This is a genomic window from Methanolobus vulcani (assembly GCF_006546655.1).
Lineage (GTDB): Archaea > Halobacteriota > Methanosarcinia > Methanosarcinales > Methanosarcinaceae > Methanolobus > Methanolobus vulcani_A.
This window is the reverse complement of sequence record NZ_VIAQ01000013.1, coordinates 1-57,671: the sequence shown is the minus strand read 5'-3', so window position 1 is coordinate 57,671 and position 57,671 is coordinate 1. Positions and strand designations below refer to the sequence as shown.

Below are 57,671 nucleotides of genomic sequence, written 5' to 3'. Positions count from 1 at the left end.
AAATGAAAAGAATAGCAGGAATCTTTATTACATTATTTGTAATGTCTTTGTTTGTTTTGCCTGTAGATGCTTCAGATGTAACATACAAGATAAGAAGCACAGTTTATGATAATACAGACCCATCATTAGATGCTGGTGATTTCTACTGGGATGCCAGTTCGTTCTCTGGATTCTGGTATATGATTAAACCGGGTTTTTCAAGTGAATTGCTTTATTTAGAGAACAATATAAATTCTTCATCAACTTTCCAGCTTGGTGATACAATTGAGGAAGGTCATCTCTATTATGTGAGCAAGCCCCAGATGAAGAAAAGCAAGATTGGCGGTTTTGATGATGGTAACACATTCATCGTGGACGACGTTGACCTGAAAATGTACTATGCTTTGGGATTTTTTGGTGTTGGATATATTGCCATGCCTGAAGATACCTCCGATCTTTCAGCAGGATGCAAGCCGGATAAGATTGCAAAGATACTTTTGGAACAGGGAAGTGATGATAAGAAACAAATGTTCTCAGGTGAAGAATGGGAACTAGCAGATGGATGGTCTCTTCAGGTACAGCAAATTGATGTAGATGGGGAAAAGGTCTGGATTCAGTTGAAGCATGACGGTGAGGAGATTGATTCCGGTGTGGTTTCAGGTAATATGGACCTGACAAAACCTGAGAGAACATATCTTTACAAAGATGGTGACGATAATCCAGTATTCTATTGCTATGTTGATTCTATTTTCCGCGGAAAAGATACGGATTTTGTTGTCTTCAAATACACCTGTCTTCTAAGTGATATCACTACGATTGAAGCCGGAAGTACCTATGGTGTCTTTGATGTTGAAGTGTTTGAAATTCCTGCTCTGATGAATAATACAAATTATGCAGGAAGCAGTACCGGAACTATCCTGTATACTGGTGATGATGCTATTGTTATGTCAAGTAATAAGGATGTCACTCTCGATCCAAACAAGATGATCGATCTTTACAGTGGTATGTATATCAGAACTGAGGATACGAGTGGAACCTGTCTGAAAATGTCATTGTGGAAAACATGCACAATTACTGTTCCTGATACGGTTACCGATGAGAATGAAATCTCAGAGGATGAAGAAATGGTAGTTGTGGACCTTGCCGAAGAAGATAATGACGACAAAGGAACCGTTGAGAATCCCTCAATAATTGATGATAAGGACGCCACTTCCGATTCTGCAGAAGAAACAGTAGTTGAAAGTTCTGTGAACCTGTCTGGTTTTGAACTGGTATTTGGCTCTCTCGGATTGCTGTGTACAGCTCTTGTAAGGAGGAATTGAACCGGAGCTGCGTTTAAAACTAACGGGATATTTTCAGATATCCTGTTTTTTGATTATCTGACTAATAAAAAATCTTTGACATTAATTAAAATGTAATAGGAGTAGATTATGGAAGGAAATATAGTTAACTGGAATGATGTATGGAAAAACCAGATGATGCAAAATGTAGGCTCTAATCCTGCAAATGATTATGCTTCTCTATGGAAAGATCGGTTGAATGCAAAGGTATTCTGGGAGATAACCATGCAAAATGACATGTGCAGAATTGAAAGGACACTCGATAGTTTACCACTTAAAGCAAATTCAAAGGTACTCGATATTGGTTGCGGTCCCGGATCACTTTCTCTTCTGATCTCTGGAAAAGTTTCTCATGTTACTGCTGTAGAACCCTCAAAGGAAATGATGGGTATATTGCAAGAAAACATCAAGAAAAATGAAATTGATAATATCGATTGTGTCAATAAACGGTGGGAAGACATAGATGTTCAAACGGATCTCCAAGGTCCTTATGATGTAGTCTTTGCTTCATATTCTTTAGGAATGATGGACATGAAAGATGCTATCCGGAAAATGATGTCCTGCAGCTCAGATTATGTTTATCTGTTCTGGATTGCAGGACCAAATCTCTGGGATATTTATTGCCCTAATATATGGTCCTCCCTGCATCATAAGGAATATCATCCCATGCCTAAATTTAATGTTCTATACAATATACTCTATCAAATGGGAATATACCCAAATGTGAGTGTCTCAAAATTAAATTATGTGAACCGTTTCTCATCTTTTGATGAAGCAGTCAATTATTGCATGCCTATATACAGAATATCGAATTCAGAACAGGAAGAGCAACTTCGAGATTATCTGCAAAAGGTTCTAAAGAAGGATGATAAATCTTTTTTCCTTGAAGCTAAGACGAATCATGTGGAAGTATGGTGGCAAAATAACGCTCTTTGAAGTTATTTAAGCAAATATTCTATAAACATTCTATTAACCATCATCCGAAAAATTAACAATTTAAAATTAAGGGGCAATTATGATGAAAGTAAGATTTGAAAGGATATTATTCTGCTTATTGATACTTACAGTTTGTTTAATTTCACCTGCATTTGCAGTAGAAACAAATGTGGTACGAGATATCTCGACACCAGAATCGAGCTCAGATTCTGAATTTACTGTAACACTCAAAATATCAGGTACAGATGTAGTCGGAATTGTTGAATCCATTCCAGAAGGATTCTCTTATGTTGGAAGTAAACACCCGGAAGATCAAGTAAGTCAGTCCGGGCAAAATCTAATTTTTTCAGTTATAGGAGAAACTGAGATCAATTATCAAGTTAAGGCTTCTTCTACTGGAGAAGGTTCATTCACCGGGGTTTGGTATAATCCGATAAGTGAAACTGAGGGGACGATTTTAGATACGGATGTCTCTGTCAATTCTAATATTCAAGCTACACAAAGTTCTGTAAATATTTTATCTTCGGAAGAAGGAAGTCAGGATGCAGAAACAAAGACCACACCTTTTGTGGGCTTGGCTATGTCGGTGGCAATAATTGCTGTAACCGGATGCTATGTGAGGAGACATTAGAGGGAATATTATAGTTTAATTAAAGGTGTCAGATATGAACGTAACTATAATGAGAACTTTATGCATACTGCTTCTATCATGTCAATTGATATTGTTAGGTATCTCAGGAGCAAGTGCTGCAATTCCAGGGGATTTGAACAAAGATTATGAGATATCAAGAGCAGAACTATCGGATGCAATTATTTCATACATGGAAACTAATTATGCCGGAGAAAATACTAATTCTCTTGAAAAGGAAGCTTTGCGGGAAACTGCAAGAAAGCATTTTACAATAACCGTTACTGATCTTGCCGGAAGGGAAGTTACCGTTCCTACCAGGGTTGAACGGGTTGTTCTGGGTCACTCTCTTTATATACAGGAGTTTGCAGCAGTAGAGGGTGAAGATTTTACTGAAAAAATCGTTGGCTGGGGTTCAGAACTTGAAACAAAAGACTTCGATACTTATAGTCAATATTTAGAGTTCTATCCTGAAATAGCAGACATCCCGATAATCGGGTCTATGAGCAGAAATACCTTTGATACGGAAAGTGTTGTTTCCCTTAATCCAGATGTTATAATTATGCCGTTAATGCGTTATGAAGCATCAAAAGAGACCATACAAACACTTGAAAGTGTAGGAATTCCGGTTCTTATAGTTGATTTCTGGAAATCACCTTTAGAGAACACACAGGAAAGTACACTGTTATTGGGAAAGGTTATGGGAAAAGAGGAAAGAGCTCAAAATATCTCTGAGTTCTATGGTGAACAAATGGATCTGGTCTATTCGACCCTGAATTCTATTGATCCTGAATCTTCTACATCACAGAAGGTCTATGTTGAGTATGGTTCACGTGGACCGTCACAATATGGAATAACATTTTCTGATTCTAATTGGGGGCCTATGATCACTAAACTGGGAGCTACAAATGTTGCTGAAGATGTTGCAAGCATGTCGGCAATTGATCCTGAATATCTTTTGTCTCAAAATCCTGATATTATAATAATAGCTGGTCAGTACTGGCCTGAAAATCCGGATTCAATGGGGCTTGGTTATTCAACAAGTGTAGAGGATTCCAGGGAAGATTTACAGGGATTTTGTACTCGTTCCGGATGGGATGAGCTTACTGCTGTGAAAAATAATAATGTATATAGTATACATCATGGCATCAGTTATCACATATACAATTTCGTGGGCATGCAGGCACTTGCAAAATGGATCTATCCTGAAGAGTTTGCTGATATGGATCCTGATGAGAACTTGAGAGAATTCCATGAACGATATCTGCCTGTGAACTATACTGGAACCTGGATTGTTGGTATTGAAGAGGTATGAAGATGGAACTTCCGAATAAAGAGGCATATGAGTCTTTAATAAGACGAAAAATCCTCTTTTTTATTCTTTTTATCAGCGCTGCTTTTCTTGCTTTCCTGCTGGACATTGCTGTGGGTTCCTCAGGACTCTCTCTATATGAAGTGTTTTCAACGATAGTTTTCCCCGCATCAAGTGATCCTACTTCATCTGTTATTGTATGGAATTTCAGGCTACCTAAAGCTTTAATGGCTGTGTTTATCGGGGCATCACTTGCAATAGCTGGTGCAGAGGTTCAGACAATTCTTGATAATCCTCTTGCAAGTCCTTATACTCTTGGAATATCTGCTGCAGCAGGATTTGGTGCAGCTGCTACTATGGTTTTAGGACTAACTTTAACTTCTTTTGCAGGCAACGTTCTTGTTTCTATTAATGCATTTATTTTTTCATTTGTTTGTTTTTTTGTAATTTATTTTATCGCTAAAGTAAAATCTGCAAGTAAAGAGCTCATTATATTGACCGGAGTTGCTTTACTTTTCTTATTTCAGGCTTTGGTTTCCTTATTGCAGTACATAGCAACGGATGATCAATTACAGAATATCGTATTCTGGCTTTTTGGAAGCCTTGAGAATTCTTCATGGAGCACAGTAACGATATGCTTACTAATTCTGCTTATTTTTATTCCATTACTTGCGATTGACTTCTGGAAGCTTACAGCACTCAGACTTGGTGATGAAAAAGCAAAAAGTCTGGGGATAGATGTTGAAAAATTAAGATTGAAAGTTCTTATTTGTGTATCGGTTCTTACAGCATCTGCTGTTTGTTTTGCAGGTACTATCGGTTTTGTAGGTCTTGTGCCTCCTCATATAGCACGTATGCTTGTAGGCGAGGATCAAAGATACTTTGTACCTTTGTCTGCACTTTTAGGATCGCTATTCCTTTCTCTGGCTTCGATAGGTGGCAAGATATGCTGTCATAAAGGCGTATTTCCAATAGGTATCGCTACATCTTTAATCGGTGTTCCTTTCTTTTTGTCTCTTATTATTATGAAAAGGAGTGGATCTTTTTGAAGCTAGAGGCTAATGATCTTTCTTTCAGTTATAATTCTCATCCTGTTTTAAATGATATCAATTTTAAGATTGAATCCAGAATTACAGCATTGATCGGACCAAACGCAGCAGGCAAATCCACTCTTTTAAAGTGTATGGCTGGAGTACTGGAGCCGGACGGCAGCCTGATCATAAATGAAAAGGATGTGAAGGATTTAAAAAAGGAGGAGTTGATAAGGTCACGAAGTTATCTTCCTCAGGATTCAAAAACAAATGCCTGTCTTTCTGTATTTGAAACCCTTCTTCTGGGGATGGTACATTCATTATCCTGGAAGGTTGGTGAGGAAGAGATTGAAGCAGTTTCAAATGTGCTGGAATATATGGGTATTGAAGATCTGGCTATGAAAAACATAAATGAGCTTAGTGGAGGTCAAAAACAGATGGTTTTTATTGCCCAGTCTTTGATCCGAAATCCACAACTTCTATTGATGGATGAACCGACAAATGGTCTGGATCTTCAACATCAGTTAGAACTATTTGAATTTATACAGAAGATCACAAAGGAAAAGGGTATGACAACAATAATTGCCTTGCACGATCTAAATCTTGCAGCCCGATATGCAGATAATATAGTGGTTATGAGCAAAGGAATGATCCATTCTTCTGGTTCTCCGTCTTCGGTTCTGACACAAAAGACAATTCAGTCTGTATATGGCATCAATGCCGATATTAGTGTTGATACAGATGGTATTTTATGGATAAAACCTCTTAATTCCGTAAGGAAAGTTTTTAGGAGCTGATCAATCCTATTTTTTAGGTGTTTTATTGTTCTGAATTTCCTTTGCTTCCGAAGCTATTAGTTTTTTGAGACCGTTCATCATACATTTATCATTTTGCCGGTCTATTTCTTTTATTACTCCAAACAGGTCCAGTGCAGAATAGATGTTATTTTCATTTATGTTTAAAACATGCGTATTACCATAGATGTTGCGCGTGACCAGATCCGCATCTTCTAAGATCTTAACGTTCTTCGCTACAAAAGGGGCCGAAACATCAAGCAAACGAGCTAGTTCCTGAATGTATTTCTCACCATCTAATAACAGCCTGAGAATCTCTAGTCGTGTCTCGCTCTCAAGAGCTTTGAATAATTTCTGCCTATTTTCGCCTTCTAGTGGGCTGAATACGTTTGGATCTGATTCATCCATGAACTCTCTTTTGAAGGATTTTCTATATAAATATGTCTCCTTCTGAATGCATCTTTATTTTTCTTTTAGATTAGCTTATAGTATTACAAGCCTATATTTTAAATCAATTCGCTGTCATATATATCCATAATTTACAAAAACAATTAACTGAAGTGTGGGGGGGTGCATTTTCATGGAAAAAGAATGCTGTCCGAAGTTTGATCCCGAACCATGGGATGGAAACGTAATCGAGTGGGATAACAAGAAATTCGTAAAAGACAAAGTCTTAACTCTTTTTTATATGCCAGTCAATTTTGGTGGAGTAATGAGAAAACTCGACAGGAAAGTCAGGGATTCGGGAGCAGGCATAGTTGATAATCTCTGCCTGTCTGATCATACATCAAAGTGGAACATGGATCTTTATCTTGCAGTTAACAAACATATTCCTGATGCCAATAATGTACTGTTGAGTGGTAAGTTCTTAAGTAAAGTCTATGAAGGCTCATTCAAGGATACTAAAAAATGGTGCGATAATTTTGAAGTTTTTGCAAAGGAGCAGGGGTATGAAATAAAGAAATGGTTCATGTGGTATACTACCTGCCCGAAATGCGCTAAAAAATATGGGAATAATTATGTTGTAATTATAGCAGAAATCGATTAAGAAAAAGAAAATCATGAAATGTTGTCTTATTCAGTAAAGACAACATTAACCTCTTTTACGTCCCAGAGAGATTCAATCTTCTCCATGACCTCTTCTTTGATATTTGCTGCAAACTGATGATTTGACGGCAGGTCAATAAGTATCCTTACAACACCATCATTGATCTCCATCTTTGTTACAAGCTCAGTCCTGATAATATCAAGTCCGGCCATCGGGTTCATGACATGCTTCAACCTGCTTCTAATCACATCGACAGTGGTTGGTTCCTGTTCGCTTACCAGACCGTGCTTTTCCTCATAGTCTCTTATGGCAGCACGAAGACCTTCTACAGCCAGAACTGAACAGTGAGCTTTAACAGGTGGCAAACCTCCAAGTTCTTCAGTAGCCTCCTGCCATGAGATCTTCTTTGCTTCTTCAATGGTCTTGCCTTTTGCAAGTTCTGTAATAATAGAAGCGGTGGCAATGTTAGAAGCACAGCCGTATGACTCGAATTTGATGTCCTCAATTACCTGTGTATCGGGGTTGACCTGAAGGTAAACAGCAACCATATCACCACAAGCAGGACTACCCTCCAGCCCTTTTCCATCAGGATTCTCCAGTTTACCTACATTACGTGGATTCTTAAAGTGCTCAAGCACCTTTTCTGTGTATGGGAATTTCATTTTCTCACCTCACTCTTCTTTGTTGTACAGGGGACTGATTGCCCTTAGCTGACTGACTATTTCCTTGATCGCATCAACAACAGCATCTACGTCTTCCATGCTATTGTAGCGTCCGAATGTGAATCTAATAGAACCGTGTGCTCTTTCATGGTCACCACCAATACCAAGTATTACATGACTGGCTTCGAGTGAACGGCTGAAACATGCTGAACCTGTGCTTACAGCAAAACCACGCATATCTAGGTGCAGAGTCATGGATTCACCTTCGACATAGTGGAATGTGATGTTTGCATTCTGTGGTGTTCTCTGTGTCTTGCTTCCGTTCAGGGTAACATGGGGAATCTCTTCGAAAACTCTCTTTATAGTATAGTCCCTGAGAGATGTAAGGAACTCATTCTCCTTCTCAGTAACAAGTTCAACTGCCTTTGCAAATCCTACTGCACCGGGAATATTCTCAAGTCCGGCACGACGGTCCGTTTCCTGATATCCACCATCCATCCATTTGATAAGTGGTGTGCCTTTGCGGACATACAATGCACCGACACCTCTTGGTCCATGGATAGTGTGTGCTGACATGCTAATCAGATCGATGGGAGTTTTTGAGACATCAATCGGTACTCTCGTGTAGCTATGTGTTGCATCGGTATGGAACAGCACCTCCTTTTCCCTGCATATCTTTGCGATAGCATCAAGATTCTGAAGAGTGCCAATCTCTTGGTTTGCATGCTGGATGGATACAAGGACAGTATCGTCACGTATCTTGCTTTTGAGTTCCTCAAGGTCCAGAATGCCTTCTGCATCAACACTGATGTAATCAACATTGTAACCCTGTTTCTCAAGGTTCTTAGCAGTATTCAGGACAGCAAAATCCTCTAACTTTGATACGATAATATGCTCTCCCTTCTTTTTCTTAAGAGCTGCGACAACGCCTTTGATTGCCATGTTGCTGGACTCGGTCTCTCCTGATGTGAACACGATCTCCTCAGGTGTTGCACCAATCGAGGATGCAATTGTCTCCCTAGCTTCTTGAAGTCCTTCCTTTGCATCAATACCCATGGAATAACCAAATTCGGATGTTGCTACGGCATAGGTATCAAAATAATATGGTTTCATTGCATCCATTACCCTTTCATCCAATCTGGTACTGGCTGAATTATCAAGGTACGTCATTTTATCGAACATGTATTCCTCCTCTTTATTCGTCCCTTTTAAAATTGCAATTTATATGAAAAGTGTTATTTTAGCGTCTTTTGCTTCCATTATGTAGGTGCCTACCGCACCATACTCGTCTATCCATTCACGATTGAGCTCTTCAGGTTTTATTCCCATTATTTCCATGGTCATCTCACAGGCAATGATCTTACCGCCAAGTTCTTTGTAGTCTTCCATTAGCTTTTCAAGCGAAACTACATTGGCTTTCTTCATTCTGCTTTTGACCATCCATTTTCCAAGTCCCAGAAAATTCATCCTTGAAAGCGGACCTTTGTCAAGTCCATTCTTTTTCAGGCACTGTAAACCCCAGAATGTAAAAAAAATCGAGGCATCCATTCCCATAGCAAGTGCACCGTTTCCAAGAATCAGCGCACTGTAGATTTTGTCAAGGTCGCCACTATGTGCAACTATTACTGCCTTTTCTGTCATGCATTTAAACCCCATTCTCCTAAAGTACAGTTATTTTTTAATGCGGATTGTCCACTCTTTTTCATTATTTTCATCCACATCCATAACTTCGAGTCCCATTGCTTCACAAGCCATAGGTATTTCTTTTTTGGATGCAGGATGTGTCCCCTTTATGATTATTTCATCACCGGGGGCTGCTTTTCTAATTGCTTTACGGCATTCTACAAGAGGAACCGGACAGGTCTGTCCCCTAACATCAATGTTTGTTTCTGTCATCTGATCTCCCCATATTCAGATTTCATAATATGTACTATAATATTACATACTAGCATTATTTAACAATTGTGAATCAAAAGTAATTATGGATCAATGAAGAGCAATTTCCAGCGCTCCCAAAGGAATATTGATAATTCATCATCATGTAGCAGAGCAAAAGCAACTTTAAAACGGTTATGTGCCTTTGGGCAAGTTGATACAGATTACTCTTTCAGTACTTTACGAATTAGTAGTAATCCTATTAGATTCACCACTCCTGTCAGAATCCCTCCTTCTATATAACGTGGGTTTTGATATAATTTATCACTTTTGGAATGCTGTTCAGATGTTAAGAGTTTAACTGAAACATCTGGGCCAGCACTGAACAATTGCTGAACAGTATTTTCAGGATTGGATGAAGGGATAAATGATAGCATATATTCAATGCCAGGTTCCAGGCCCTGAAAAGCAATGTTTTCCCCTACCTTATCGCTAAAGATAATTTCATCATCTCTGCTCAGGGTTAATTCACCTTCTTCAGGAATATCTACTGCAACATTTGTGTAATCTTTAAGTGCAATTGCCTCTCCATCAGCAAGTCTCAGTTTTCCGGGGATATTTAATACTTCAAGAATTGTTGGTGCGATATCTTCCTGTTTGAATTCTCCTTCCACAACAGCATTTTCAATATCATTTGCTACTATTGCCAGTGGAACTCTCTGTGACTCGATTCTCACGGAATATTTTTCTGCCTGGTGCCCTCCTTTGGAATCATCAGTAGGGAAAGCCATTCCATGATCGCCTGTTAATATAAAAGCCAGATTATTGTCGAGACATGTTTCATAAAGTGAGTAACTTGCATTGTCTATTCCCTCGATGCATGCAACGTAACCACTGTTCTTTTTATAATGGCCGGCACTGTCAACAGCACCTGCATTTATTGTAAGTATGTAGTTCTGTTCAGGATACTCTTTTTCCATGTATTCAACTAGATCAATTCCAGTTTCTATGGTCCATATATTATATTCATTGTAACGTTCAATTGAGCCCTCAGGATACTGGTCGAGTTTTTCCTGTAGCATAGAAGAGTGTGATTGCATTAATTCTGTAATTTCAAATGAAATGCCTTTGCTGTTTTCTGTAAGCATGTTTGTTTGAATAACCATCTCAGGTTCGTTTATGGAGTTCTCTATATCATGCGTAACTACGTTCTGTTTACTGCAAAAACCATATGAATCTCCTTTTTCCATGATGGCAAATGTTAGGTAATCGTAATCATGGGCGATATCAAAAAACGTGGTTCCTGAAGCTGCAGTGAGTCCAGAATCAGCTCCTGAATATCCTGTGGCAATTACGGAATGTCCGCCTTCAGTGAATGTCTGAGGTGCTTTTATATCAAGTATCCTGCTACTGTTACTGAAGATTTCCTGCATTTTAGGAACTTCTGCTTTTTCAAGTGCTGAACCATCTATTGCGTAAGGAGTATACTCGGGATAAACATAGCATGAACTTAAGCCATCAACAATGAGAATGACGGCACCATGGGGAGTATTTACTGATCCTATTTCTGCAACCGTATTTGCTCCTGCCTGGACTGCGAAAAAACATAATATCAGTAGAAGGGAACAACATTTAGAAGATAGGCGTAATGTATCAGTTTTTCTTTCAGGGGTAATCGTTTTTATGTTTTTTATTGGTGCCATCTATCTAAGGAACAAGATGTCTACATAAGAAAGTTTCTATTTAGTTCCAGTTAATTTATTTGGCTAATTATTATTTTTGGTGCTATCTTTTAGTAAAAGCGTAAGTACCATAAGCAGTGAGGTTCCTGCAAACATTGTGTGGTATCCATATTTTGTAAAATATCCCATTACCATGGGCAGAAATGCAAGCCCCATATATGTGTATGTAGTAAAGATCCCCATGCTCAGTCCCTTATCATTCTTATCGATATTCATGTAGGAAACTGCTATTGGCAAACCTATCATTCCAATTCCGGAACCTATTCCAAGGAGTGTAAAACCCGGAAGTGGTTGTGTGATGGAGATTATGACTCCTGCAGCAGCAAGTATTATTCCTGCGTTGATCATTTTCCTGTAACTGATACTAGTTCTTCCTGCAATGAGGTTGGTAGCCATGGAACTGATATATACTATAGCTATGACAATGCCAAGTTCTGGTTTGCTAAGCATTTCGCTACTGTACTGGGGATAATAAGCAAGCATTACCCCTGTAATTCCAAAAATAAAGAATGCAATGGTCCATGTTCTGAGGTACATTGGATCTAATGCTATAATGGATATCTTTCTGGTTTTATCCAAGAGTGTGCCGCTTGATTTTGGTTCGTTTCCTGTCTTCTGGATTGAATAATTTTTATTTTTGTTCCTGGTTTGGAAAGTTTCTGTTCTAATAAGTCCGAAGCTGAGTATTATTAGTGAGAGCACTGTAAAAAGTATAATTGCTCCTTTAATGTATCCATCTGCCAGAAATCCTGCAGCTACTACTCCTAATGCGAGCCCTGCGTTAAGAAGGAAATTGAACTCTCCCAAGTATCGGTTCTTTTTTTGAAATTCTGCAAGCATCGCATATGCAGGCGGGAAAAAAGCACCACATGCACTACCTTCCAGTAATCTTGCAAGTATCATTATATAGGCATTGTTTGTTATTATGAGCATTATGCCGGAAATTGCTGTAAGGGTAATAGCAAGAATAATTAATTTCAGATGATTGTACCGGTCTGCTAAAAAACCAAAAGGTATCAAGGTCAACAATGCTCCGATGAAATAGCCGGAAAAAAGTAATGTGTATTTAATGGTACCTGGTTCTACTGAGGAAGCAGAGGCGATCTCTGGTAATACGGGAATAACAGAATTAGATAAACCCATTATGAGGAACACAGTAGAATAAATAAAAAACCGTTCTTTTGTCATAGAATTCCTACTCGATGATTATCTTTGACATGTTATTTAGTTTTAAGTTTTGGACAGCATGTATTTTGGTTAATATTATATAGGGTATGATTAGTAAATTGAATTGCTAGATTGTTACATTAATTTACAATTTGTATACTAAAGTATACATTTCATTTGCAAGTTTAAACAAAAAATGGACAATTAAAAGTTATCCACGAACATACAGCATGATGTATATACTTAACAATCTGTTTGTATTTTAATTGATGATTATTCGTTTTATTTTGATTATTTCAAAAATAAATACAAAAGTTTGATTTTTATCATCCTATTTTTATTTATTATTAATTAGCATAACACGTATAGACTAAAAATAAAGAAAAATATTATATAAAAACAGGCTTAAATAAATACCAATTTAAAAATTTATTAAATTATAATTGTGTAAAAATTAAATATCTTTATTTTTATTTTATAATGTTGCATGCAGCATCAAATAAATTATAATGTACCCAAAGTTGACCAATTTGTTTGAACTTTCATTCTAAAAAGAGAGGTTTTTAAAATTGTATTACAATTAGTTAGGTCAACATGCAAAAATACTCTCAGTATGATTCTATTTAGTATCCTGCTGTCGTTTTTGATTATTTTTATTTCTAACGCATCATTAACTCCCATATTATAAAGACTATATGAATAAAGTAAGCACAATATTTACTCTGATTTTTCATGATACTTTTGTATAGATCATCTTAGGGTTGGAAGTCAGAGTTATTGTATTCCTATATACTATGGAACGAGCAATTTCAGAAAAACATACCCTTTTTGGTAATTTTTGGAAAATTTAATTTTCAATCCTATAGACTATAAGAATATGGATTTTTTATTGAAACTACCTGAGATCATAGCTAAAACTTTAGAATTTAATCTATAAAGTAAGGCTCATTTTTTAACCTTGTTCAGAAAATCGGCGCAGATTTTAGATTGATACTTTCGATGCTGTGACCCTAGAGTAAACATGCCGAAAACTATTAAATAAAAATAGCATAATAAAATCAGTTTTGCGGGTATTGAACATAGCAAAATTTAATGTATAGTTAGCAACAGTTATATGAAATAAGAGAAGATAACACTACTTTATTAGATTTTGTATGTAGTATACTCAAATCTCACCACACTTATTTAATTTTGTTATAAACTACACGGTTTTATTACTAGCAATTATATTTCAGCGCCATAATAATTATAATCTCTGGTTTTTGTTCACAAAATACCCGAAAATAGCGTTTTTGTTCGTATTGGTACGAAATCAACAATTAATTAAGTATAATTTTATAAAGATATGTTAATGTATTAAGTTTTTTATTGCAATTTTAAATTATATGAGTAACAAAATATAGTTACATGTATTAGACAGTAAAGAATAGAATAGACGTAACTAAAAATAGTTACATCTTGCTTTTTTGGAGATACTTTGAAGTTTTCGCATGATTTGTGGAGGTATGGCTAATAAAGTCAAAATGAGAACATACTTGAGGTGAAATGCTGATGACCCTATTAGTCTGAGCTGAATTCATACATACAAGCGGCAGAAGTGTTATATGATCTTGCTTTTGGCCTGCAGCACATAGTGATAATTTTTTAATAAGAATAGAATGGACTAATAGGGAGATTGTTAGGGGTTATTGTCGTTTGGGGCCTATTAGTCCAAAAAATCCGCACTGATATAAGCCAAACACATAATAGCTAAAGAGATTAATATTATTTATATTTTAGCTAATGATATATTGTGAGGATATGACTAATAGTAAAAAAGATGGATGAAAGTTCAACGAATACCCTATTTAGTTATTTTTTAAATATGCAAACATTTTTACCATATTTGTTAATGCTGAGTTTTGTATAAGTGCTTAATTTGCATTTTAAACGATGCAATTCTCTATTTATTTTGAAATAACTGTTAAAAACTTAATAAATCCTATAAAAATCTCTAAAAATATTCAATTTATTTTAGATAGATTTTCCAGCACATTCTCCAGTTGCAACTGGTATCACTTGCAAGCAACAAATATAATTATAAAAATACTACTATTTAATGGCATTACTTATTGTATTATTTTTACCAACTAAAGAATATTATAATAGAACAGCTATTTATTTTTTGAATGTAGCGTTATATGTGAAATTTTTACAACAGTTGTGTATTTTCATATGTTAATCTGTATTCCAAATAATTCATAGAAATCATCGTATTTTTTCCTGGCACGGTATAGATATTGTCTGACATAATTTTCACCACTTGCTTTTGCATACATTGCAGTTGTTTCAGCTGGAGTGAAAACAGTTTCAAGCTTTTTTCGATCAATATTGTCAAGAAACTTAATATTGTTACTGCTATTGATGTCGAAAAATTGTTCAATAGGTTCTTCTCCCTGCCAATTCCATTCAGTATCATAGAATATTGCATATAGTAAATCGCATGCAGTACATTTACCTGCAACTACCATTCCATTGTCATGGGCATGGTAGCTAAGACTGATGACATCTGAATTGCAGGAATTGCAGATTCCTATGAAGTTATGGTCAAGGTTTTCGGGATACAGATCAATATCATCGATCTGCATAACGTTACTTTCCATATCGTATTTTATATTCATATCGTCACCGGAAAAATTGAGAGTTGGAATAATGCACTTATAATATTAGTCCTTTACTTCTAAGTACTTATTATTGGCTTCATATTATAATACTTTAAAAACATATATATAGTTTGAGCTGCATATAAAAATTTGTGCTATATATGAGGTGAAGTTATGGACTCAATTCGCGCAAAAATAAAACGAAGGTTACAAAAGTTCGTTGAATTAGACGTAAATGGCCTGCGCAGTCATATATTATCAATTTTCTTAAAAGTAAAAGAGACAACAGTAGATGAATTGCATGCAAATATCACAGAGAAGTATGATATTTCACGCAGTGCAGTGGCATCCATGGTGGGCTATATCTACTCCAAGCTGGGTGTGCTCAGATCTCACAAAGAATCTTACAAGACTCCTATAGTATATTCTTTAAAAGAAGAATATGAGGATTTGATAAGATCTGCTCTGGAAGCAAAACCATCGTCTTCAGGCTGTTAAACTAGTAAACCACGCTTAACATACCCTGATCACAATGTCTATAGTAAAAAACGCACCGCGTACATCTACTACGATAGTCATACGTTCGGATTCCAATTCCCGTATTACTCATTCCAGAGACCCGTATTACAACTTAATGAGACGACTCTTTCAGGAAGAGGCGACTGCCATTCGCGGCCAGAAGTTTCTTATGATGGTTGAAGATCGTCAAAAAGCAGGTAATCCTATTAAGACAAGTGAGTGGGAAGGTCTTCTTCAGGAACTCGATATAGGACGTGCTTCATTCTATGCCATGCGCAATAAATTACTAGGTGCCGGTCTCATTACTCACAAAAATCATGAATATCGCTTATCTGGGCAGTTCAGCAAGGACCTTGTCGATATGGCCAGATGGTGGTGGACGGCTGTTCTGAATGAGAATCCGGAAGGTCTGGAATAATCATCCTCCGATAGCTTAATATACAAGCTTTACAATTAAGGAGATGCATTCACCGTAGCCCGGTAGTGTAGTGGTCAATCATGCAGGACTCTGGATCCCGCAACTTCGGTTCGAATCCGTGCCGGGCTACCAAAATATATTGCATAGTCCTAATTTTATAGCGCTTTTTTGCATTTTTGAGAAATTTAATCCTTAAATAATGAGTCTTATTTGATAATATCTATTTCTGTTGCGTACTGAATCATAGAATAAAAATGTTATACTTTTTGATGGGCTAGTAATGAGGTTTTTATAAAGTTTCAACCCAGAGTTAAGCTGGAATTTTTACGTTAATTTGTACGTTGTTACTGCTCTCTAGATGATGAATTTTGTAGATATTGACCCGTTGGACAAAGATTCACTTTCCTTGAAATCATGCCAGATTATTCTATTATCGAATTCGATGTTGGCGGAGTAAATATATGAAAGTAGGGATTTTGAGGATTGAAATGCCTTTTCGAAGGAAGAGCGTATGATAATTTTTGATATAATCCATCAAAATGCTATATCCCACAATCTATAAATAATACGAAACAAAATCATAATTATTATGTTTAGTAATTTTATTAATCGTGTTCAAGAGTTAGAGTCTCTTAACAGAGAGTACAACTCCGGAGACTTTTCATTTACCGTCATCTATGGACGCAGGCGGGTTGGGAAAACAGAGCTGATCCAGCAGTTCATGAAGGATAAGCCTCATATTTTCTTTCTGGCAGATATGCGAGGAACACTATCCAATGCACTTAGATTCAGAAAAAGAGCTTCAAGCCTGTTTAATGACATAGAACCTGCTGCTGAAACATTTGACGGAGTGTTCGAATACATAAGCAAACAATGGAAAGAAGACCAGAAACTTGTTATTGTTATCGATGAGTTCTCTTACCTTGCACAGGCTGATGAATCCATACCATCTGTATTCCAGCTCATTGTTGATGAGATACTCAAAGGAGGATCTTTCCATCTGATTCTCTGCGGTTCTTCCATTTCCATGATGGAAAAAACAACCCTTTCCTATTCAAGTCCGCTTTATGGCAGGAGAACAGGACAGATACAGGTCATGCCTTTAAGTTTCCGTCACATGTCCGGTTTTTTCCCGGGATATAAGCCGGACGAATTGATGCAAATATACGGAGCAACAGGAGGCATACCTTTTTATCTCAGGTTCTTTGATCCTGATAAAGGCTTTTATGAGAACCTTGAACAGTCTATTTTCTCCAAAGAAGCTGTACTCTATGCAGAAGGTGAATTCCTGCTGCGTGAAGAGTTGAGAGAACCTGCCACTTATATGAACATACTTTATTCCATATCCAAGGGTGCATCAAGAGCAGGAGAGATTGCTGCTGGTGCTTTCATGGAAACAAAGGATCTATCCTATTATGTAGATACCCTGATGAAACTTGGATTCTTAAGAAAAGAACATCCTGTCGCAGAAAAAACATCTACTCGTAAGACGAATTATGTTATAGATGACCCTTTCCTGCGTTTCTGGTTCAGGTATGTGCTGGTACATAAAGATTCCATCGAAGCAGGCGACAGTTCACATGCTATTGAAGACCTGAAAAAAAGTTATGATTGTTATCTTGGGGAGACATTTGAACAGGTCAGCAAAGAAATGCTCATGGACTTGAATCTGCATGACAGACTTCCATTCAAGTTCAAGTCTATTGGAAGACAATGGGGAAAGATACCTAATATGCCAAAAGGAAAAAACGATTATGAGGTCGATCTTGTGACCCTAGACCCGGAAACAAAGGACATCCTTTTCTGTGAGTGCAAATGGCAAAAGCAGAAGATTAATGCAGATGTCTATTTCAGTCTGAAGGAGAAAGCAGCTCATGTGAAATGGCTCCCAGAAAGAAAAGAGCATTTTGCACTCATCAGCAAATCTGGTTTTACTAAGAACTTACATGAGATAGCAAAACAGGAAGGTGTCTTGCTGCTGACATTGAAAGTTTATCTTTCGGATTCTACTGTGGAGTGAATGGCGAAATTGACAATTATAGTCGATATGCTAAATATTGCTCATCCAGCAAAATCCAAAAAATCTCATATAAACTTATAAATATTGAAAGGTCATTGATAAGTTTGCAAATACGCCACCCATGTGAATTAGTTCACATGTGCGAAGTCAATGTTCGTCCTTTCAGATATAATCTGAAGGTGGATGTAGGTGCAAGCTCAAATTGGAAGGGAACATGATTAAAAGACAATTTTGCAATAGCTGTTCTGAATTTGCGTTTTTCTCCTTAGTTTGTACTATATATAAACGTTTTATCAACGCAACAGGACAAAAACTAGGAATTAATTTGTCTGTTTATGGCATTTTTTCCCTTTCACATGGAGATAAGAACAATGAAAAGGGAAAATATAGTACATTTTTCTGGTGAAGCTGAACTTATAGGCTTCAACGATATCGACGGAACAAAACAGGCAAACACAGATCTTTGCATACAGGACTGTAGGAATGATCTGGACATTGTCCATTTGAATGATTATGGAATAATTCGTCATTCTTCTATTCCTTATGCAACGATTACAGGAAAAACACTCACACCTGCTACAAGTATCAGGTCTGCAAACTGGCATGTCACTATGAACTGCAATTACAACTGCAGATTCTGTTTCTACAAGAATATGATCGGGGAGTTCAAGGACATCGAAAAGACCAGGCATATACTTGAAACTTTAAAGAATAAAGGAATCGAAAAAATCAACTTTGCTGGTGGTGAGCCGTTACTATACAAAAATCTGATGTATCTTTTGAAAATGGCAAAAGACATGGAATTTACTGTCAGTGTTGTTACAAATGCGTCCTTGCTCAATGAGAATAATATCAGAGAACTGAGTAGTTATGTCGATTGGATAGGTATCTCGGTAGATTCTACAGATGAAAATATAGAGAAGGAACTTGGAAGAGGAAATGGTTGCCATGTTGAGCACGTTCAGAGAGTTTGTGAACTTATTCGCAAATATGGTATGAAGCTAAAGATCAATACCACAGTTACCAAATTGAATTATCTGGAGGATATGAAAACGTTCATATCATCACTGCGTCCTGACAGATGGAAGGTGTTCCAGATACTTTATATGAAAGGCCAGAATGATGATGCGTTGGATTTGATCCTCACAACCGAAGAGTTCGAAGCATTCAGAAGAATAAACGGAGGATTGGTGCTAAATAATGGTGCAACTCCAACCTTTGAATCTGCTGATGATATGCTGAACTCCTATCTAATAATTGGTGCAGATGGGAATATTCTTTTGAGCAATGATAATCAGCGTTCTTCTGTTGCTTTTGAAGAGCTGGAATGTATGGAATTGACTGAGCTGGTCGATGTAGACAAGTGTCTGGAAAGGGAGCGTAGCTATGAGTGGAACTAACCGTTATAATATGGATTCTTCTTCCCTTCAAAAAGAGGGGTTTTAACAATGACAAAAGAAGAAAGAATACTGGTAACCGGTGGGGCCGGTTTTATAGGCTCAAATGTTATTGAAAGAGCAATCAGAGAAGGAAAAGATGTTCACTGTCTGGATTACAGAAATGATCTGGATAATCTCAGTCATTTAAATGGTTCAGTGAAGAACGTCAATATTGATACCAGAAATAAAACTGGTCTGAAATGCTTCTTTGAAAAGTACAGTTTTAGTGGTGTAATTCATCTTGCAGCAGTTTCCAGAGTTGTTTGGGGAGAGAAGAACCCACAAAGATGCAAAGAAGTGAATGTGGATGGCACGCAGAATCTTCTTGAATGCCTCGAAGAAACAGGGCAAAATCCATGGTTTATATTTGGAAGCAGCAGGGAGGTATATGGCGAACCTGCATCTACTCCTGTTAAGGAAAATGCTCCAAAGATGCCCATTAATATTTACGGTGAAACAAAACTCGCAGGAGAACAAGCGGTCAGAGAATGGTCAGTTCGTACAGGCAATTCTTCGGTGATCCTCAGGTTCTCCAATGTCTACGGTAACGAAAAAGATATACTGGACAGGGTGTTGCCCAGATTTATCTTGAGGGCTCTAAAAGGTCAGCCATTGGAGATCCATGGTGGAAATCAGCTGATTGATTTTACGCATATCGATGATACAGTGGAAGGTATCTTCAGGGCAATTGATTATCTTGGAAATGGCTGTCCCGTGCATGATGACTTCCATCTGCTGACAGGGAAAGGCACTACTTTGCAGGAAGTGGCCAGGATAATATCTGATCATCTTGGACAGGATGTACAGCTTGTTAAAAAGGACTGCCGAAACTATGATGTTGATAGGTTCGTTGGTGAACCTTCCAAAGCTATCAGCAAAATAAACTTCAAGGCCAGGGTCAAACCGGAAAACGGTATTCCAATGACCGTTGACCGTTTCAGGGAGGTGTTCTTGCTTTGAGGATATTGATGGTCATTCACGGATTCCCACCATTTTACATGGCTGGCTCAGAAGTATATACATATAATCTCTGTCAGGAACTTACTAAGAACAATGAGGTATATGTCTTTACAAGGATAGAAAATCCGTATGAAGATTCGTATACGTACTATGATGAAGATTACCATGGTTTGAAAGTTCGCAGGGTCAATAAACCCCAGAGAGATTACACTCTGACCGACAAATACCTTGATCCAAAGATTGATGCAGTTTTTGAAGCATTTCTGGAAGAGATAGATCCAGATGTTGTGCATATTGGCCATCTATCTCATCTTTCCACCAATCTACCAGAGATTGCAAGGAAAAAAGGTTGTTCTGTGATTTACACTTTGCATGATTTCTGGTTGAAATGCTATCGTGGACAATTGATTAAGCCTGATCTGCAGATATGTCCAGGTCCCTCTGATGAGAACTGTCTTGACTGCGTAAAGCGCACGTTCAAGGATAAATGGGACATTGAAGATGTAAAAGTATACCGGAAGCATATGGACGATGTAATATCACAAATAGACCTTCTGCTATCACCATCTCATTTCCTTTTGGATTTCTACAAAAATAACGGGGTAGATGATAAAAAACTTGTCTTCTCAAAATATGGTTTCAACAAGAGCATCATTCTTCCTAAAAAGAAGAACTATGAAAATGACTCTAAGATATCTTTTGGATTCATGGGCAGAGTAATACCCGTAAAAGGTATCAAAATTCTGCTTGAAGCCTTCGGGGAACTTGAAAGAAGCGAACTTCATATATTTGGTTCGGTAGGTGGACAAAAGGTATTCCTTGAAAAATATGTAGACAAAAATATCTTCTTCGATGGTTCTTTTGACAACTGGGAAATTAATAAGGTTCTTGAGAGAATTGATGTTCTTGTAGTTCCTTCGATCTGGTACGAGAATTCACCACTGGTGATTCAGGAAGCATTCATGGCCAGCATCCCTGTGATAACGTCTGATATCGGCGGAATGGCTGAACTTGTTGAAAATGGAATTGACGGCTTTACATTCGATACAGGTAACAAAGATGCGTTAAAAAGTATCATGAAAAGGATAGAAGATGAGCCAACAATCCTGAACGGCCTTAATGTGAGCAGTACAAAGGTAAGGTCCATTCAGGATGATGCTGCTTTTGTTCAGGAATTGTACAGGGAGGTGCTTTGAAATGGAAGAAGGACCCTGGAGAATCACTTTTGATACGAACCCTGATTCCTGTAATATCCATTGTATCATGTGTGAGGAGCACAGTGAGTACAGGAAGGAAAAAAAGACTAGCAACCGTGTAATGAAACCAGACATTATCTCAGAAGTTGTTGCAAACGCCGCCCCTCATGGTCTTAAAGAGATAATCCCAAGCACAATGGGAGAGCCTCTTCTGTACAGACATTTTGACAAATTACTGGAATTGGCAAATGAACATGGACTTAAAATCAATCTGACAACCAATGGAACATTTCCTGGTCGTGGAGATGAGCAATGGGGGAATCAGATACTACCTCTGGCCAGTGACATAAAGGTATCGATAAATGGTTCATCTAATACTATAAATGAAAGCATAATGAAGGGGATTGACCATGAAACAACCCTTGAAAACATAAGGACATTGATAAGGATACGCGATGAACTGCGCGATAAAGGAACCAATTGGCCGACAATTACCTTCCAAGTAACTTTCATGAAGAAGAATATAAGGGATTTGAAATCTCTTCTTCAGCTCGCTATCGATCATCGGATTGACAGGTTCAAAGGACATCATTTATGGATAACCTGGCCAGAACTGGAAGAAGAATCTCTGACTGGAAATGTACATGACCGTATTGAGTGGAACAGGACGGTAGATGAACTCGTAGCTATCGGCAAAGACAGAATTGAGCTGGCCAACGTGTCTAAAATTCCTATAGACAGCGTCGACAACCTGTTGCCTGAACACTATGAATGTCCGTTTGCGGGGAAAGAAGCATGGATTGCATGGGATGGGACTTTTAATGTGTGCTGTGCACCGGATGAGCTTCGAAAAGGATTCGGATATTTCGGTAATGTGAAAGATACACCATTTATGGAACTCTGGCAATCAGATAAGTATCAGTCTTTTATCAGGCATGCTGGTAAGGACGGTGTTTGCAGAAATTGTAATATGAGAAGGCCAGTTGAAGGGAGTGGAAATTAATGGGATATAACAGAACCCATATCTCCTTTGATGCCACACACCATCTAAAAGATGGGAATCCATTGTATAATAAGAGATTCAACGCTGTCCAGAGTTTCCATGATCCAGGGATTGCACCGGTACAAGATGACACTGGATGTTTTTATATCGATATCAAAGGAAACGATCTGTTTGGCAAGAGATTTCTTCGAGCATACGGTTTTTATGAAAGTCTTGCTGCTGTGACTGATGTTAGTGGATGGTATCATATTAACCTTGAAGGAAATCCTGTCTATAATAATAGATTTGAATGGGTAGGAAACTTCCAGGATGGGGTCTGCACAGTGAGAGACAGGAACGGAGCCTATTATCACATTTTACCTTCCGGTGAACCTGCATATCAGTCGAGGTTCATATATGCAGGCGATTATAGATACGGAATAGCTGTTGTTTTTGAGCATACTGGGCAGGCACATCATATATTCAAAGATGGGACAAAAGTCCATGAGAACTCATTTGTTGATCTCGATGTTTTTCATAAAGGATTCGCACGAGCAAAGGATATGCATGGCTGGACTCATATAAATATGAAAGGAGAGGCCGTATATTCCGAACGTTATGATATGGTAGAGCCTTTCTATAATGGTCATGCTCGGGTGATGGATAAGAATGGTATTTTCCTTATTATTGATGAAAGAGGCGAAATTGTCCATAAAATAGCATCGGTTCAAATTCAGGAACAAAATATCTCAGATGAAAATAACTCTCTGGAAGATCTTATCAAAAGGAGGATTTGAGATGGAAAATCTACCTGAATCTTTCCTGAAATCATTGGACAAAGTGCAAGACATGAATCAAAAAAAGTTGATTTTGATAAGGCACTCTGACAGGGAAAACATACTTCCGGGAACATTAGGAAGTGATGTTCATATTACTTTGGAAGGAAAAGAGAAAGCTTTCGAATTAGGAAGAGTCCTAACATCATTACCTATAGAATGGTGTAAGACCAGTCCACTTCTCAGATGTACACAGACAAACGATTCGATAGGTGATGGATATGGAAAGAGAATACTTCATTCAATTTCGAAATTGCTAGGGGAACCCGGACCTTTTGTTTTTGACGGTGATCAGGCAATTAATGCTTTCTTCGATTATGGGCCAGAAGCAGTAGTGAGGGAAATGATCAAAGGTCAGTCTTTTCCTGGAATTAGGTCTTCCGGGGAAGGAAGTGTGATTCTTTTAAAAGGTCTCATAAAATTCCTTGAAGAAGGTACAGGAGACGGTATCTGCATATCCCACGATTCAATTCTCATGCCTTTTATTGCACATTACTGTGGTGAGCAGTTCAATGGGAAATGGATCAAACCACTTGACGGAGTGGTATTAGTTAAGCAGGAGAATGCATATGCTCTCTGGTGGGACGGGCAGATGTATAAGGTGGTTGTATGATAACAGTGGGCATTTTTGGAATTCAGGACGTTGGCACTGGACCTCATCCAATGTATACTCATGATCATGGGATTGCTCTGATGAAAGATGGAAAAGTCCTGACGACCATTCAGCTGGAAAGATATACACATCTCAAACATGACAACAGACTTCCAGTCTATATACACGAACTACTTGACAAATATCTGCCTTGCGATGAAGAAATACGTTTTGTTAATACCAATTCATTTTCAGGAAGTTCTTTCATATCTCTTGACGGAAGGCTAAGAATTGAGCCTGATTCACAGATGGATGTTGAAAGTATTCTCTTTCCAGCTGAAGTGAAATGGTATGATACAGCTGGAAAACAAAAAGAGACAAATGCCAAAATTATCTGCCATGAGTTTGCTCACATTGCATCAATACTTCCATTTGCAGGTGAATTTTTGCCAAATAGTCTTTTAGTACACATTGATGGAGGTGCATCACGATCAGCATGTTCTTTCTGGTATTGGGATGGTAACTGCCCGAAACTACTGGATGCCTCCTGGAATCTATTGAAAAATCAGGTTAATAATTTCAATGTTAATCCACTGGCTATGGCTATTCTTCATCAGGAGGAATGGCAGCATCTTTCTCTCCCTGGAAAACTGATGGGATATTGCGGGCTGGGAAAGACATACCCGGAGATATCAGAGTGGTTGAAGACCAATAATTGGTTCTTGGATTATCAGGGGAATGAAACCAGTATGCTAGATTTGTTGAATATAAGGTGGAACACCAATTTTACAGCCTATAATAACAAATCTCCATTTTTTATGAATCTATGTGCTTCTCTACAAAAGGATTTTCAAGAGAAGATTGTTGAAGTCATTTTAAGATTTCAGGAAACAACAGGGGCAGAAAACCTGTACTACAGCGGTGGTGCGGCTTTGAACATACCCACTAATCGTTGTCTGGAGACATCTGGTCGTTTCAAGCGGATTATTATACCACCTGTAACAAGTGATTCCGGACTGGCACTGGGAGCTGCTGCCTGGATGGAATATCTAGACCATGGGAAACTGGAAATAAACAGTCCTTTTCTTAATCGCTTCGGTATCGAACAAAGAAGAGAACATCAAGATGACAATGATGATATTAAGAAAATGATATTTGATGGAAAAGTGCTTGGAGTATGCAATGGGTCAGCTGAGGCGGGTCCTCGAGCACTTGGTCATCGGAGTCTCATAGGATTGGCTAATTCCAGAGAAATAAAAGAACGTTTGAGTGAACAGATTAAGGGAAGAGAATGGTACAGGCCCGTGGCACCTATACTTTGTGATACCGCAGCAAAGGAAGTCCTGGAGGATATGGCCCTAAAAAGTGAACTTTCCCATTTCATGCTGGGAGCTTATGAGATTGTTGAAGATTTCAAAAAAGATTTCGAGGGAATAATCCATGGAAATGATCTGCTAAGAGCACAGATTGTCAGGTCAAAGGACATGGATAATCAATGGATATATCGTCTTTTGTCAGAGTTATGGGAGGAAGATGGCATACCAGCTCTTATTAATACTTCATTCAATCAAAAAGGTAAGCCAATAGTACACTATCCTTCAGAGGCCATTGATGTAGCTGGTCGAATGGGACTTGATGGAGTGGTTATAAATGGATCCTTACATCTGTCCTGAAGGTCTTGAGAAAGGTAATTGTTATTATCCTCTTAAAATGGAATAATTGAAGTTTTCTTGAACCTATTATAACAAAACTGAATATATTAATTTATGATAGGGATTATCCTCTCTACTATATGCAAAAATCATTCCTTCTTTTTCATAAGGTCACGTATAGAAGGATCACTCATTAACGTATTAATCAGCTTGCTTTGTGTATCATTAGATTTAGTAAGCTCTTTATCCTTCATAACCGATTCCAGTGTTGATGGCAACAATTGTGGTTACTGTGTCACCAAGAATGAATAGAAAGAAGAGTGGAGTTATGTTTTTCAAAAATGACACAAACACCACATCCTAATGAATCCACAGCTATAGCTACTGCTAATGATGAAATTAATCACAGAAACGCCACCTTATATTAGATGCGTGTTTTGTATAGAATAACAAAATAGCAATTTTTAAATAGTTAAAAGCTTACTAAAACACCTAAATTAAATTCGGGTGTGGCCATGAATTTAAAAAAATTACTATCAGAAATTATAACATATGCAATAATTGTCCTTATCCTATATTACACCGATAATTGGGATAATTTAGGCATTGTCAGCCTTGCATACATAATCAGCGCTGTTTTTTGGGAGGTTACGAAGGCGTAGACTATTGATTATGTGTTACTCTTATTATAGAGTATCTTGAATTATGAATAAAGTTTGCGCCGATTAAGAACAGATGGAAAAGCTTAAAATTTTGTAAAAGCAATAATAAAAGTATGCCCGGACAACGCCTAATACCAACAAAAAAAGGATCGTGTCAAAATGAAAAAGAAAAACAAGATAATCAAAAACAATTGTTAGAAACTCTATTAATTGTAACGGGTTTTATTTTTGCAGGTTTCTCGACATTAACAGTAAATGAGGAAATACCCTATCTTCAATCTGCTAAAAACATATTAGGAATGCTGGTTTTTATGTTTGTAACTTTAGCAATACTCTTATTTTCAGCTAATATATTCATAAAACATAACAAATTTTTAAATATAACCAGAAAAGTAATTTCATATATCTTTTCAATGATGCTGATTTTTTTCTTTATAATAAATGGAACATTAACATTCCCCGAACATGATTTAATTGGTGCTATGGCCTTAGGTTTATTGTTTGTGATGGTTTCATTTGTTTTGCAAGTTGCTCTAAATGATGATTTTTGTGAGTCATTTAAGGATATGCTGAATAAAACAAAATATGAGATTCAAGATTGGATAATTTATTTAGAAATATTACTTGGTTTTGTCATATCATCTTTCTTTTTTTGGATGTTCATTTACATGAATAATTATGTTACACAAAATGGTATATGATATTACTTTTACTTCACTAACCAAACCTTAACTTATAAAAATAGCGTAAAGGATGGACTGTGGCAGACAAACGCATCCTATGGAAAAGGCGCTCCTGAGGGAACCAGAAACGATATACTTAATGTATCAACTCAAGTGCATCAATCACTTTTTCAGTATTCTCCGCTTCATCGAATATAAGCCGGATATTTCCATTTTTAAAATAATAGAGTCTCATATTCTCATCGATATGAGATTGTCCCGGCTCGATCTTAATTCCTCTTGCTTTAGAGGGAGGAGTGCAATTGAGAGAAATATCAATCAGCTTCCCAAGACTTTCAAGACAATTGAGTGATTGTTCCGGGTTTTTTAATGCTTTAAGTTTGATAGCCATTCCATTTCTTTTTTCCAGTGTTTCTGTAGAAGCTAACGCTTCTATAGGAATAAGACGTCTGCAATCACTTTTTATCCTCTTTAAAATATGTTCATCGTTCAGGATATACTCATTTTTGACGTGTTCCGCTATCTTAAAAGCATCATAGGTTTCCATATTATTGATAAATTCCAGAACACTGTCATAGTCAATGGAAATCTTAAGACAATTGTTACTTTCAATCTGAATAATCTGATTCAGGAAAATTTCCTTGATGGCTTTAATAGGAATATTGAGATTTACAGAATCAGTGAAAGGAAACAGGTACAGGGACTGGCGGCTTGTAGAAGGAATAAGATTGCCAAGATGGGAATTAATCTCCCTGACAGTCACTTTTGTTTCTTTCTGGGCGTTGTACAATACTTCGATGGTTTCATTCTGTAAGGTGTATACCCTTGTTCTGTGATCGTTATCGCTTTCAGCCATCAGGCGTCCTCTTAGCATTTAAATTATATATATTTTCACCATGAGACACCAAAAAGTGAGCTATAATAGCTCTTTTTATCACAATATTTAACATGATGACGTTTCAGATTATAAAACACGTCCATAGTAGATATAAAGAATTAGCAACAAAAAATTAGCAACAACTTGAATAAAGTAAGTTGGCAAGCTGACTGAGAATTTCTGGAGTGAAAACATTTGTCAAGCGAAAGCACTGTGCATGAAACTATCACTAAAGAAGAGCTGCTCCAGCTAATAGAATCCAGATTTCCCGGAAGAAATTACCATCATAATTTGCTAAGTGTTTTGAAAAAGAGCAGTTTTCCACACAATACTGAAATTCTCAAAACAGCTCAAATTCTTCTTGATAAAGACTGGATGATAGCAGGACTTTTCCTTGAAAATCTTCCTGCAGCAGCAGATTATACTAATCCTGAAGGAATTAGAAAATGGGCAGGAACCGGCTTAAAGATATTTGAACAGGAGAAAGACCTGGCAATTGATTATTTTTCATTCTCAGCACCTCTATTAAAGGATTTAAACGTCAGTGAACTGGAAGAATGGGCATTTAAAGGCATTGCTGTCTTTGAAACGGATAAAGCACAAGGAAGGCTGTATTTCTCCCTGAAATCTGAAGAATCAAGAGAAATTGTTGAAAGTCTCAAAGGTTCTGTAGCACTCAGTGAAATCATCAACGTGCTCAGATATTATGCTCTTGGATTGTCAGGAATTAACTTCAATATTAGATCCCGAAGAACACTGGAAACTGATGATTATTCCGAGTCTATAAATCCTGTGATTTCAGGCAATACTATCTACCTTGCACCCCTTATCAAGAAATATGGTGATTTTGAGGATAACTACAAGATCTACAAGTTAAGCATCATGCATGAAGTTGGCCATATCCGTTTCAGTTCCAACGAACTTGAACATGATGGAGCAGTAGAACTGATGGCAGATATCAGAAAAAGATACTCTGTCATGAAAAAAAGATTACCTATGCCAGGAATGCAAGCTGAAGGCATAATTAACATTTTCGATGTTATAGCTCTATTTCCTAATCAATCGTTGGCAGGAACAATACTTGGAATTCTGGAAGATGCCAGAGTCGAATACAGGATAATGGAGCTATACAGTGGAGTCAGGAAAGACCTTGAGAGGATAAGGCATCAAATGCTTCTTACAAGGCTCATTCCTGAAAATAAAGTTGAACGCTTCATTGAATCACTTTTGTGGATTTCCATCGGTCATGATCCTGTTTATGATCATGACAACGGGACAAAACTTCTTCTGGATCAGATAAAACCAATTCTTCATGAGAGTATTTTCAGGGAAGAATCATCTGTACTTGATTCTCTTAATGCGACTTTCAGAATATACAAAATGCTTGATGAACATGAAGGTCCATTAAGCCAGAAAGAGTATGAGTTGCTGAAAAACCTCGATTACCGTGGTGTGAGCATTGGAGCCTATAACAGTAAAGATTCACTTTCAACCGGCTCACATGAGAATATCATCAAGCAATTTATTCCAGAATGCAAAGTAGAGATCACAGAAGAAAATGAGCCATCACGGAATGAAAAAATCAAACGTCAGCCAACGTATGCTGAGAAAAAGAACTGGAACATACTTGGCAGTTACAGATATGATGAGTGGGATGCTGTTATCTGTGACTACAAAGTGGACTGGTGTGTAGTTAATGAGGTTGAACCTTTTGGTATGTCCAATGATTACTATGACGAGGCATCAGAACAATACAGGAACGAAATAGCTCTTATTAAACAGACATTCAACAGGATGAAGCCGGAAACATTCCGCAAAATAAAAGGGCAAACCGATGGAACTGAGATTGATATTGATGCCTTTATAGATTCTCTTATCCAGAAAAAATGCGGTGTAAATCCTGATGACAGACTCTATACGAGGTGGGATAAGCATGAGAGGGATGTTGCAACACTTTTCCTTGTAGATGTCAGTTATTCCACTCATAAAATGATAAATTTTGAGGAAAAAAGCATACTGGATGTTGAAAAAGATTCTCTTATCATCATGACTCAGGCTCTTGAAAGCATTGGCGACAACTATGCTATTTACGCTTTTTCCGGAAAGGACAGGAATGATGTTGAATATTTTGTCATAAAAGATTTTAATGAAGAATTATCAGATACTATTGCACGCAGGATCAGTGTGCTTGAACCTGTATCAAATACAAGACTCGGACCGGCAATCCGTCATTCTATCAGGAAACTTGAAAAAATAGATGCCAAAACTAAGATGATAATACTGCTATCAGATGGCGAACCCTTTGACATTTCATGGGGAGAATGTGCATACAAAGAGAGTGTTGCTGAAGAAGATACAAGAATTGCAATTCAGGAAGGCAATGCCAGAGGAATTAACTTTTTCTGCATAACAGTTGATCCTGATCCGGGTAAGTATCTTGATAATATTTTTTCCGATTCAGAATACACAATAATCGATGATGCAAGCTCACTTCCTGAGACTCTCCCGGTATTATATAAGCGAATAACCACGTGAATTTTTGAGATTTTTTGGTTGAAGTTCAACTTTTGGTCGAATGGCTATTTCCTCTTGCAAGAGACGCAAATATTCCTATTATGCAGGATACGGTGAACAGGGTAAAGGCATAGTGCATACTTGTAACAAACTGAGGATAATACTCAGAGGTTATTGCCACAGGTCCTATAACAACGGAGAATATCATCATTGCTATTCCCATAGAGAGCATCTGCCCAAGCAGTCTCATGGTTCCGTTCATTCCAGATGCTACACCATAGAACCTTTTATCCACCGAACTCATGATGACATTGGTATTTGGGGAAGAGAAGAAGCCAAATCCGACACCGAGTAACATGAGTGTTGCAATTATGTACCAGAGCGAAGTTGTTTCGGTAACAAATGTTAGTAAGAACAATCCGGTTGCAGTAAGTCCCATTCCGGTTGATGCTATCAATCGGGGTTCTACGCGGTCAGAAAGTCTTCCGGCTATCGGGGAGATTATTGCCTGTATTACTGGTTGTGCAATCAGTATCATTCCAGCATGTCCCGGTGTGAATCCTTTAGTGTACTGCAGGTCAAGGCTCAAAAGAAATGCCACTGCATAGGTTGCACTGTAATTGATAAGTGCGGACATGTTAGAAAGTGCAAAAACACGATTTCTTGTAAGAAGCCTGATATCAAACACCGGTGTGGAAATCCGCATTTCATAAAGAGCGAAGAAAGCAACACCGAGAAGCCCAAGAGCCAGTAAGGCAGCACCTTTTATTTCCGGGAGAACAGAGAAACCATACATCAATATAACTATGGCAGAACCATAAATTACAGACCCTTTAAGATCAAATTTTTCTCCACGACATTCAGCCCATTCGCCTTTGAGTTTCCAGAGTATAAGGAATATTGCTATTGCTCCTATTGGTACATTGACAAGGAAAATGCTTCTCCATCCCAGATGCTGAGTCATTATTCCACCAAGGAACGGGCCTACAGAAAGACCAACATAAACTGCTGTGATATAGATACCAAGAGCTGTCCCTCTCTCACCTGGAGGAAATACCGAAGTAACTATGGCAACTCCTGTTCCGAATATCATGGCACTTCCTAAACCCTGTATAACACGGACACCAATGAGCATTCCTTCTGTAGGTACAATGGTCATTATAAGGGATGCAAGACTGAATATTGTGATACCGTAAAGAAAAACCCTTTTTCTCCCATATATATCGGCAAGTTTTCCAAATGGAACAAGGAACACCGCTGAAGAAAGAAGATAGGCGGTAGCGACCCATGAAAGTGAGATCGCATCCATATGGAATTCTGCACCCATGGTAGGTAAAGCGATATTAACCGCAGAACCGTCAAAAGGCGTAATAAAACCTGATAGTATAGCTATGAGGAGGACTATTTGTTTTTGTGCTTTATCAAATGATGTGGATTTTTCATCTGTCTGATAGTACTCCATTTCTTTAGATATATCTGAATTGCCGGTTTTTACTGCCATGTTTGGTTCCATATGTTTTATTGAAGACTAGATGATTCCTGTATAAATAGCATTGCAGTTACTGCAAATTTCATCTGGATCTATTTTCATAATTTACCAAAACACCTAAGTAATGTCAAAGCCCTCCGTTGCTCCAGAAGTTAAAACCAAGAGTTGATAAACATGGCAATTAAAGAAGGAGATACTGTAAAGATCGAATATGTAGGTTTGCTTGATGATGGTTCTGTTTTTGATGCTTCAGAGACACATGGCCAGCCTTTGGAATTCACAGTCGGTGAAGGCAATGTTATAAAGGGCTTTGATGATGCAGTGAGAGGCCTTGAAGCCGGAGATGAGAAAGAATTCAGGATCGAAGCTAAAGACGCTTATGGTGAATACAATGAAGCACTAAAGGATACAGTGTCAAGGGACCTTGTAAGTTCTGACATGGAACTGGAAATTGGTAAGACATTCTGGGTTCAGTCTCCTCATGGACAGACAATCCCTGCAAAAATCGCTGATCTGACAGAAGATGAAGTAACATTTGATCTTAACCATCCGCTTGCAGGCAAGGCTCTGACATTCAAGATCATAGTGGCTGAAGTACAAACTGTCTAAACAGAAAATATGATAATGATGATACTCATTATATATCAAAGTAAACATATATTTATATAATAGAAAAATATACTATGAATTGCAGTCATTCAAGCTAAACATGCAGAAGATTGCATGACCATATGCGGTGGTACGATATGGCCTTGATTGAAAGAAACTAAAGCGAAACGTACAAAGCACATGAACGATAACAAACCTGCCACATTACTCCCACAACCACACACTAGGTTTGTTACGTTCGGGCTTTAGAACCTTTCGTTATTCACATTCATAATGGAGTATGAGCAAAGGGGATTCAGGTCTTTATGACCGGGGTTATTGTCATTAAGAATTCCCACTAGCTTTTCTTTTTCTCTATTTATTTTAAAAAAACAGTATAAAGTCACACTTTATACTGTAATTAAATCATTATCTTTGCATTCCTCCAGGCGGCATATTTCCCCCACCTGGCCCTCCATGCATTCCACCGCCGCCCATCATTTCTGCTTGTATCTCATATATTTGCTCGCCATTTACGATCACAGTTCCTCCATTTATGTAAGACTCTTCATCTACATCAATTCCGGAATTACATGAGATCGTTATATAACCATCATTGATAGTTACCGAGCCGTTTGCATCTATTCCATCAGTATCTCCGCTTGCCATCTCTATATTTATGGTTCCGCCATTTATGATGATTTCAACATCATAGCTAGTGCTTTTCCTGGCAGCATTGATTCCATCGTCGGTTGCGTAAATATCAATATTACCATCATTGATTACGACATAAGTTGCTTCAATTCCTTCAGAGGCTTTTGTAATTGTAATATTTCCGCCATCGATCTGTATAAATCCGGCAGCAGTTATTCCATCATCAGCTGCATTGATTTCAAACGTTCCATCGTAAATGTAGATGTTTCCTAAACTATCATCCTCATCATTTTCACAATGGAAGGCATCTTTTGAAGATTCAACATCAAATGTTCCATCGTATATGAGGATTCTATCATTAGCTTCAAAAGAATCCAGTTCTGAAGTAACATAATATGTTCCTCCGGTTATTTTCAAATCGTCTTTACTACTAATTCCGTTTTCTGACGAAACAATTTCTAAAGATCCGACACCATTGAAAACCAGGTCATCTTTTGAAAATATGACTGCATCGAGATTTGTATCTCCATCGCTAACAAAAGCCCCTGCTGTTTCCATATAGTTTTCACTATCGGTAATAGTGATGAAAACTTTGTCTGCTGACTTGACATAGATAACTGGCATATCATCATTAACGATGTTCACACCATCCAGGACAATCTGGACTTTGCTTTCATCTTCTACATCTACATAAATAGTAACGTCAGTAGCCTCTCCACTTATTACATAAACTCCTTCTTCTGAGATTGTAATATCAGTGTCTGACTCCACTTCTACATATGTTGCATCTTCCAGATTAGCTTCTTGTTCCAGGTCCCTGTCAGTAAATTCTGAGCTTGCTGCATATATGGAACTATCATCATTACTTTCTTCTGTGGTTGTAGAGACAATACTTCCTTCACCACTTAGATCATCATTGCTTTCTTCTGTAGTTGTGGGGACGATACTTCCTCCTACACTTAAAAAAATAAGTAAGAGGGCCAGTAAAGTTCCCCCGATCAAAATATACTTTTTCATTTTCTTCCTCCTTTTATGTTCATCTTCCTCACCTCTGTATCAGCTTCAGAGGTCTGTAGTGTTGTAACCGGTTATCAGGAACACTTTCTGATTTCCATTCTGACTTTTGATGGATTGGATGAACTCATGCTTGCTGGCATTTTTCTTGAGTATTATGCTGTATACGAGTTCTGTCACTGTTCCGGAGCGGACTGAATCTATTCCTATGAGTTCTGCTGATTGTGTGTATTTGACGAATGTCCTGTCAAATAGTTTTTCAAAATCAACATCCTTATCGATCTGTATTTTCAGTACCTGGCTCATGGCAGGTCTTGCAAACCAGTCAAATTCAAACATTATGAATATAAGGGCGCCTATCACACAGGTTGCGATGATTGCCAGCATGTAGAATTTTGTACCCGTTGCCATACCGATTGCCATAGCGAAGAATATGAAACCAATATCACGGATTTCTTTCACTGCGTTCCTGAAACGTATGATGGACAACGCACCGACAAGTGAGAATGCACGTGCAATGTTCGAACCTACAATGAGCATGATGACATCTACGATCAGTCCCATCATAATGAGAGTATGAACGTAACTCTGAGTGTAAGATGTCCCTTTGTGCGTGCGTTTGTATAGCCATCCGATGCCTGCTAATAATATGAAACCTAAAACAAGGCCCACAACAACGTCAGTGGCTGTGAAGGTACCGCTTAAGTCTTCAAAATCGAACAGACTTTCAATATCTACTGTCATTAGTAAACCTCAATTTTTTGGGGGAACTCGTTCGCAACATCTATCCCTGTACAGTATTTACTAATTCTAATGAGTCTGTAGTTGTTCTGAGCAATGAGTTCTGTAAGCCAGTAAGGTACTCTCTCATTGACTTTTATCTCCAGGATCACCCGGTCAGGCGATACTATATATCTTCCAGGATTCTTGGAGGCCAGGTCCAGGTCATTAACCCTGTACTTTATGTTTGAGTCAAAGGTTACTCTTAGTCCATTGTCAAAATCCGTGCCAGTATACGCGTGTCTGAAATAACTTGTGATGAGTGTTGGCTGGAGTTTTCTTTCCTCAATCATTCCGAGTACCTCTTCCATGACGGGTCTGTCTCTTTCATCATACTCATCGGGAAGATGATGCTCGTCGCAGAGTGTCACAGCATCCCTGTAAGGTATTGCGATCCTGCGTTTCTGTATTGTTTTGTCGTAACGTTGTTTTACCTCGACGAAAACCATGGAATCTTCTGTTAGGTTCTCTTCGGTTTCATATATGCGAACTCTAAGCTTTTTCCGGAATTTCAGTCCATCAATCTTTTCCCAATAACATTGAAGATCCGGACTGTCATAGTACAGACTTGATATTACATAGACCCCGGAATCCCATGCATATTGATCAGGAAGCATGTAAGCCTCTATCTGCTGTTTAAATTCGCGTGTCTGCTCCATTGAGAGCAGATACTTTAATTCAAACCGATTGAACTTTCGAATAGGTTCCATTCCTTTCCTTCCTCCTTGTAATTCTGATCGTCTTCAAGTATCTCTTGATGTTGTTTTTTCCAGGTGATTTTTTGCCGGTAGACGATATGAATTTGTGATTGTCAGAAAGATCGCATGTTGTTTGGTGTACAATATATATGGTGGTACATTGTTTGTGGTTGGTGATGTTGGTGGTTGGTGTTACGCTAACATGCGATCTTACAATTCGAGGATTGTCAAATGCAAATATAAAGATACTTACAATAAAAAAGGTAAAATAAAGCTTTAATTCCAGATTAAATGAGAATAAAGGTTTGAAATATATATAAAGCTATAATACTTTATATTTAGTCGATTAAATGCACTATAAAGCTTCATTTTTGATAATAGTCTAAAAAATCAAATCTAGTAGTTTGTTTAAAATCCATAAAAAATTGTAAGTTATTATGGGTAATTTAATGAGGGCTGCGAAATGCAGAAAAAATTGAAAGTAGTTTTTTTACAATATCAACCATAAAGCCAATATTCATGAAAAAAATCACATAGCGTCCTTTGACGCTTTTGTGAAGAATTCAATTGCCTGTGCCAGTTCCTTGTGAGTTTTAGCGTATTCTTCAATATCTATTTTCTGAAGATATGCATCACATGCCTGTACAAGGGCTTTAGCTCCGTCCTGTGTACTTCCCGGATGGGCATGTACCCCGGACCCCATTGTGGTTATGAAATCAACGTTTCCCATGACGTCAATAAATGGCTTTAGTCTTACAGGATTAAGTCCACCAGAGACGATTGGACAGCATTTCTTCATACCTCTCCAGCTATCATCCTCAAGCACAACATGGTGTGCCATATCTATATTTACGATATTGATTGCATCCTTATCAGAATCAGGTATCTTGGACCAGCTCTGTTTGAAGAAGTGTCCTTCTGCATTCATGTATTGAATCTCATGTGCTGCAACTACATCTTCTTCAGGTGTGCCTTTCATTTTACCAACACCTGCCGTACCGGTGTGGATTCCCGAAGCACCGGCAAGTCTTGCAAACTTAGAGAGAACAAGTACAGAGAATCCGAGAGGGTTTTCAGGCCTTGTAAATGCTCCATGAGCTGCCCTGTGGAAGTGAATAAAAACACCGGGATATCTTCTTCTTAGTGTCTGTACAGCCATCCAGCCTGCTGTAATTCCATCGATGAGGAATGCATAACTTCCAGGCTCAAAACCTGCATTGACTATCATTTCGCATCTTTCTATCATGGTGTCAAAATCAGCTGAGGATACGTTGAATGAATGAACCTTCTTGTGTCCGGTTTCAAGAACAGCCTTGTCCATTGCTTCCTTCACATGTTTGACCATCTTGTCGTATGGACAGAAATCCTGATTGGCCTGCGGCTCATCATTCTTAACAAAATCACCGCCGCCAACCCAGAAATCATAGCAGACTTCCGCATATTCGGCAGATGTGAGTCCCATTTTTGGTTTGACAATAGTTCCGAGGATTGGCCTATCATAGACATCAAGATACTTCCTCATGTCATCTACTGTATAGCTTGGACCATCATATTGTTCAAGCATTGATGGAGGAAACCATACATCCAGAAGTTTCAGAGCTGATACTTCCTTCATACCAAGAATATTACCCACGATATAGGTGAGAATGTTCTGTACATTTCCTCCCCTGTCAAAAAGTCTCCATGGATATGCAATCCATACGAGTTCACGTTCCAGGTCAAGCTGGTATACAAGGGCATTCATTACCCTGGAAAAAGGAGTCTCTGTCTTCACCTTAAAGTTAGTGCCAGTTGATGATTCGGCTGCAACTTCAGCAGCTGCCTGCAGAATATTGAATTTTCCACCGGGTGTTAGATGAAAAACACCGAGAAGATATTCACCGTTTGTCGGATCAGGCAGTTCCAGATTTACATATGCTTTCTGTTTGGAGTTGAGCGATTTGACCAGATCTTCGTGAATTGAACTCATAAAATAAAAAAGAGCATGCAATGTATTTTAGCTTTTGGCAGAAAAAGAGTCAGACTGTCATTTCCCGGGAAATCCCAAGAAAAATAAGCAGTATAACAATTCCAAATAGAATGAATTGGGGCATTGATGCTTTAATCACTTCCGCCTCATTTTCTTTAATGCATATTACCACAAAAGTTGACAGGCTTGTAAGAATTAAAAGTAAGATGAAAACTGAGAGTTGCAAATTGAAATTGAATCCGGAATAGATCATTCCTGTACCTTCAAGAAACATTAAAACTGAAATCTGATGATAGGGAACATAACCGGCAATACTTCTTTTTTCTTTAGTGTTGAAATATTTCTTTTCTCCATACACAATGTGAAGAATACACAATGCAATCAAAAGGAAACCGGATGCTGCAATTAATAGATTCAAAACAGTAATCTCCCATTAACTCAGGAAACTTATACTTCAAATGTTTTTGCATTTTATTTTAGATCTAATGTCAAATTATTGACATAGTTTTTAATAGAATAGGATACATCCACTAATTATTCTTGTTTTTTAGAAAATAAACTAAAATAAAAGTGATCAAATGGAGTATGGTAATCTTTTAGGTAATTCATTTAAAGCAGTTTTGAACAATTTTGTCGCCTATGTAATCGCAACAATAATTATGTGTGTTGGATCTATATTTTTTGTCACTGCTCCCCCACTGCATTATGGGTTTGTTATGATGATTGCAAAAGGTGCAAAAAATGAAGTGGTTAACGGAATGGATATTCTGGATGGATTTAGAGACGGCAATTTTGTTCGTAGCTGGAAATACATGCTTTTTGTGATGATAATCGCCGTTTTGCTCTCAATTGTGGCAATGATATTGTTATTTTTTGTCGGAATACTTTCATTTGGCATTATATTTACTCTAGGTTCCTCCAGTTCCTCTATACCTGAATCAGTAACTCTGGCAATAGCAGGCATACTCTATCTTGCAGTTATCTGTATAATTCTGATTCCTGTATTTTTCATGCTCTACATGCTTCCTCTTTATGTTACCAAAGGATATGATGTGACAGATGCTTTGTCTGAAAGCGCTGCAATTGTGAAGTCAAACATCACAGCAAGTGTAATAATCAGTCTGATAGTAGGTCTTGTGGCTCTTGTGGGCGTGCTTCCATATTATGCAGGTTTATTTTTGGGATGGCCTGTTGCTTTCAATTTACTCATCTATATAATAGGCGTTTTACTTACAATGCCATTAAGCCAGCAGATTCTGGTAAATACGACATTAGAATTGGCTTCATTTCCATACAGTAAAGAGATTATTGATGATTAATAGGATTTTGTTGATTTGTTTTTTTATCATACCCCTTAATAGGGTATGAATCTCATTTTCATTGTAATTAACGATATTATAGTTATATCTTAAAGGTATTAACTGTTGATTTTATTAAATATGTAGCTAACATGCTATATTTCTATTTCTTAAGTATTTTTTTTATTAGAATTAGTGGAGAATCAGTTTTAAATACTTAAAATGATAATAAGCACGATTTACCAAGTATTTATTCAAAATATTAATTTAAAAGAGTTTATTAACTTCAATATTTATAAATAATGCTTATTTAAAAATTAAAAGGAAGTAGATATGAGAAAAGTGCAATATACCTTTCCTCTGAGTGATTTCACATCAGAGGCTGACTTTAAGAAGATGAAAGAGTTTTCTAAAGATAAAGAGACTCCATTTCTTATAGTAGACCTGTCCAAAGTGGAGAAAATGTATGATAAGCTTATCAAGAACATGCCTTATGTAAAAATATATTATGCGGTAAAGGCAAACCCTCTTGATGAAGTCATTTCAGTTCTTAAAGATAAAGGTTCCAATTTCGATGCTGCTACAGTATACGAGATTGACCAGCTTCTGAAACTTGGTGTTTCTCCGGAAAGGATCAGTTATGGTAACACCATAAAAAAGGAAAAAGATATTGCATATGCATATCAGAAAGGCGTCAGAATGTTTGCAACAGATTCTGAGAGTGATCTCCAGAAGATTGCAAAAAATGCCCCCGGATCACGTGTGTTCTTCCGTCTGCTCACCGAAAGTGACGGTGCAGACTGGCCACTATCACGTAAATTCGGTGCTCACCCTGATGTAATCTATGAACTCATTGTCGAAGCACATGCAATGGGACTTGAACCTTACGGACTTTCTTTCCACGTAGGTTCACAGCAGCGTGATATAGGACAGTGGGATAATGCACTTTCAAAATGTAAATACCTCTTTGAGGCAGTAGCCCTTGAGGGCATTAAGCTTAAAATGATTAATCTGGGTGGAGGCTTTCCTGCAAGATATATGTCACCTGCTAACGAACTTGAGACATATGCACACGAGATTCTTCGTTTTATACAGGAAGACTTTGGTGAGGAACATCCGGAGATTATAATAGAACCTGGCAGGTCATTGGTTGCTGATGCAGGTGTTATTGTGACAGAAGTCATAATGGTCTCAAAGAAAGCCAGACTTAATCAGTACCACTGGGTATATCTTGATATAGGAAAGTTTGGCGGACTCATAGAAACACTTGATGAATGCATTAAGTATCCTATTTATTCCGAAAGTGAAGGATGCGAAGAAGAAGTAATCCTTGCAGGTCCTACATGTGATAGTATGGATATTCTTTATGAAGACCACAAATATGTGTTCCCTGAAAGCCTGCATGAAAATGAAAGACTTTACATATTCACTACCGGAGCTTATACCCAGAGTTACAGTTCCATTGCTTTTAATGGCTTGCCGCCTTTGAAAGCATATGTTATCTGATAGAAAGAAGGAATATCCTTCTTTTCTTTTTTAATTTACAATTTCAGGCTGTAGTCCAGTCACTGTAAACATATTCAGTCTCAGAGTTTGAGCCCCATGCCCATATCCCCACACGATAGGTATTTCCTTCCGGTACTTTAAGATTGGATATTGTGTAGTTCACAGTTTCATCAACATCCAGACCTTCATGAGTTTCAGTTCTGAGCTCATCCCATACCATGTTTTCTGTTGTGCTTTCAAGAGTTGTGTAGATTACAAGATCTTCAGCAACATCAGATCCAACATTAGTTATTTCAATTTCAAGGTCTGCATAGGTAACATACTTGATCCTTCTTGCATTGCCACTGAATGCTATTTGAAGTTGAGGATACGACTTAAGAACAGGTTGAACTGAAGCTTCAACTCCTGTGTATTCATCGGGTATCATTCCTACTTCCCAACCGGAATTCGTAGTTTCAAGATAATAGTAACGGACTCCTGAATAATCAAAGTAACTGCCTTCCAGAGAATCTGCAACTTTAACACCTACACCCATATGCCCTGGGAACTCTACCAGTGCAACTCCATACCCCATATCATAGAGCAAGGCTGCCAGAAGTATAGATGAATCTTCGCAGTCCCCTCCACCGTGATAAAGAGTTTCAAAAGGAAAACGCGGATATTCATCGTAACCTGCGGAAGCGCTGTCACTCACATAAGGAAGAGATTGCACAAAAGCCATTACAATATAAGGAACCTCATCCCTGCTGTAACCATTTGATTCTGCAAGCTCAGCCATTTGTTCTGTAATCATGGATATAAGTTCATCATCATAAGGGTCATTCACGAAATGACTAAAATTCCTGTTACGACTTCTCCCGGAATATGCATCATATGCATCCTTATTATATTCATATCCAACTGAGAAGTCAGTATTGTCATACTCCCAGCGATAATACCGTGTTATACTGTCACTGTTAATTTTCACATCTGTTTGGGTGATTTTACCTTCATATATTCCGGTTTCAAGGAATATTTCAGGATATATGGTATAACTCAGGTCAACAGAAAAACTGTTGTCATATATCCTAACTATAGTGATGGTGTAAATGCTATTATCATCGTTTGTATCCTTTATGTTGTATGTTTTGTTTTCAAACAGGGTACCGGTAGCATATTCATTCCCATCTTTTCTAAAAGATATGAGGATATTTTTGTTTTGCTTGCTAATATTCAGTATTTTCAAGGAGTAACCATTATCAATCTCCAGCACACCCGTTCTTTTGAGTGTCTGCGTATAATACACTGGTTCAAAATCATTGACCGACTCTATGCTGGTGTTTTGCTCCGAATACTTCTCTTCTGAGACATTCTGTGTTTGCGTATCAATGCAACCAGATAAAAAAGTCAGCAAAAAGATTACGATAAAAAACACCGGTAAAAATCGTTTAGAATTCTGAATACTAGGTCACCTGTAGTTCTCTTTGAAGATATTACTTAATTCTGAGTATAAAATGTATGGAGTAAAGGGATAAATATTGTTTTATGATTAATGCTGATGTGGATTTAATTCTATTGTTCAAGGTATAGTTTCACCTTGTCTCTTTTAAATTTCCTGTGTATGTTTTATTTTCTTTTACAATAAAACCCTTTGTCAGTTGTTTTGAGTCGAACATTTTTAAATATGAATATTGATGTATAGAAAGGTAGCGCGGGATGATAACCTGCTTTACATCCAGGTACCAACTAAAAACCCACCCCACAAGCCATCACTTCATCCCGCACATATTATTGTTGGTCACCTTCCATGCTTTGCTCCCACTTCTCCATGCCAAAAAACACTTTTGTTGTGACCAACAATAAAAACAGAACAATTTCAGAATGATTGTATATCCGTGTGCAATTTCTTTACCACTTGTTTATTCTTCCGGAAAATATGTTCAATGTTTCTCTAAAATCAAGTCCATATATTCGTTGAGGTGATCTTGGAGCGTTTTGATTTCATCGTTCTGTGGTAATGTTGCTATCAGCTTATCAATAAACCCACGTTCTTTTACAAGACGAAAAGTTTCTTTGAAATGCATATCAAAAAGCCAGGCCAGACGGGTGAGATTCATATCATTGCAGGTTTTGACATGACTGACACTTGCAACCTTGTTATCCAGAATCTCACTTACAATTACCGGGGAGTATTCAGGTTTGTCCGGTAGTCCCAAATACAGAGCAGGATTTGGTATTTCATCCTTTTGAGAATAGTGATCCAGCAGAACTTTATAGATGTCAAGTTTGTCTGCATCTCTTATGAGTTTTGCATGAAAAAGAGTTCTTTCATCCAGATTACCTTTAATTTGAAACTTGTTGTGATTTACAATAGCAAGCAGGTTTATCCTCTGCTCGTCTGCTGGAAGAATTGAAAGTACGCCTGCAGTTTTCAGAACCTTTACACCTAAAACAGCATGGTTTTCAGATTCACTGTCCTTAAAAGTCCGGTATTTGCTTATTTGTTCAAAGCGTCCTACATCATGGAGAAGTGCAATTGTCTTTGCAAGAAAATAATCATCTTTTCCTCGTTTTTCAGAAGCAGCTATCAGGGATGCATTTTCACAAACCCTTGTACTGTGTTCTTCTTTTAGTATCACATTCTGCTGAATGAAACTATCATCTGTGTAAAATGAACTGACATAGGTATAGAACCATGTTTTCAGTTCATTAAATTTCTCTTCGTCCATTTGATGCTAAAATGGTAATTAACGGAATTATATTTTATGCATTAATTTCAGATGATCAATACTGCAATGAAAAGAGCATTCTGTCATCACTGTCTTTCTGATATAGTTTCAGTTGCTCTCCCTCAAGTACCACAAGGTCCGCATTTTCAAGATATGCAAGATACTTGTCATCAACAGAACCTTCTCCGCATGCCATAAGTGTCATTGGTCCGGGAGTTAGTTTTATGCTACCGTTATCAAGTACATAGGTGCCGCTTCCGGTGTTGCAGTCTGCAACAATGTAATATGTGCTATTTTCCATGAATTTGATAGTATATTTCTTAGGGTCAGGAACTACTAGCGGCTCTTTTACATCTACTTCAATAATGCCTGCCCATTCCCATGTTACATTAGAGATACTTTCGACATTGGTTACCATATCTTCGAAATCATTTTCCCGACTCAGATCTTTTTCCATGCAGGCAGAAACAGAAATTGCTATTGTAACCATTGTCAGAACTATTAATATTCTTATCAATTTCCCTGCAAATATCAACGTTTACCCTCCAGATTTTTACTATTAATGGAAGAAGATTATATATTATTCGGTTAATACCTTTTATGAGCAACAGCTTAGGGGATGAAATGTATTCCAGACGGAAAAACACATGATGCTATAAATGCAGCAGTGCTGACGATAGTACTAGCTGGTTTTTATTATGCAGTAAGAGAAGGTATTGACCCGTTCATCACATATCTGGATAATTATACAATAATTATATTCTCAGCGGCCTACATTTTTGCTACGTTATTCCTGAGCCCTGATCTTGATATCAACAGCAAACCCTATATAAGATGGGGAATTCTAAAGGGAATCTGGTGGCCATATAAAGAAATATTCAAGCACAGGGGCCTATCACATCATCCTGTCATAGGACCATTATCCATTGTGCTTAATCTGCTGATAATAGTTGCTGCAGTTTTCCTGATAGCTGGAATTAACTATGAGACTATACCTTCCAGCTTTGTCATTGCCAGTATCACAGGGATGGTGTTTTCAATGGAAGTACATATTATTTCAGATAGTGTAGTTTCCAAATTCAAAAGTATTTAATAAATATTTTTGATTTAAATTTTAGTTAATCTTTAATTTAACCATTTTTTATTAACAATTTATATATACTACTATAATTATACATTTTATGTAGCCGTTATTACATGCAGGAGAAGACAATTGAAAGATACCTATGAAATTATATTTAATTCTGTAAATGATGGAATTGTCATCACCAATATAGATGGTCATTTTTTAGAGGTTAATCAGATTACTTGTGATGATTTAGGTTATTCTAAAGAAGAACTGCTTCAGATGAATGTGTATGACATAATTCCTCTGGAATTCAGAAAAACATTACATGAACAAGTAACTGAAAAAATAGCATCTGGCGGAGGAATGTTCGAAACTCACAGTAGATGTAAAGACGGTTCATTGGAACAAATTGAACTTAATCTTCGTCCAATTACTTTCAAAGAACTTCCAGCAATCCTGGTTGTTATCAGAAATATAACAGAGCGCAAAAAGTTGGAAACCAAAATTATTGAAGACAATCTCAGAAGACGGATCTTTATAGAACAATCTAGTGATGGTATTGTTGTCATTGACAATAATGGAAAAGTTTACGAAGCTAATGAGGCGTTTGCCAGGATGATTGGTTATTCCTTAAAAGAGGTTAGTTCTTTGTATATATGGGATTGGGATGCACGGTTCACACGTGATGAATTGAAGGGCATGGTCAATATAACTAATAGACAGGTTTCTCACTTTGAGACCACACATCGCCGTAAGGACGGTACTCTATATGACGTTGATATCTGTGCAGATGCAGCTATTTTTGAGAATCGGAATCTATGTTTTTGTGTATGCAGAGATATAACCACACGCAAACAGGCAGAAAGGGACTTGCTACATGCAAAACATGAAGCAGAATATGCCAACAAAGCAAAGTCGCAATTCCTTGCAACAATGAGTCATGAACTTAGAACTCCTCTTAACTCAATAATAGGTTTTTCAGATATCCTTCTTGACGGGATTTTTGGAGAATTAAACGACAAACAGCTCCGATACATAAGCAATGTATCCAATAGCGGCAGGTACCTTCTGGGAATTATAAATGACATCTTAGATATCTCTAAAATAGAAGCGGGAGAGATTGAACTAAAACCAGAGGAAGTTTCTGTTCATTGCTTATTGGAAGAAATGCTTTCTTTAATGCAGCCACTTGCATCTGATAAAGAGATCGTGATAAAACTAGAAATTGAACCTCAACTCGACATTATAACTGCAGATGGAAGAATGTTTAAGCAGCTACTTTACAACCTGATTAATAATGCAATAAAGTTTACAGATATCGGGGGCATTGTAACAATCAAAGCAAAGAGGAAAGAAAATGTAGCTCATATATCTGTGATAGACACAGGTATTGGAATCTCTACAGAAGATCAGGACAAACTTTTCAGGCCATTTAGTCAGCTTGATTCGTCCCTTTCCCGACAATATGAAGGCACAGGGCTTGGACTTGCAATATGTAAGAATTTTGTGGAATTGCATCATGGTAAGATCTGGGTTGATAGTGAAGTTGGAAAGGGAAGTACATTCACATTCACAACGCCGATTGAATTTAAATATCCTTAGTGGGATACGTTGAATACTAGATACATACTATGTTGTAATGGAAATAACAGATTTGGTGTGTATATTCAGGTGAAATTGTTTCATCTATAATCTGGGATATATCTGGAGTATGCTGGATGAATCTTAATAAAATAAGTATCAGTCATAAAATATTGTTAGTATCTTTGTTATTAACGATATTACCTGTAATGCTTGTTGGTTTTTATGCTTACGAGCAAACAGAAGCAGGTACTTTGTCTCAATTAGAAGAGCATATGAATGACCAGTTATTCCTTGAAAAACTTTACATAGAGTCTACTTTCTCCCTTGCACAAGATAAAGTAAATAGTGACCTGAGAGTTGCAAGGACCGTTTTTTACTCAAAAGGTAATCCTGAAATTGTTGATGGACAAATGGTATTAGGGGAAGATTATGTTGTCAACAATAATTTTGAGATCGTCGATAATGTAAGAAATATGGTAGGAGGAACTGCTACTGTATTTCAGGTGCTGGACGGAGAAGCTGTGAGAATCTCTACCAACGTTATCAATAATGAGGGGGAAAGAGCAGTCGGTACCACAGTGTCGCAACCTGTGTATGATACAGTTGTCAACAAAGGTGAAACGTTCTACGGAAGAGCATGGGTGGTCAATGATTGGTATCTGACTGCATACGAACCGATCAGAAATAGTGCTGGTGAGATCATAGGTATTCTTTACGTTGGTGTTCTTGAAGATCCATTTATCAGTACGATAAGAGACCATATGGGTGAAATTGCTGTAGGTGAGAACGGATATATCTATATAATAGACTCTGCAGGAAATCTCGTGATTCACCCCAATATAGAAGGCGAGAATATCTTCGAGTATGACTTTGCAAAAGATATTATCAATAACAAAGAAGGTATTATTGCTTATGAGTGGGAGGGGCGCAAAAAAATTGCAGGCTACACGTACTATGAGCCATATGATTGGTATATAGTATCAAATACTTATTATGAAGAGTTTGCAGGCCCTCTACTGGCAATCAGGAACAGTTTAATAATGGCTGTTTTAGTTCTTGGATTCCTTGGTGGTTTAGCTGCATTCCTTCTAAGGAGATCTATTTCTGGTGAAATTCAAAAAATAGTTACTGAATTTGATGACATAACCAATGCTACACTTCAGGGTGATCTGGACAAGAGAGCAAATGTTAATGTGGGTATTGATTTAGAACCAATACCCAGGGGTTTCAATCAGGTACTGGATGCTGTGAAAGAGGCTAAAGGAAAAATAACAGAAGAAACTATCAGGAGACGTATCCTCTTTGAACAATCCAATGATGGAATTGTCATTGTTAACAACAAGGCTGAGGTTGTTGAGGCTAACCAGAAATATGCAGATATGCTGGGATATTCCATGGATGAACTACTCCAGTTACACATATGGGACTGGGAATGCATTTCGACACGTGAAGAGATACTTGAGATCGTAAAAGAGGTTGATGAATCAGGCAGTACATTCGAGACACGCCACCGTCGAAAGGATGGGACTTTACTGGATGTTGAAATCAGTTCTAACGGAGCGATCCTTGGCGGTCAGAAACTGGCTTTTTGTGCATGCAGGGATATAACTGAAAGAAAAAATACTGAACTGGCTCTTCTTCAGGCGAAGGCCATTGCAGAAGAATCAAACCAGATCAAATCGGAATTCATTGCAAATATGAGCCATGAACTTCGCACACCACTCAATTCTGTTATTGGATTCTCCCAAATGTTGAATGAACAAATATTTGGTGATCTGAATGAGAAACAAATGCATTATGTTTCTAATATACAGAGAAGTGGCAATCATTTATTAGAACTTATCAATGACATTCTTGATATTTCAAAAATAGAATCCGGCAAAATGGAATATACGCCTGAAATAACCAATCTCAAAGAAATAATAGATGAAATTATTTTACTAACGGAACCCTTGGTTAAAGAGAAGAATATTGATTTTGAAAGCAACAGTGAATTTGAAAAGCTGGAAATAAACGTCGACAGGATGAAGATCAAACAGATCATATTCAATCTTCTTAGCAATGCGATCAAATTTACACCAAACAAGGGAAAAGTGTTGCTTAATTCAAAAATCGTGAATAACAATGTTGAGATATCAGTATCTGACAATGGCATTGGCATTCCACCAGAACTACAAAAAGCTATATTTGATCCATTTAAGCAAGTCAGTTCATTTGTAAACCGTACTCACGGTGGAACCGGACTTGGACTTTCTATTGCTAAGTATTACGTGGAGATGCATTCTGGTAAAATTGATGTTGAAAGTGAAGTTGGTAAGGGAAGCACTTTCATTTTTACAGTGCCAATTGATTCAAAAAAATAATTGAGTACTGATATAGAACGAATTCTGATAGAACCCTGCCTCATACAGGCACTACTTGTTCTATACTACATCCACACTACAAATTACCATACAATTATTTATACATTGCAGCTAATTGTTATTAGTATTAACATTATTAATCATTGCTTTTTGTGTGGGGTTTAATATGTATACACAAATAGTTGAATACAAAAATGCAGCTTATGAAATACATAAAAATGGATTGTTCTGGCAGACTTATATCTACAAAAAAGAGGCTGACCTTAATTACAGGCTGATCGATATAGTTAGATCTCTGGTAAAACCTGAGATTAAGCTTATCCATGAAATCATTGGCAGAACAGAATCTGCTTTTAACCAGCTTTTTTTGGAATCAAAGAAATTGATTTATCCAGTGGAGGAATCATTTTGAATTCATTGATCGCTAAAAAAGCCATAGAAATGCTTCATGCCACCAAAGGAATAGAAAAAGCCTTCATCCTTGACTATGAAGATATTAAGGCTATAATGAAACTTGAAAAAAAAGATGAACAAATGAACTCATTGCATCTTGGCAGGAAACACAATATCGGAGTCAAAAAAGCCCTTGAGGCAAACATTCTGCTAGCTTTTGTGACAAACATGGAATATGAATGGCCAACTGATAATCTCAAGGTTATGTACCGGGGAGAGGTCATTGGAAGAGATATCAGTGATGCAGATGAAATTAAGAAATACATAAACTCAAATGAGTATTGTGTATTTGGTAATATTGTAGTCAACTTCAGCAAAATAAAAAATATGAGACATACAAGTGAAGCACTACAGATGATAATCAACGCTAAAACATGGAATGAAGCTGAAAATATAAACTATGTATCTGAGGCTTTAATTGCATCTCCTTCGAGGTTAACAGATGGTTACATTAAATCCAAAATACTTTATGAAAAAGATGCACATGTAGGGTCTTTTCTTGTTGGTTTAAATCTCGAAAAAAGAGGAAATATGCAATTTATAATAAATAAGATAATAGAAAGTTAAAAATGAGGCATATCTAAAAAAATTCAATTTCAGCATCATTTCAAGTTTACCTGGAGTTACTCTTTCTCTATTTTAGTGAACTTTCATAAAGGACCATCTCTTGAGCTCTGTAGAAAACCTATTGAAATCGGTATCTATAGTTAAAATTCGGCAAAAATAATCACCATTCTGAGTAACGGATAGATGTTTTATTGACTTGCACAATCGCTTGAATTTAGAGAATTTCTACAGAGCTTTTTGCATTATTAATTATAATGTCGAATGAATTAATAATGTCGTTATAATTTCACAAAAAAAAGTGCTATATATTACAATACTCATTATTAATTATATCGTAATCGTGATGGAGGAGTGGTATCATTAACACCAGCAAGATAGCTGGTGTTTCTTCCTATTATATCAAGACGGTGTTCTTAATAAAGTGATATTTTCTAATGATAGAGGTGGCTTGAAATCAACAAAAGATTTGAAGTTAAAACGTGATCTAAATGTTACTTCCAAAACCTATATGCTTTTTATGTAAACATCATAAAGGTGATTTGACTTGTTACGCATTTCCAAATGGAATTCCAGCAGATATTCTGCTAAACCTATTTGATCACACAAAACCTCACAAGGGAGATCATGGAATTAAATTTGAGAAAAAAAGATAGTTGATGCAGTGTAGTTGGTAGGAGCTAAAGGCGTTTTAATTCAAAATACTAGTGCATAACCTTGACATACCTGTCAAGGTTATACTTGTCGTCTAAATGAGGATTTCTACAGAGCCATCTTTTGATACTTTGATAACAGGTCTTTTTTCTTCATTCATGTTTTACCTTTTTACATAGAAAGCCACTATTATTCCAAAAACAGCAATCATTGTTTCAAATCCCGGGGATTGCTGATTACCTGTAGTATTTTCGGTAGTTTCTGTACTTTCTTCATTTCCGATTTCAGATGTTTCCTGTTCCCAAGTTTCATTTGTTGTAGTTTCTTCGACTGATACTGTTGTTGTCTCATTAACTACAAGTTCAGTTACTTCTTCAGTTGTATTTTCTGCATTTGTAGATTCAATTTGAGGATAATCACTGGAATCTCCAGGGAATCTTAAAGCATTAATTTCCTCTAGATTGGTAAATCCATCTCCATCTGAATCCTGTTCTTCAATTACTGCAAAGCTTCTGGTCTGAGAATATGCTCTTCCATATGAGTCAAGAGATCCTCCGTTTGGTCCTGAATGACATACATCACATGTATCAAGTACCGTGTCTCCGGTGTTATAATGCTGATTAAAAGCATACAAATAGCTTGATTTAGCCGATACTATGGATGCACCAATTAAAATTATGGATAATAGAACCAGTACAATCAGTAATTTATTTTTCATATTTACCCTCCACATTTCCCGATATATATTATTTCGAGTGGGTTATATTTAGGGGTTATTATGCATAATAAAATTCTATAATTTTTATAAGAAAATACTATTTTATCCAAAATAATATTATATGTTTAATGTGTTACATTGAATAGGATGAGGAAACAACATGAAATTTCAAAAGTGCTTTGTTATATTAATAATATTATTACTAATGCTTATACCATCTGCAAATGCTGATGTCCTATTTCCAGGAACGAAAACTTACGATAGATGTGTAAGCATCAGTAATATTAGTGATTATCCCGATGTTGTTTTTGTGGGATACATAACAGGACCGGTTATCCAGTGTGAAAATCCATATATTATTAATTCCAGTGACTGCCTGACACAATTCTATAAAGCTAATACACTTACGGTCTATGCCATCGAGAAAGAGTATTTTGACAGCATAGGATTAGATGACATTGATTTTGAGTCAGATCCTAATATATTGCCTTATACTTTTGATTTCAATGTAAATTGGGATTATGCTGTTGTTGCTAATCCATTGACAAAAGAAGAACGATACTATTCTGTAGCAGGGTTTAATGATACAGCACTCATACTTTATGAAGAAAGAAGAATATCCTTTTATGGATCAGTTATTGATAGAGAGGAAACTTTCAATGAACCTGAAATACCTAGCATTAGGTCAGTTATTAACGAGTCAAAAGGAAAAGTTGAAAATAACAATTCAAATGATTATGGTATTGAATTACAGGAAGATAGCAAACTGAATAAGACAGAAATTGATATAACATCAGAAAACAGATCATCTTTTAAAGATTCAATATTGTGCTTCATAAGAAAACTATTTGGAAATGATTGTTGAAATAATCCAGATAAATATTAGTTTCATGTAAATGTTATACGAGTATTTGTTCCTGTTTTCTCTTTTTCTGACAATACTAATAGAGACATCAGTCCTTTTCCTGTTAGTAAGATACTACTTCAGAATTGATGCTATAAGCAATTCTCTTCTTTTATTTGTTGGTATTTTCTCTTCGTTTTCAACACTTCCTTACCTCTGGTTCCTGTTACCTCAGTTCATTAATTCATACGAAAATCTGGCTTTAATTGGTGAAATATCAGTCTTTGTGATAGAAGCAGTGATTTATTATTTTGTTCTGAAAGTGACACTTCAACGAGCTTTGATTTTATCATTTACATGTAATCTGGTATCTTTTCTTATTGGACTGATGATATTCTGATTCACCGGATTTAATCATTCGTAAATGTACAATGTGTTTGCCTTCGATATATATATTCAAATTTGATTTTATCTGCTAACTTTTAGGAACATTAATCAATTTATCAATGACTTTTCCTTTATTCTACCTAAATCTTGATTTAAATCTTCATAACTAATTTCTCGTATGGTATGCTTATGATAAGTTGACTCTCTTCCATTTTTGTTAATCATCAGTTTGGATTAACCAATCGCTTTTCATCTTTTGTACATATACAAAAGTGCCTGTAGTGGAAAATGTAATCAGCAAGAGCAAAATGATGATATTTCTCAAGAGATTTGAAATAAAAGATATTACTTCATAAGATTGATAGATTTTCGTATTAATATCAATCAACAGAATGACTGAAACAACAATCAGTAACATGGATGCTGATATTGTTGATAACAGGAATCGTTTCAAGAGCATTCTCTTCTCGGAGGTAACTAATCCGCCAATAAGCATCATGACAAGAGATATACTGAAAGCAGCAAATACAGTGTCATCAATAAACTGTATTATTCGGTTAGCGTTATCCGCAGAATTGAATAACAGGTCAAACCCTGGACTCACAGATATGAACACTGCAGGTATGAACAACATAAGTCCTACCACCATAAAGGAATAGCTGAATAACGGATTTATCCACTGTCTGATTGCTTCTATTATTACAATAATAATTGATTTAATGGAATTTACAATTGTATCGATTATTCGCCCTAACCCATTAGTAAAAGATCTCAGACTCGTCTGGTACCACGATAAATTAGGCTGTTTCAAACGTATTCTGGAATTATTTACAAGGTTTGTGACATATAGGTTTACACCTGAACAGATGCCGATAACACACTTCCATGAATGAACAAAAATATATTTTAGTTCAGAGATGCAGCTGTTTATGAAAAAGATAAGAGATTCCAGAAGCATCATGAAAGCAAAATATACATCAGGTCGGTCTTCAGAATCTTCCGCGTTATTTTTCGACAGACGTGGCAGAATGATCTCAACATCCTCTTTTCCCTTTTCTGAAAGTTTGTATCTTTTCAGTTCGTCCTGTTCCACAAGATATTCCAATTTTTTCAAATGAAAGCTCAACTGCCCGGTCTTACATCCCGTAATCTGCATAAGATGCGTAAAAGACAAACTGTCATTGTACAGTTTCCTGATAATGGTCGCCCTTATTGGGTTGGAAAGTATCTTTAATAATTGTTCTTCGGATTCTTCATCCATATTACCACAGTCGTTTGATATTTATTCATATTTATAATAAATTTAATTTTAGCTCAATATTAAAGAAAGTATTCTCTCAATTATTTTGTATGTATCATATGAATCTTTTACTATTTCAATATGAAATCTAATTTCCAATAGGCATATAATTCATATAAAATTTTTTAACAAGAAATATTGAAGACGCGCCTGCGAAACTGGAAAAAGTTTTCCAATTTTTGTTGGAAACGTGATAATGATCCTGATTTTTCATAAGGCATTGTACATAGATAAAATAAACCATAATCCCATTCAAACCTTCAAGCCAATATTGAATGTATTCAGATACTTACTGATAAGAGAAACATCCTTTTAACTATTGATAACAGCCAATTCTTATGTCCTTAAGAAGATTCTTTATACCTTATTATCTCCTCTAATAACCCATGGAATATCATAACGAGGAGTTTGAGGAAGAGAGTTTCAAGGATATTGATTTTGCAGATGAATCATTCAAGAACACAAAATTTATTGATTGCAGTTTTGATAACTGCAAATTATCCAACGTTGACCTGAATAATAGCAGGCTACAGGATGTCAGGTTTATGAACTGCAAAATTGTAGGACTTGATTTTTCAAAATGCAACAATTTCATATTCAGTATTGGATTTGAGAATTGTTACCTTTCATATTGCATATTCTCGGATATGGATATGGAAAACACCGACTTTATTGACTGCCAGGTTTATGATTGTGATTTTGTAAATACAGGTCTTAAAAATACAAATTTTGAAGGTTCCAATCTTACAAACAGTCTTTTCAGGAACACAAACATGAGCGGTGCTTCGTTCAGGAATGCGAAGAATTATAATATAGACCCCAATAACAATTTCCTCAAAAAAACGAAGTTTTCTATTCCTGAAGTAATCTCACTTTTAAGTGTATATGATATTGAAATAGATTAATTCTTTATATTTTATTCTATATTAAAAAATAAATAGAATAAAATAGTATGCTAGCAATTTCTTCTATTAAGTTCTATTTATGAGTTGGGATTGTTTGGATAGTGGGTAAAAACATGAAAACAGCATACAAGATTGTGGGAGGTCTATTAATTTCATTTTTCATATTATATGTGATACTGCCTTTTTTTATAGTTGGTACACCCACACCATTTTATCAAATTAAGAATACTGATACTGTAGGTCATAAGGTCACAGTTGAAATATTCAATCCACAAAACCAATTAGTACATAAAAACGAATATTATATTGGACCAGAAGAAACTTTTAATAAACCAAAACCACTAATTCTTGTTGCAAAGACTTATTTTTTTGATGAAGAAAGTGGGTGTCACGTGAAAAGCACGCTTGATCATAATTCTTCTGTTTCTCTCACTATAGATTACAATCCATGGAATCAGCCTTTTATTTCAATCTCAGAAAATGGATTTGCTATGAAAGAACTTAGTGTATGTTCCGAATAAAGGATGCATGCGTTTTTAGATATTTTGTTACGAAAGATACTTGCTAAATATTAAATATATTACTGACTGTTGTTAACAAAACAACGAGAAGAGCAGGTACAAATATAAAAGCTTATGAAGTAGTATGTATTCATGTTTAGGAAAAGAAATACAAATTAAACTACTGATAAACTTAAGCTTCACTTTAATGGTTAGGCTATTTTATGCTTTCTCATGGGGGTTGCATTTTGAAAAAAAAACAGCTAATAGATGTTATATTTGCTTCTGAGAAAAGAAAAAACGTACTTCTTACGTTAAAAGACGGTCAAAAGGAAATGAAAATTCTTTTAGAAAAATTGGATACAAATCGACCGGCACTACTCCTCCAGATAAGGATTCTTGAGGATCATGCTCTTGTCTATCAATCTGGTGATGCTTATGGACTAACCACTATTGGTAAAATTGTGGTTGACAAGATGTTACCGTTTCTTGATACAATCGAGGTACTTAACAAACATAGTGATTATTTAACTATGCATAATACCGAGTCAATTCCGGATCATCTTTTTAGGCGTATAAATGAATTAAGGAATTCTCAGATAATAGAACCAAATCTTGTAAACACATATGAAACAAATAAACAGTTTTTAGAAAAGGCAGTAGTTTCTAGTTCATTACGAGTTATTTCCACTTTCATACACCCTACATTTCGTGAACTGATTGTCAATCATATTGACACAAACACTGATATTACTATAATTGTTACAAGGGATTTGTTTGACAAACTTAAAAGTGAATTAACCGATGAGTTGACTGATGAGTTTAAAAATGCATTGCACAACAAAAAAATCAATATTTATATTTACAAGAAGGAACTCAAGTTATTCTCCCTTTCAATATGTGATGAGTGTTTTGTTTTGAGACTTCCTTTCAGCAATAATGAGTTCAGTAGCAAGCACCTTTACGGTTGTCATCCGGAAGCTTACAGGTGGAGCATGGATCTTTTTGATCATTTCATGAAGGATGCTGTCAGGATAACTACCATATGAAACTATTAATATTATATAGATTTTAAAGTAGATGTGAAATATTACTATGCTTTAAAGAAAAATAATATTATTTTGGTTGGGATTTTTCGATGAGATTTATTAGATTGGTGAGTTTATTTCTAAATTACCAGAAGGTATGATTGTATGGAAAAAGACTTGCTTGATGTTATTTTTAACTCTGAAAAAAGAAAGAGTGTGCTTTTAATGTTAGATGATGGGCAAAAGGAAATGCCAATCATACTTTCCAGTCTTAATACCACAAGATCAGCCTTGCTCCCACAGATGAAAATCCTCAAAGAAAGTAATCTCATTTATAAATCAGGTGATAGTTACGGACTCACAAATATTGGTAAAATTGTGGCCGATGAAATGAAAACTTTCCTGAATACTCTTGAAACTCTCGATAAGAACAATATTTATTTAGCTACACACAAAGTTGGAGGCATACCTGAAACATTCCTGAAAAGAATCAGTGATATCAGGGAATGTCAGTTAATTGAACCGACTATTATCAATGCGCAGGAGATTAATTTAGATTACTTCAAGGTTGCATTAGCGTCAAAAACGGTCTATTTTGTATTTACTTTCATGCATCCGGCCTGTCCATGGGTTCTGGGACAACTTGCAGATAATAACATCAATGTTGAGATTATTTTCACTAGAGACCTGGTAAATAAATTGATTGAAGAATGGACTGATGAATTCAGACATTATATCGCTTATGATAATGTAAAATTCTACGTATATGAAAAAGAAGTAGGTATCTCTTCCCTCACCGTAACTGATGGAGGTTTACTTATAAGGTTGTTGTTCTGTAATGATGAATTCAGCAATAAGCAACTGCTTTGTCAGAGTCCGCAGGGAAGACAATGGGGTAAAGAACTATATGATTATTACCTGAAAGATTCAAAACCTATCACTCATATCTGAGATCAGATTCAATAATTCCGCTCGCCAAAAATAGCTGATCCAATGCGAACCATGGTGGCTCCTTCTTCGATGGCAACCCGGTAATCACCGGACATTCCCATAGAAAGTTCTTTTAGGTCAATATTATCGAACTTCCCTTGTGTTTCTACCTTCAGTTCATCAAAAAGGGCTTTCATCTTCCTGAAATAAGGACGTGCCTGCTCAGGTGGAACATAAGGTGGAATGCACATCATTCCTGTTACCCGGATATTTTTGAGTGATGCAATTTCATTTATTGACTGCCTGATCTCATCAAGTTCAAAACCTGATTTCTGTGACTCATCACCGATATTTACCTGAAGATAGATTTCCTGAACCTTACCAGCATCCTCTGCTCTTTTATCTATTTCCAGAGCCACTTTCAGGGAGTCTACTGACTGGATTACATCAAAATTCTCTACAGCCTTTTTTACCTTATTAGTCTGCAAATGTCCTATCATGTGCTTTTCACATGGAAGAAGTCTGTCAGATTTTTCCTCAAACTCCTGAACCCTGTTCTCACCAATTATAGCTGCACCTGCTTTGATAGCTTCATTTATTCTATCAGGGTCAACGGTTTTTGTAACACAGATGAGTTTTGTGTTTCCAAGTTCATTCAGGATCGAAGTTATGTTTTCAGTGACTGACATTTGGTCCTCTACTCTATAATTATTTCGTCTTCTTAAGATATTAATTGCTTATTTTTTGCTAGACTATACTTAAAAGTTGTCCTATGGAAATGAAAAATAAAAAAGAGATTAAGCCTTATTCTTCAAGGCTTGCTATGTCTTCTTCTTCAGAGAAAAGGTAATCTTTAAGCTCATGTGCAAAAGCATCATCATTCTACCTGATCCATTCGAGAAGCATTGCTGCATGTTCTTTTTCCTCGTCTGCGTTATGAATCAGGATTTTCTTGAGATTTTCGTCAGTACATGCATCAACTCTTTGATTGTACCAGTCAATTGCTTCCAGTTCTTCTCTTAAAGAATCAATAGCCCCTTTCATATTCAAGGTCTTTTCTGACATTTTGCTTCGGTCTTCGTGCATCATAAAAATCATTTGATAATGGGTAATAAACTACTGAGAACTTCGATAAACACATCGTCTCTCTGTCAACATATCT

At 36.8% G+C, this 57,671-nt stretch carries 55 protein-coding genes and 1 tRNA gene; 34 read left to right on the top strand and 22 right to left on the bottom strand.

The window, feature by feature from the left end; genetic code table 11:
* Positions 1-2: 2 nt before the first annotated feature.
* From FKV42_RS07085 to FKV42_RS07060, 6 genes are all read left to right on the top strand, one after another.
* Complete coding sequence (locus tag FKV42_RS07085) at positions 3-1,301, top strand: S-layer protein domain-containing protein (RefSeq protein WP_154809549.1); 1,299 nt, start codon at positions 3-5, stop codon at positions 1,299-1,301.
* A 108-nt stretch (positions 1,302-1,409) separates the two neighbouring features.
* Complete coding sequence (locus tag FKV42_RS07080; protein WP_154809548.1) at positions 1,410-2,255, top strand: class I SAM-dependent methyltransferase; 846 nt, start codon at positions 1,410-1,412, stop codon at positions 2,253-2,255.
* A 79-nt stretch (positions 2,256-2,334) separates the two neighbouring features.
* Positions 2,335-2,886, top strand: a complete 552-nt coding sequence (locus FKV42_RS07075; RefSeq protein WP_154809547.1) for a hypothetical protein — start codon at positions 2,335-2,337, stop codon at positions 2,884-2,886.
* A 34-nt stretch (positions 2,887-2,920) separates the two neighbouring features.
* Entirely contained in the window at positions 2,921-4,198 is a 1,278-nt protein-coding gene (locus FKV42_RS07070; protein WP_154809546.1) for an ABC transporter substrate-binding protein, read from the top strand.
* A 2-nt stretch (positions 4,199-4,200) separates the two neighbouring features.
* Positions 4,201-5,244 (top strand): FecCD family ABC transporter permease, encoded by a 1,044-nt coding sequence (locus FKV42_RS07065; RefSeq protein WP_154809545.1) that lies wholly within the window; start codon positions 4,201-4,203, stop codon positions 5,242-5,244.
* Entirely contained in the window at positions 5,241-6,023 is a 783-nt protein-coding gene (locus FKV42_RS07060) for an ABC transporter ATP-binding protein (protein ID WP_154809544.1), read from the top strand. The genes FKV42_RS07065 and FKV42_RS07060 overlap by 4 nt, the downstream gene beginning before the upstream one ends.
* Before the next feature lie 6 nt (positions 6,024-6,029).
* Here the strand turns inward: FKV42_RS07060 and FKV42_RS07055 are convergent, their stop codons facing one another.
* The gene (locus FKV42_RS07055) at positions 6,030-6,428 is read right to left on the bottom strand and encodes an ArsR/SmtB family transcription factor (protein ID WP_154809543.1); all 399 of its coding nucleotides are present in this window, start codon (positions 6,426-6,428) and stop codon (positions 6,030-6,032) included.
* Positions 6,429-6,600: 172 nt separating this feature from the next.
* Here FKV42_RS07055 and FKV42_RS07050 point away from each other — a divergent pair, with 172 nt between their 5' ends.
* Positions 6,601-7,068, top strand: a complete 468-nt coding sequence (locus FKV42_RS07050; RefSeq protein ID WP_154809542.1) for a hydrolase — start codon at positions 6,601-6,603, stop codon at positions 7,066-7,068.
* Positions 7,069-7,094: 26 nt separating this feature from the next.
* On the opposite strand, the gene FKV42_RS07045 is transcribed toward FKV42_RS07050, so the two are convergent.
* The 7 genes from FKV42_RS07045 to FKV42_RS07015 all read right to left on the bottom strand — a co-directional run bounded on the left by FKV42_RS07045 (position 7,095) and on the right by FKV42_RS07015 (position 15,174).
* Positions 7,095-7,730 (bottom strand): iron-sulfur cluster assembly scaffold protein, encoded by a 636-nt coding sequence (locus FKV42_RS07045; RefSeq protein WP_154809541.1) that lies wholly within the window; start codon positions 7,728-7,730, stop codon positions 7,095-7,097.
* A 9-nt stretch (positions 7,731-7,739) separates the two neighbouring features.
* On the bottom strand, positions 7,740-8,912 hold the full coding sequence (locus FKV42_RS07040; RefSeq protein ID WP_154809540.1) for a cysteine desulfurase family protein: 1,173 nt from the start codon (positions 8,910-8,912) through the stop codon (positions 7,740-7,742).
* Between the two features lie 39 nt (positions 8,913-8,951).
* Complete coding sequence (locus FKV42_RS07035; protein ID WP_154809539.1) at positions 8,952-9,371, bottom strand: DsrE/DsrF/DrsH-like family protein; 420 nt, start codon at positions 9,369-9,371, stop codon at positions 8,952-8,954.
* Between the two features lie 30 nt (positions 9,372-9,401).
* Complete coding sequence (locus FKV42_RS07030; protein ID WP_154809538.1) at positions 9,402-9,626, bottom strand: sulfurtransferase TusA family protein; 225 nt, start codon at positions 9,624-9,626, stop codon at positions 9,402-9,404.
* A 203-nt stretch (positions 9,627-9,829) separates the two neighbouring features.
* Positions 9,830-11,308, bottom strand: a complete 1,479-nt coding sequence (locus FKV42_RS07025; protein WP_154809537.1) for a sulfatase-like hydrolase/transferase — start codon at positions 11,306-11,308, stop codon at positions 9,830-9,832.
* Between the two features lie 63 nt (positions 11,309-11,371).
* Positions 11,372-12,535 carry an MFS transporter gene (locus FKV42_RS07020; RefSeq protein ID WP_154809536.1) on the bottom strand — a complete coding sequence of 388 codons (1,164 nt, stop codon included), beginning with the start codon at positions 12,533-12,535 and terminating at the stop codon, positions 11,372-11,374.
* A 2,189-nt stretch (positions 12,536-14,724) separates the two neighbouring features.
* Complete coding sequence (locus tag FKV42_RS07015) at positions 14,725-15,174, bottom strand: hypothetical protein (protein WP_154809535.1); 450 nt, start codon at positions 15,172-15,174, stop codon at positions 14,725-14,727.
* 156 nt (positions 15,175-15,330) lie between these two features.
* Here FKV42_RS07015 and FKV42_RS07010 point away from each other — a divergent pair, with 156 nt between their 5' ends.
* The 12 genes from FKV42_RS07010 to FKV42_RS06955 all read left to right on the top strand — a co-directional run bounded on the left by FKV42_RS07010 (position 15,331) and on the right by FKV42_RS06955 (position 27,133).
* Complete coding sequence (locus FKV42_RS07010) at positions 15,331-15,654, top strand: DUF2551 domain-containing protein (protein WP_154809534.1); 324 nt, start codon at positions 15,331-15,333, stop codon at positions 15,652-15,654.
* A 34-nt stretch (positions 15,655-15,688) separates the two neighbouring features.
* Positions 15,689-16,093: a hypothetical protein gene (locus FKV42_RS07005; protein WP_154809533.1), complete on the top strand. Its 405-nt coding sequence runs from the start codon at positions 15,689-15,691 to the stop codon at positions 16,091-16,093.
* A 56-nt stretch (positions 16,094-16,149) separates the two neighbouring features.
* Positions 16,150-16,225, top strand: a tRNA-Gln gene (locus FKV42_RS07000).
* 457 nt (positions 16,226-16,682) lie between these two features.
* Positions 16,683-18,113: an ATP-binding protein gene (locus FKV42_RS06995; RefSeq protein ID WP_154809532.1), complete on the top strand. Its 1,431-nt coding sequence runs from the start codon at positions 16,683-16,685 to the stop codon at positions 18,111-18,113.
* Between the two features lie 371 nt (positions 18,114-18,484).
* Positions 18,485-19,513, top strand: a complete 1,029-nt coding sequence (locus FKV42_RS06990) for a viperin family antiviral radical SAM protein (RefSeq protein ID WP_196214079.1) — start codon at positions 18,485-18,487, stop codon at positions 19,511-19,513.
* Between the two features lie 48 nt (positions 19,514-19,561).
* Complete coding sequence (locus tag FKV42_RS06985; RefSeq protein ID WP_154809530.1) at positions 19,562-20,512, top strand: NAD-dependent epimerase/dehydratase family protein; 951 nt, start codon at positions 19,562-19,564, stop codon at positions 20,510-20,512.
* A complete protein-coding gene (locus FKV42_RS06980) occupies positions 20,509-21,708 on the top strand; it encodes a glycosyltransferase family 4 protein (RefSeq protein ID WP_196214078.1) in 1,200 nt (399 codons plus the stop codon). Before FKV42_RS06985 ends, FKV42_RS06980 begins: the two co-directional genes overlap by 4 nt.
* Position 21,709: 1 nt before the next feature.
* On the top strand, positions 21,710-22,711 hold the full coding sequence (locus tag FKV42_RS06975; RefSeq protein WP_196214077.1) for a radical SAM protein: 1,002 nt from the start codon (positions 21,710-21,712) through the stop codon (positions 22,709-22,711).
* Positions 22,711-23,487, top strand: coding sequence for a WG repeat-containing protein (locus FKV42_RS06970; protein ID WP_154809527.1), 777 nt, complete (start codon positions 22,711-22,713; stop codon positions 23,485-23,487). Before FKV42_RS06975 ends, FKV42_RS06970 begins: the two co-directional genes overlap by 1 nt.
* A 1-nt stretch (position 23,488) precedes the next feature.
* A complete protein-coding gene (locus FKV42_RS06965) occupies positions 23,489-24,139 on the top strand; it encodes a phosphoglycerate mutase family protein (protein ID WP_196214076.1) in 651 nt (216 codons plus the stop codon).
* Entirely contained in the window at positions 24,136-25,791 is a 1,656-nt protein-coding gene (locus FKV42_RS06960; protein ID WP_154809525.1) for a carbamoyltransferase C-terminal domain-containing protein, read from the top strand. Before FKV42_RS06965 ends, FKV42_RS06960 begins: the two co-directional genes overlap by 4 nt.
* Before the next feature lie 754 nt (positions 25,792-26,545).
* A complete protein-coding gene (locus FKV42_RS06955; RefSeq protein ID WP_154809524.1) occupies positions 26,546-27,133 on the top strand; it encodes a hypothetical protein in 588 nt (195 codons plus the stop codon).
* A 118-nt stretch (positions 27,134-27,251) separates the two neighbouring features.
* Here FKV42_RS06955 and FKV42_RS06950 read toward each other — a convergent pair whose 3' ends face one another.
* Entirely contained in the window at positions 27,252-27,971 is a 720-nt protein-coding gene (locus FKV42_RS06950; RefSeq protein ID WP_154809523.1) for a hypothetical protein, read from the bottom strand.
* A gap of 216 nt (positions 27,972-28,187) precedes the next feature.
* Here FKV42_RS06950 and FKV42_RS06945 point away from each other — a divergent pair, with 216 nt between their 5' ends.
* Positions 28,188-30,527 carry a nitric oxide reductase activation protein NorD gene (locus tag FKV42_RS06945; RefSeq protein WP_154809522.1) on the top strand — a complete coding sequence of 780 codons (2,340 nt, stop codon included), beginning with the start codon at positions 28,188-28,190 and terminating at the stop codon, positions 30,525-30,527.
* 25 nt (positions 30,528-30,552) lie between these two features.
* On the opposite strand, the gene FKV42_RS06940 is transcribed toward FKV42_RS06945, so the two are convergent.
* Positions 30,553-31,968, bottom strand: coding sequence for an MFS transporter (locus tag FKV42_RS06940; protein WP_196214080.1), 1,416 nt, complete (start codon positions 31,966-31,968; stop codon positions 30,553-30,555).
* A 201-nt stretch (positions 31,969-32,169) separates the two neighbouring features.
* Here FKV42_RS06940 and FKV42_RS06935 point away from each other — a divergent pair, with 201 nt between their 5' ends.
* Positions 32,170-32,604: an FKBP-type peptidyl-prolyl cis-trans isomerase gene (locus tag FKV42_RS06935; protein WP_154809520.1), complete on the top strand. Its 435-nt coding sequence runs from the start codon at positions 32,170-32,172 to the stop codon at positions 32,602-32,604.
* Between the two features lie 408 nt (positions 32,605-33,012).
* Here the strand turns inward: FKV42_RS06935 and FKV42_RS06930 are convergent, their stop codons facing one another.
* From FKV42_RS06930 to FKV42_RS06910, 5 genes are all read right to left on the bottom strand, one after another.
* Positions 33,013-34,254 carry a carbohydrate-binding domain-containing protein gene (locus FKV42_RS06930; RefSeq protein WP_154809519.1) on the bottom strand — a complete coding sequence of 414 codons (1,242 nt, stop codon included), beginning with the start codon at positions 34,252-34,254 and terminating at the stop codon, positions 33,013-33,015.
* A 45-nt stretch (positions 34,255-34,299) separates the two neighbouring features.
* Positions 34,300-34,995 carry a DUF4956 domain-containing protein gene (locus tag FKV42_RS06925; RefSeq protein WP_154809518.1) on the bottom strand — a complete coding sequence of 232 codons (696 nt, stop codon included), beginning with the start codon at positions 34,993-34,995 and terminating at the stop codon, positions 34,300-34,302.
* Positions 34,995-35,741 carry a polyphosphate polymerase domain-containing protein gene (locus FKV42_RS06920; protein ID WP_154809517.1) on the bottom strand — a complete coding sequence of 249 codons (747 nt, stop codon included), beginning with the start codon at positions 35,739-35,741 and terminating at the stop codon, positions 34,995-34,997. Before FKV42_RS06920 ends, FKV42_RS06925 begins: the two co-directional genes overlap by 1 nt.
* A 517-nt stretch (positions 35,742-36,258) precedes the next feature.
* Positions 36,259-37,698, bottom strand: a complete 1,440-nt coding sequence (locus FKV42_RS06915; protein ID WP_154809516.1) for a ribulose-bisphosphate carboxylase — start codon at positions 37,696-37,698, stop codon at positions 36,259-36,261.
* Between the two features lie 49 nt (positions 37,699-37,747).
* Positions 37,748-38,116, bottom strand: coding sequence for a hypothetical protein (locus FKV42_RS06910; protein WP_154809515.1), 369 nt, complete (start codon positions 38,114-38,116; stop codon positions 37,748-37,750).
* Positions 38,117-38,414: 298 nt separating this feature from the next.
* On the opposite strand from FKV42_RS06910, the gene FKV42_RS06905 reads away from it, so the two are divergent.
* Both FKV42_RS06905 and FKV42_RS06900 read left to right on the top strand, forming a co-directional pair.
* Positions 38,415-39,017, top strand: coding sequence for a hypothetical protein (locus FKV42_RS06905; RefSeq protein WP_154809514.1), 603 nt, complete (start codon positions 38,415-38,417; stop codon positions 39,015-39,017).
* A 312-nt stretch (positions 39,018-39,329) separates the two neighbouring features.
* Positions 39,330-40,502 (top strand): type III PLP-dependent enzyme, encoded by a 1,173-nt coding sequence (locus tag FKV42_RS06900; RefSeq protein WP_154809513.1) that lies wholly within the window; start codon positions 39,330-39,332, stop codon positions 40,500-40,502.
* 43 nt (positions 40,503-40,545) lie between these two features.
* On the opposite strand, the gene FKV42_RS06895 is transcribed toward FKV42_RS06900, so the two are convergent.
* From FKV42_RS06895 to FKV42_RS06885, 3 genes are all read right to left on the bottom strand, one after another.
* Positions 40,546-41,895: a transglutaminase-like domain-containing protein gene (locus FKV42_RS06895; RefSeq protein ID WP_154809512.1), complete on the bottom strand. Its 1,350-nt coding sequence runs from the start codon at positions 41,893-41,895 to the stop codon at positions 40,546-40,548.
* Positions 41,896-42,421: 526 nt separating this feature from the next.
* The gene (locus tag FKV42_RS06890; RefSeq protein ID WP_154809511.1) at positions 42,422-43,210 is read right to left on the bottom strand and encodes an HD domain-containing protein; all 789 of its coding nucleotides are present in this window, start codon (positions 43,208-43,210) and stop codon (positions 42,422-42,424) included.
* A 55-nt stretch (positions 43,211-43,265) separates the two neighbouring features.
* Positions 43,266-43,745 (bottom strand): META domain-containing protein, encoded by a 480-nt coding sequence (locus tag FKV42_RS06885; RefSeq protein WP_154809510.1) that lies wholly within the window; start codon positions 43,743-43,745, stop codon positions 43,266-43,268.
* A gap of 84 nt (positions 43,746-43,829) precedes the next feature.
* On the opposite strand from FKV42_RS06885, the gene FKV42_RS06880 reads away from it, so the two are divergent.
* The 5 genes from FKV42_RS06880 to FKV42_RS06860 all read left to right on the top strand — a co-directional run bounded on the left by FKV42_RS06880 (position 43,830) and on the right by FKV42_RS06860 (position 49,246).
* Complete coding sequence (locus tag FKV42_RS06880) at positions 43,830-44,303, top strand: metal-binding protein (protein WP_196214075.1); 474 nt, start codon at positions 43,830-43,832, stop codon at positions 44,301-44,303.
* Between the two features lie 120 nt (positions 44,304-44,423).
* Positions 44,424-45,881, top strand: coding sequence for a PAS domain-containing protein (locus FKV42_RS06875; RefSeq protein WP_154809509.1), 1,458 nt, complete (start codon positions 44,424-44,426; stop codon positions 45,879-45,881).
* A gap of 116 nt (positions 45,882-45,997) precedes the next feature.
* Positions 45,998-48,226, top strand: a complete 2,229-nt coding sequence (locus FKV42_RS06870) for a Cache 3/Cache 2 fusion domain-containing protein (protein ID WP_154809508.1) — start codon at positions 45,998-46,000, stop codon at positions 48,224-48,226.
* 166 nt (positions 48,227-48,392) lie between these two features.
* Positions 48,393-48,638, top strand: a complete 246-nt coding sequence (locus tag FKV42_RS06865) for a hypothetical protein (RefSeq protein WP_154809507.1) — start codon at positions 48,393-48,395, stop codon at positions 48,636-48,638.
* On the top strand, positions 48,635-49,246 hold the full coding sequence (locus tag FKV42_RS06860; protein ID WP_154809506.1) for a hypothetical protein: 612 nt from the start codon (positions 48,635-48,637) through the stop codon (positions 49,244-49,246). Before FKV42_RS06865 ends, FKV42_RS06860 begins: the two co-directional genes overlap by 4 nt.
* An 814-nt stretch (positions 49,247-50,060) precedes the next feature.
* On the opposite strand, the gene FKV42_RS06855 is transcribed toward FKV42_RS06860, so the two are convergent.
* A complete protein-coding gene (locus FKV42_RS06855; protein ID WP_154809505.1) occupies positions 50,061-50,615 on the bottom strand; it encodes a hypothetical protein in 555 nt (184 codons plus the stop codon).
* Between the two features lie 160 nt (positions 50,616-50,775).
* On the opposite strand from FKV42_RS06855, the gene FKV42_RS06850 reads away from it, so the two are divergent.
* Together FKV42_RS06850 and FKV42_RS06845 are read left to right on the top strand one after the other, a co-directional pair.
* Positions 50,776-51,480 carry a hypothetical protein gene (locus FKV42_RS06850; protein ID WP_154809504.1) on the top strand — a complete coding sequence of 235 codons (705 nt, stop codon included), beginning with the start codon at positions 50,776-50,778 and terminating at the stop codon, positions 51,478-51,480.
* A 31-nt stretch (positions 51,481-51,511) separates the two neighbouring features.
* On the top strand, positions 51,512-51,859 hold the full coding sequence (locus tag FKV42_RS06845; protein WP_154809503.1) for a hypothetical protein: 348 nt from the start codon (positions 51,512-51,514) through the stop codon (positions 51,857-51,859).
* Between the two features lie 204 nt (positions 51,860-52,063).
* Here the strand turns inward: FKV42_RS06845 and FKV42_RS06840 are convergent, their stop codons facing one another.
* Positions 52,064-53,107, bottom strand: a complete 1,044-nt coding sequence (locus FKV42_RS06840) for a winged helix-turn-helix domain-containing protein (protein WP_154809502.1) — start codon at positions 53,105-53,107, stop codon at positions 52,064-52,066.
* Between the two features lie 425 nt (positions 53,108-53,532).
* Here FKV42_RS06840 and FKV42_RS06835 point away from each other — a divergent pair, with 425 nt between their 5' ends.
* From FKV42_RS06835 to FKV42_RS06820, 4 genes are all read left to right on the top strand, one after another.
* Positions 53,533-54,051, top strand: a complete 519-nt coding sequence (locus FKV42_RS06835) for a pentapeptide repeat-containing protein (RefSeq protein WP_154809501.1) — start codon at positions 53,533-53,535, stop codon at positions 54,049-54,051.
* Positions 54,052-54,164: 113 nt separating this feature from the next.
* Positions 54,165-54,572 (top strand): hypothetical protein, encoded by a 408-nt coding sequence (locus FKV42_RS06830; RefSeq protein WP_154809500.1) that lies wholly within the window; start codon positions 54,165-54,167, stop codon positions 54,570-54,572.
* A 227-nt stretch (positions 54,573-54,799) separates the two neighbouring features.
* Complete coding sequence (locus FKV42_RS06825; protein ID WP_196214074.1) at positions 54,800-55,600, top strand: helix-turn-helix transcriptional regulator; 801 nt, start codon at positions 54,800-54,802, stop codon at positions 55,598-55,600.
* A gap of 144 nt (positions 55,601-55,744) precedes the next feature.
* A complete protein-coding gene (locus FKV42_RS06820) occupies positions 55,745-56,530 on the top strand; it encodes a helix-turn-helix transcriptional regulator (RefSeq protein WP_154809498.1) in 786 nt (261 codons plus the stop codon).
* A gap of 8 nt (positions 56,531-56,538) precedes the next feature.
* On the opposite strand, the gene FKV42_RS06815 is transcribed toward FKV42_RS06820, so the two are convergent.
* Positions 56,539-57,198, bottom strand: a complete 660-nt coding sequence (locus tag FKV42_RS06815; protein WP_154809497.1) for a YggS family pyridoxal phosphate-dependent enzyme — start codon at positions 57,196-57,198, stop codon at positions 56,539-56,541.
* Positions 57,199-57,391: 193 nt separating this feature from the next.
* Positions 57,392-57,595, bottom strand: coding sequence for a ferritin family protein (locus tag FKV42_RS06810; protein WP_394348053.1), 204 nt, complete (start codon positions 57,593-57,595; stop codon positions 57,392-57,394).
* Positions 57,596-57,671 lie beyond the last annotated feature (76 nt).

Bases quoted from the DNA above. Each gene is read 5' to 3' on its own strand.
- FKV42_RS07085 (WP_154809549.1), top strand. From the start codon at position 3: ATGAAAAGAATAGCAGGAATCTTTATTACATTATTTGTAATGTCTTTG.
- FKV42_RS07080 (WP_154809548.1), top strand. From the start codon at position 1,410: ATGGAAGGAAATATAGTTAACTGGAATGATGTATGGAAAAACCAGATG.
- FKV42_RS07075 (WP_154809547.1), top strand. From the start codon at position 2,335: ATGATGAAAGTAAGATTTGAAAGGATATTATTCTGCTTATTGATACTT.
- FKV42_RS07070 (WP_154809546.1), top strand. From the start codon at position 2,921: ATGAACGTAACTATAATGAGAACTTTATGCATACTGCTTCTATCATGT.
- FKV42_RS07065 (WP_154809545.1), top strand. From the start codon at position 4,201: ATGGAACTTCCGAATAAAGAGGCATATGAGTCTTTAATAAGACGAAAA.
- FKV42_RS07055 (WP_154809543.1), bottom strand. From the start codon at position 6,428: ATGGATGAATCAGATCCAAACGTATTCAGCCCACTAGAAGGCGAAAAT.
- FKV42_RS07050 (WP_154809542.1), top strand. From the start codon at position 6,601: ATGGAAAAAGAATGCTGTCCGAAGTTTGATCCCGAACCATGGGATGGA.
- FKV42_RS07045 (WP_154809541.1), bottom strand. From the start codon at position 7,730: ATGAAATTCCCATACACAGAAAAGGTGCTTGAGCACTTTAAGAATCCA.
- FKV42_RS07040 (WP_154809540.1), bottom strand. From the start codon at position 8,912: ATGTTCGATAAAATGACGTACCTTGATAATTCAGCCAGTACCAGATTG.
- FKV42_RS07035 (WP_154809539.1), bottom strand. From the start codon at position 9,371: ATGACAGAAAAGGCAGTAATAGTTGCACATAGTGGCGACCTTGACAAA.
- FKV42_RS07030 (WP_154809538.1), bottom strand. From the start codon at position 9,626: ATGACAGAAACAAACATTGATGTTAGGGGACAGACCTGTCCGGTTCCT.
- FKV42_RS07025 (WP_154809537.1), bottom strand. From the start codon at position 11,308: ATGGCACCAATAAAAAACATAAAAACGATTACCCCTGAAAGAAAAACT.
- FKV42_RS07020 (WP_154809536.1), bottom strand. From the start codon at position 12,535: ATGACAAAAGAACGGTTTTTTATTTATTCTACTGTGTTCCTCATAATG.
- FKV42_RS07015 (WP_154809535.1), bottom strand. From the start codon at position 15,174: ATGAATATAAAATACGATATGGAAAGTAACGTTATGCAGATCGATGAT.
- FKV42_RS07010 (WP_154809534.1), top strand. From the start codon at position 15,331: ATGGACTCAATTCGCGCAAAAATAAAACGAAGGTTACAAAAGTTCGTT.
- FKV42_RS07005 (WP_154809533.1), top strand. From the start codon at position 15,689: ATGTCTATAGTAAAAAACGCACCGCGTACATCTACTACGATAGTCATA.
- FKV42_RS06995 (WP_154809532.1), top strand. From the start codon at position 16,683: ATGTTTAGTAATTTTATTAATCGTGTTCAAGAGTTAGAGTCTCTTAAC.
- FKV42_RS06990 (WP_196214079.1), top strand. From the start codon at position 18,485: ATGAAAAGGGAAAATATAGTACATTTTTCTGGTGAAGCTGAACTTATA.
- FKV42_RS06985 (WP_154809530.1), top strand. From the start codon at position 19,562: ATGACAAAAGAAGAAAGAATACTGGTAACCGGTGGGGCCGGTTTTATA.
- FKV42_RS06975 (WP_196214077.1), top strand. From the start codon at position 21,710: ATGGAAGAAGGACCCTGGAGAATCACTTTTGATACGAACCCTGATTCC.
- FKV42_RS06970 (WP_154809527.1), top strand. From the start codon at position 22,711: ATGGGATATAACAGAACCCATATCTCCTTTGATGCCACACACCATCTA.
- FKV42_RS06965 (WP_196214076.1), top strand. From the start codon at position 23,489: ATGGAAAATCTACCTGAATCTTTCCTGAAATCATTGGACAAAGTGCAA.
- FKV42_RS06960 (WP_154809525.1), top strand. From the start codon at position 24,136: ATGATAACAGTGGGCATTTTTGGAATTCAGGACGTTGGCACTGGACCT.
- FKV42_RS06955 (WP_154809524.1), top strand. From the start codon at position 26,546: ATGCCCGGACAACGCCTAATACCAACAAAAAAAGGATCGTGTCAAAAT.
- FKV42_RS06950 (WP_154809523.1), bottom strand. From the start codon at position 27,971: ATGGCTGAAAGCGATAACGATCACAGAACAAGGGTATACACCTTACAG.
- FKV42_RS06940 (WP_196214080.1), bottom strand. From the start codon at position 31,968: ATGGAGTACTATCAGACAGATGAAAAATCCACATCATTTGATAAAGCA.
- FKV42_RS06935 (WP_154809520.1), top strand. From the start codon at position 32,170: ATGGCAATTAAAGAAGGAGATACTGTAAAGATCGAATATGTAGGTTTG.
- FKV42_RS06930 (WP_154809519.1), bottom strand. From the start codon at position 34,254: ATGAAAAAGTATATTTTGATCGGGGGAACTTTACTGGCCCTCTTACTT.
- FKV42_RS06925 (WP_154809518.1), bottom strand. From the start codon at position 34,995: ATGACAGTAGATATTGAAAGTCTGTTCGATTTTGAAGACTTAAGCGGT.
- FKV42_RS06920 (WP_154809517.1), bottom strand. From the start codon at position 35,741: ATGGAACCTATTCGAAAGTTCAATCGGTTTGAATTAAAGTATCTGCTC.
- FKV42_RS06915 (WP_154809516.1), bottom strand. From the start codon at position 37,698: ATGAGTTCAATTCACGAAGATCTGGTCAAATCGCTCAACTCCAAACAG.
- FKV42_RS06905 (WP_154809514.1), top strand. From the start codon at position 38,415: ATGATGATTGCAAAAGGTGCAAAAAATGAAGTGGTTAACGGAATGGAT.
- FKV42_RS06900 (WP_154809513.1), top strand. From the start codon at position 39,330: ATGAGAAAAGTGCAATATACCTTTCCTCTGAGTGATTTCACATCAGAG.
- FKV42_RS06890 (WP_154809511.1), bottom strand. From the start codon at position 43,210: ATGGACGAAGAGAAATTTAATGAACTGAAAACATGGTTCTATACCTAT.
- FKV42_RS06880 (WP_196214075.1), top strand. From the start codon at position 43,830: ATGAAATGTATTCCAGACGGAAAAACACATGATGCTATAAATGCAGCA.
- FKV42_RS06870 (WP_154809508.1), top strand. From the start codon at position 45,998: ATGAATCTTAATAAAATAAGTATCAGTCATAAAATATTGTTAGTATCT.
- FKV42_RS06865 (WP_154809507.1), top strand. From the start codon at position 48,393: ATGTATACACAAATAGTTGAATACAAAAATGCAGCTTATGAAATACAT.
- FKV42_RS06855 (WP_154809505.1), bottom strand. From the start codon at position 50,615: ATGAAAAATAAATTACTGATTGTACTGGTTCTATTATCCATAATTTTA.
- FKV42_RS06850 (WP_154809504.1), top strand. From the start codon at position 50,776: ATGAAATTTCAAAAGTGCTTTGTTATATTAATAATATTATTACTAATG.
- FKV42_RS06845 (WP_154809503.1), top strand. From the start codon at position 51,512: ATGTTATACGAGTATTTGTTCCTGTTTTCTCTTTTTCTGACAATACTA.
- FKV42_RS06840 (WP_154809502.1), bottom strand. From the start codon at position 53,107: ATGGATGAAGAATCCGAAGAACAATTATTAAAGATACTTTCCAACCCA.
- FKV42_RS06835 (WP_154809501.1), top strand. From the start codon at position 53,533: ATGGAATATCATAACGAGGAGTTTGAGGAAGAGAGTTTCAAGGATATT.
- FKV42_RS06830 (WP_154809500.1), top strand. From the start codon at position 54,165: ATGAAAACAGCATACAAGATTGTGGGAGGTCTATTAATTTCATTTTTC.
- FKV42_RS06820 (WP_154809498.1), top strand. From the start codon at position 55,745: ATGGAAAAAGACTTGCTTGATGTTATTTTTAACTCTGAAAAAAGAAAG.
- FKV42_RS06815 (WP_154809497.1), bottom strand. From the start codon at position 57,198: ATGTCAGTCACTGAAAACATAACTTCGATCCTGAATGAACTTGGAAAC.
- FKV42_RS06810 (WP_394348053.1), bottom strand. From the start codon at position 57,595: ATGCACGAAGACCGAAGCAAAATGTCAGAAAAGACCTTGAATATGAAA.